A 50,932-nucleotide genomic window follows, 5' to 3' on the forward strand; every position below is an offset into this window, starting at 1 on the left:
TGCGGGTGGAACATTAGATATTACTTTACCTTTATCATACTTGGGTAAGATGCGGTTTTGTTGCCTCTATATTGATTCTCATCTCCCTGCTAGACGCGATAAAGTCGCGTCTCTACTTACTCGCAGTCGCTCGGCTCTAGCCGAGTGACTACTTAACTGTAGGCCTCTGGACGTCTGAATCAAAAAAGATGTGTTTTTTGTACTAAATGTAGAGACGCGACTTTATCGCGTCTGGGTAGAGGCAGTTTCTGTTAAGCCTTTCACTGTTTAAGACAACATACAGGAATTTCACACCAGTTAATCCTATTCAATCCTTCTCTCATTTAATCATTCAACACTAATAAAAAGCCTGTACGGCTTGCCATAGACCTAATAGAATGAAACCCCAGCCTGTTACCAAGCGAATGGTTTGGGGTTTCATTTTTTCCAGAATGCGTTCCCTATTGATAAAGGTAAGCTTGGCGTACAGGTAATTCATGGCGAAAGACCCCGCCGTTGCTCCGAGTATAAAAGCTATTTCGTCAAAGAAAGTATCGATGGAAAGTTCGGCTTTTCGATTGAACCAGACAGCGGCTACTAACCAGAATGGGATTAACTGCGGGTTGCAAATATTCAAGACCATTGCCTTTAGAAAAGCCTTTCGACTTGCAGGCTGGTCGTCGGTGACCTCATTTTCGGTAGCAGCAGTTGGCGAATCGGGTGTTTTTTTATTGCGTAAAGTGAAGAATCCAACCAGTAATAAAATAGGAATAATCGACCATTGAAACCAGATCAGTACGTCGGGTACTTCTTCGAGCCAACGCATCCCTCGAATGGCCAGAATGCTCCCGATTACTTCCGGCAATGAAGCTCCCACCGATGCCCAGAATCCGACCCGAAGATTTTTCTGAATAACGGATTGAACAACACTTAATTTAACCGGCCCCGGATAAACCGAACCCAAGAATCCGACCGTCAATGCAACAATAAAAATCGATAAAACTTTCATAAATGACCGACTCGTGCGTGGGTAAAATCGCCAGTCAGGTTGCCCTAATTCATGAAAAAGCTATTCCATCTTTAGGATTTCCAGAAGAAAAGAAGGGCTTGCCAAATCCCAACGGCAATGAATAATAAGCCAATAATCCGCTCCATCCATTCAATTTTCAGGTATTTCATCAAACGATCCTGATACTTGCGGGCCAGTGTAGCGTAAGTACACTGCAAAGCAAAAGAGCCCACACTGGCTCCCGCCACAAAACCCGCCTGGTGCCAGCCTGTTTCTACCCGCAGCCAGGGGTAAACCTGATAATTCAGCAGAATAGCAAACCAGTAAATCGGTAACTGTCCGTTAATTAAAGACAGAAAAGCACCTTTCAGAAAAGAAAGTTGGGAGGTCTTCGTCTGGGGAATTTCTGGATTTACCTGCGGTTTGCGAAGAAGGGCCAATACGCCCAGTAAAATCAGGATAGGGATAACGATTAGCTGTAACAGCTTTAATCCGGTGGGGTAACGTTCCACAAAGTGAATGCCCTGCAAAGCCAGATAGCCATAGGGAATTTCTACGAGAGCTCCTCCCAAACCAATCCACAAGGCAGCGGGAAAATTTTTTCTCAGTACAGATTGAATCACCGAAAGGTTAACCGGACCCGGATGAATGGAACCTGCAAAGCTGATAAAAAAGGTTACTAAAAAAATGATAATCGTTTTCAAGGCATCGTTAGATCAGCCACAAAAATAAAAAGATCGCTTCTGAAAGCGATCTTTTTATTGAGCTAAGCCCTAAAGTTCTACTGCTCTTTTACCCACTTAGCTACGCGGACAGCTTCGGTGATTTTATCAGCAACCGTCTGCCAGTCATTCGCCTCAACCAGATGTTTTGGGAACAACTGCGAACCAATGCCCACGCCACGCACCCCAGCGTCAAACCAGCTTTTCAAACTAGCCTGCGTGGGTTCTACTCCACCCGTTACCACGATGTCGGTCCAGGGCATAGGGCCTTTGATCGCTTTTACAAACTCAGGAGAGGAAGCCTGACCGGGAAATAATTTCACAATTTCGGCTCCCCATTCTTCAGCTTTGGATATTTCAGATAGCGTAAAGCAACCGGGCATCCAGGCAATTTTGCGGCGATTACAAGTAATGGCTACATCCTGGTGTAACACGGGTGCAACGATAAAATCAGCTCCTAATTGCAGATATAACGTTGCTGACGCAGCATCTACAATGGTTCCGGCCCCTACTACTAAGTCGGGGAAGTTCTTCTTACCAAATTTCCGTAACTCCGAATACGTTTCGTGGGCATAATCGCCCCGGTTCGTAAACTCACAAATCCGAATACCGCCTTCGTAACAGGCCGTCAGGATTTTCTTAGCAACTTCTAAATCATTATGGTGGAAAATCGGCATAATCGGATTTTCCAGTAAGGTTTGATAAACCTGTAATCGCGTGAAACTAGCCATTGTAGTTCAGAGTTTTTTGTTTGGAGTTTTGAGTTTTTGCTTCTAACCAGTCTCAAAACGTTGACTCCACTATCACTATAATAATCGTCTAAATTTATACTCTTATTTTACCATTTCGTGATTAAAATTTGAGTATCTTTTTTACAAGCAAAATAACTCCAAACTCCAAACCCAAAACGCTAAACATAACTCATCTGCTCAACCGTCCGCTCGTGTCTCCGTTCATTACTGTTTCGATTTCAGCCACGGATGCCAAGTTAAAATCGCCTTCAATGCTGTGTTTCAGAGCCGAGGCTGCGGTGGCAAAATCGATTGATTTCTGATCGCTATACCCCTTAATCTGACCATAAATAAAACCAGCCAGGAAAGCATCCCCACCACCAATACGATCCACCATAGGAACCATTTCGTGTGTGATGGTTTCCAGTAGTTCCCCATTCCAGCAACGGCCCGATAAGGTATTGTGAGAAGCCGAAACAGAACCGCGTTTGGTATTAATAATCTTCTTTACGCGAGGGAATTTTTCCTGAAGTTGTTCGGCGACTGAAATAAAGCGATCTCCTTCTCCTTTAGGTCTGATGTCAAATAACTCTTCAGCATCACCTTCCGCACAAACAATCACGTCACAGCCAGCGGTCAATTCTGTCATCACTTCACCTGCCGGACGACCCCATTTCCAGAGGTTTTTTCGGGAATTTACATCCGCTGAAACGCTAATTCCTAATCGATTCGCCGTTTCGACGGCTGCTTTACAGGCCAGATAAGCTCCTTCTGAAATAGCCGGAGAAATACCCGTGAAGTGAAACCACTGAGCATCGGACAGAATTTCTTCCCAATTGAATTCACTGGGGTCCATCTGAGCGAAAGAAGAGTTTGTACGATCATAAATGATTCGACTGGCCCGCATCATGGCTCCCGTTTCCAGAAAATACGTTCCGATCCGATCACCACCCTGAATAATATCCTGAGTCTGAACTCCGTAGCGACGTAGCATCGCGGTAGCCGCATAGCCCCAGTCGTTATCAGGAAAACGGGTTACGTGACTAGCGGGAACATCAAGGTAAGCCAGAGCTGCGGCTACGTTTGCCTCGCCGCCACCAAAGTTTACATTGAGACTTGTCGTTTGAACAAATCGGGCGAAACCGGGCGTACTCAGCCGCAACATAATCTCGCCAAAGGTGACAACTTTTTTCATGCAGGGTAGTAATCCTTCTGAGGTAGAATATAAATTATCTGACGTTCAGCTATTTCTCCGAACGTCAGACTCATTCCTAATAAAGAGACGCAAATAAGCGATAAATACCCGTATAATCTTTGGGTAATCGTTCTATTGGCTCCATTCGGTTGGGGTGCGGTCCCACCGATGGTTTTTTAAATCCTGCAATAAGGCTGGCATTAAGCCTTCTCCGTCGGAAGCGGCCATGTTTGCTTCTACATTTTTGATCTTCCGCATACCGGGAATAATCGTTCCGACATCAGGATTACTTAAAATAAACCGCAAAGCCATTTCAGGCATGGTCATTCCAGCCGGAATGAGCGGACGTAAGGCTTCGGCGTGGTGCACGCTGTCTTTGAGATTTTCAGGAACGAAATACGTTGAACGCCAGTCATCGGCGGGGAAGGTAGTTTCTTCGGTCAACGTTCCGGTTAATGTTCCTTCATCGAACGGCACGCGGGCAATAATGGCGACATCAAGTTCCTTACAAAGCGGGAATAAGGCATCTTCGGGAGCCTGATCGAAAATATTATAAATTACCTGTACTGAAGAAATAAGGCCCGTTCGAAGCGTTTCCAGCACGTTTTCGGGTTCCCAGCGATTTACAGAAATGCCCCAGTGGGCTACTTTTCCTTCCTGCGTTAATTTCTGAATGGCTTCTTTCCATTCATCATGCGTGGCCCAGGCATCTTCCCAAACGTGAAATTGCTGCAAGTCAATCTGCTCGACTTTCAGGTTTTTCAGGCTCTTTTCGGTGTATTCAATGATGTGTGAAGCAGGAAAGCACTCTTCTAACGTATAGTCTGGTTTAGAAGGCCATTTGAAATTTTTGGGAGGAATTTTGGTAGCTGCGTATAAGCGACGATCCGAGTGGCGTTTAAGCAAATCGCCTAGAATTTCTTCACTTTTTCCGGCTCCATAACCCCAGGCTGTATCAAAAAAGTTGCAGCCTAACTCCACCGAGCGATCCAGCGATTTATTTACTTCTTCAATATCAGAGCCGGTCCAGCCAGCTAGTCCCCACATGCCATAACCCATTTCGGAAATCTTCCAGTCGGTACGGCCAAATCTACGATAGTTCATATTGTCGAGAGGTAATCATTGTTTAGTATGTAGCTGTAGCAGCCCGTTACTTTTCTCAAAGGTATAACAGGATTTTCAGGGATTACCCGCTTTCAGCAAATTTCAAACGCTCTACTAAATCTATGCAAGACGAGTCAGTGGGTGCTTACGATACTTCACGGATTATACATTCTGACTGTACATATCCTTCACGGAACCAAATCCGATGACATCCTTCACTGGGGGGTCATCGCTTACTTCTGCGGCCCGCATTATTTTTCTGCTTCCGTGTTTATCCCGTAATTCGTAATACACTTTTCGAAGTTTATCCTTCCGAACATTGTCTTCAAAAATTTGATATTGCACCAACTGATCCGGTATAAAATGCCGAACGCCTACGCCAATTAAAACTAACCCTGAATTAAGTATAGATTCGGAGGAATGCTGCCACTGGGCCTTGGTAGCCGCCCGTTTCAGAATCAGATTGAATAAGGCTACTCCGTCCTGAACGGGCGTTTGAAACAGCATTTCGTCGCTATATGTCCTTCCCTCTTCGTATTTCGCCCAAAAGAAGGCCGTTTTGCAGAATACATTCTGTTTGACCATGCGTCGTTCCAGCGTCTGACAGAGCATAAAGAGGATTTCTTCCAATACTTCCGGGAATTGCCTTTGACTCCGCGACAGGTGCCGCATGGCCTGCATGCTTTTGTACGCGGGCGTGTATTCGGTGTCTATTTCGTAAAAATTGAGTCGCAAGTGCCAGTGCCAGCCAATGATGCTCCGACAGGCCGCACGCAGAAATTCAGGATCGGCATAACGCAATTTTAGCGGAGAATCAATACCGGAATGCTGAAGCCGACGGGCCATCCCTGTGGCAATACCCGGCAAATCTACTAACTCCAATTGGCTTAGAATCAAATCAATGTTATCGGGTGTAATGACAGTTAACCCATTGGGTTTAATCAGATCAGACCCCAGCTTAGCCAGAAATGCATTGGGGGCAATGCCGATGGAGCATTGGAGGTAATCGCCCACTTCCTGTTTGATGGCCTTTTTAATAGCAGAGGCAACTTTCTCCAGATCATGATAGATCAGCCGATGATTGGTAAGAATGACGACGGCTTCATCAATGCTTCGCGGAATGACCTGATCCGAAAATCGTTTTAGAATTTCTATGATTTTGGTATGATAATCCCGATACTTTTCCGGGTTGGTAGGAAGTGGCACCAAATCCGGGCATATTCGCATGGCTTCATTCAGACGCATTCCGAGTTTGATACCTTTCTTCTTGGCTTCGATAGACGGAGCTATCACACAGCCAAACTGACTTGGATATACGCATACTGCTACGGGTCTGCCCCGTAGGTAATAGTTATCCTGCTGCTCGCAACTAGCGAAGAAGCTGTTCATGTCTACAAAAAGTACCGCTGCTCCCGGAGGAACTCTGAATTCGTTCATAATTCAAAATCAATACTTTCTAAGCAAGAAAACAAGCTTTTTGATTAAATTATAAAGACAATAAAGAGCATTAAAACATCTATTGATTAAAAATTATATTCATTTTATATATTTTGTCTTGTTTTATTGAACATTTGAGCATTGGTAGCATTCGTTTGCCTCTTGTATTTCACTGTCTATCTTTTGTTTTTTACAGACTTGAATAGTACCCTGAGTTAGTAATCGAGTCCGTCCAGACCGGGCCCATCCAGACCGGGTTCATCCAGACTAGGGCTATTTCTATGGAACCTTTCTAGGGTGTCAAGCATGGGGTGGCCCTGCCGTTGCCAGCTTTTTCGCTGGCAACATGAGCCGTTGGCAGGAAGCTGCTAAATCACTGGAGTTTAATCGTAAACTACATAAATCCATTAATTACAGTTTTACTACATAGACCGGACCCAGTCTGTGTAAATGATAGATATTAACTTATAGATGTAACTCATGTAGCCAGCAGAAAAGCTGGCTACGGCAGGGCCACCACATACATTAAACCCCGGAGGGGTTCAATACGAATAGCCCCGGGTGTAACCCGGGGTATTGCGGATAAACCTAAATTAGATAATAATCTGAGGAGTGACTCCCGCTAGTAACTCATGTTGCCAGCGAAAAAGCTGGCAACGGCAGGCCACCACATACTTTAAACCCCGGAGGGGTTCAATATGAATAGCCCCGGTCTGGATGGATCCGGGTGCTAACCCGGGGTAATACGGATGGGACCGGTCCATCCAGACCGGGGCTGGATAGTACCCGGTCAACACCCTGATTAAATCTGAAAACTATCGGCCTGTTTGTAAGCTTCAATTAACTTTTTCTCGCCTTCCACGCCGCGAACGGAAATGCCGTGTTCCATACCAAAGATGAAATCACGATTGGTTTCTTTCATCTTCTTGTAGATATGCTTGAAAACATTCTGGTAATTAATTTCTCCTGAACCGGGTTCGTTCCGACCGGGGTTATCCCCCATCTGGAAGTAAGCAATTTCGTCCCAGGCCCAGTCGATGTGCGGAATGATATTCCCCTCGTTTTTCTGCATGTGGTAAATGTCAAACAGAATTTTACAGGAAGGACTATTCACCGCCCGGCAGATTTCATAAGTCTGATCGGAAGTGCGGAGGTATAAATCAGGCGTATCGCTCAGAGGCTCCAATACCATAATCAGGCCATGGGGTTCCAGCATTTCCGCTCCGCGACGCAGGGCATCAATAACGTTACCGGTCTGAATACCAATGGGTAAGTTACGTTGAAAGTCACCGGGCACTACCGTCGTATATTTAGTTTTACAACGTTTAGAAACCTCAATTGCATTTTGGCAACCTTTCAGGAAAATGTCTACGTGCTCTTTCTTGCCTGCCGCCAGCGTATTAGCCCCATTTCCACCTTTATGCAAGACAAATACCCCCATTTCCATGCCCAACTTCGTCAGCATGTCACCGATTTTGGTTTGCTCAGCCTCCGGGCGGCCCGTCATGCCATTGTCTTCCAAAGCTTTGAAACCCTGATCAGCCATGAACTGTAATTGCTTGAAAATGTCCTTTCCGGCCAGGTTTTCAAACATTCCAAAGTGAGGAGCATATCTGAGCTTGAAGGTATGAGCGGGTGGTGTGGCTGCGGAGGTCTTTATACCACCAAGCATGGCAATGCCAGCAGCAGCAGAGAGGTTTTTAACTAATGTACGACGTAACATGTGATGAATTTAGAGGTATTATATTCAAGCTGAACGGCCAGATTTTCAGACTGCCATTGGGAAATTCTGCCGTAAGGTATAGTAAATTTTTAATTACTTATACTCCAAATGGCCTTCAAAAACTTTAGCTAGTCCATGACTAATGATCCGTTTTAGAAAAGGCCCCAACAGGCTTTCCCCAAAATACCCTTTCACGAAAAGAATTATTAAAAAATTCAGACGTTACGCAAACTAATTCGACCAGTCAGATCGTATATGAAAGATGTTTTATCTAAGTCAGATTTTCCCCATTTTTGGGTCAAAAATGGCCAGATTGTGTAAACATCGAGCTTTGAGAAGAACTGAGGATAAGATTGATGCTTCTACAAAAACTATTCAATCCTTAGGAACTTAAGCAAAAGATTTGCCGTTTCTTAATAATGTCAGTATTTTTCAACTGCCTTCTCCACTAGAGCTTTTATTCGATTAGTACGTTTTTTCACCAACCAAACGAACACTAAATGAACAAGTCACTAGCGATTCTGGTCGCTTCGACCCTGGTTTTTGTCTTCTCACTTGGATTTATTAATCGCTTTACTTTTAACGAGAAAAAAGAAATTCCCCTCTCAAAGACCATCGTCGTTAGTCCCGATCAGGAATGGGTAAGTTTGTATGATAGCTTGGGCCTTAATACCCTTGGCTTATCCTCCGAAGCATTTCATTATGCCTGGTATGGCTTCCAGCGGATGAAACTACAACAACCCATTATTGCCATTGCTGATTTCAGCCAATCATCACGTAACAAACGCTTGTACGTGATTGATTTACTGAAAAAGAAAGTAATTTATAACACTTACGTAGCTCACGGAAGAAATTCCGGTCAGGAATTCGCTACTCATTTTTCCAATGCCAATTCGTCCTATCAGTCCAGCCTTGGGTTTTATCGGACTTTAGGTACTTATCAGGGAAAACACGGACTTTCTCTCAAACTCGAAGGTTTGGAAAAGGGAATTAACGATCAGGTTTATAATCGTGCAATTGTTATGCACGGAGCTGATTACGTGAGTGAATCTTTTATCAAACAAACGGGTCGTTTAGGTCGTAGCCAGGGTTGTCCGGCCGTTTCCTATGCCGATCACAAAATCCTGATTAATCTCCTAAAAGGAGGCTCAGGTTTGTTTCTATACTCACCCGATGAGACGTATTTAAAAAAATCAGACCTGTTAGCTGGGTTTTCAGATTCCCCCGCTCACAAGCCTGATCAGTTAGCAAATCAGGCATCCCAGCCGTATACGTCTTTATAATACACTAGCTTGCCATTCTCGTCAATGTCTGCTCCTAAGTATAGCAGAAATACGGGTACTTTTTGAGGCAAAGCATGCGACTCTGGCGGGAGAGAATAGGCTCCATTTTCTTCCAGAGAATCATTTTCAAGCAATTTCTCTCCTGCCATGAAGTTAGCCAGATCTGTAGGTCGTTGCACCCGCACACAACCGTGGCTCCGCCAGCGTTCATTTTTTGCAAACAGGTAACGGGCGTTGGTATCATGCAGGTAAATCGCCAGCGGATTTTTCAGTTCTACTTTTAATAACCCCAGCGAATTATCTGCTCCGGTATCCTGTCGTAATCGATACGGAAATTTATTTACCGAAAGAGCTGCCCAGTCCACATCTTCGGGATCAATGCGATTGCCTTTCGAGTCAATTACCTCGATATTATTTGCTTCCAGAAAGCCTGTATTATTCTGAATTTTGGGCAACATCTCCTTTACTGCAATGCTACGGGGCACGTTCCAGTACGGATGCGTAATGATCTGCGTAGCTAGGTATCCATGCCCGGCGTGGCCTTGTCTTTCTTACCAGCCACAACCCGCATTTTTAAATCTACCTTGCCCGACGAATCCATTCCTACCAGATAGGCTCCCCGAATGTTAACCAATACTAAGCGAGATGACTTTTTCGCCTGCCGATGAATCCATCGATACGCGTTAAGCGATTCGGCTACCCATTGAGCACTATCTGATTTATTTTCCGTCAGCAAGCGAGTATATTCCTGTTTCAGTCGGTCATACGCTGGATAGTTCGGCTCCAACTGCTTCATAGCATCGGCTACGTCCACACCCTGTACGATACTCCAACCCGCCATTCGTACGGCAGCCGAATCAATGGGTTGTACTTTCTCAACGTACTTCATGTACTTGGGCTTATGTCCAAAACCGATTTCAGAGAGTAAGGCAAATCCAGAAGCTTCTGGATCGGTGAAAGTCTCCGTTTCAATACCCTTTTTCTGAGCATATTCCACCAGCTTTGCACGAACTTCCTCTTCATTCAACTCCTGCTTCAATGCCTCGTCGGTTCGTTCAGAAGCTTTTTCGTATTTCTTTTTACAGGAGGTTATTAAACTAATGCAAAGAAGTATAGGTATTAGGTATCGCAGTGGTCTGTTCATGGCTTCGTAACTAAAGTTTATTGCTATTTATTATCAAATAGTTATGCTAAAATCCAGCCTGAACATTATTGCTGATTATCAATTAGTTAATTAACATCCTTCTTTAATAATATGTGTACAATATTCCCCACTTGTCTTTTTAGCTAAACCGTGACGGGCAAAGCGACACTCTGATACAAACGCGTAATTTTCTCCCGAAACTGCTCAATTAACGCTTCAGGACTGATAATCCGCCCGTGCTCGGCATAGAGTGTAAACCAGCGAAGAATAGCTTCGGGCCAGGCCGTAAAAAAAGTCATTTCGACGTAATCGCCTACTTCTGTCTGATCCACGAAACCGTATTCGTATTTCTGCGTTTCCAGGTATCTCATCATCGTCTTTTCTACCTCAATAACTACCGTCTGAAGCTTGCGATTGGAAGCATTTTGCTGGAGATATTCTTTCAATAAGGGGTGTTCCCGGCTAAAGGGAATGGCGGTAAGGTGTAAATTACGAATACGATCGACCCGGAAGTCACGGTACTCTAACCGAAGATGGCAATATGCAACCACATGCCAGCAATCATAGGCATAAAAAATCCCGATGGGTTCGATCAGGCGATCGGTAGACTGCTCTTTATTAAAAGCCTTATACTGAACCTGAAGGCTTCGTTTCTCTGAAATACTTTGAAGAATGGGATGCAGAAACGCATGTTTTGCATTTGCCAAACCGGGCGGTAATGGTTTCTGCCGGATTTCGATGCGGTTCTCTATGTGCTCGAGCAAACTCTTCTCCGAACTTCGTAAGACCGATCTCACCTTATACATCGCCGACTGATAACTCTCCCGAATGGAATTGTCGGTTAGCTTCTCAATGAGTTTTTCAGCAGTCAAAAATGCCGTTGCCTCTTCGCGGGTAAACATCACCGGTGGCAGCCGATACCCTTCCATGATGGAATATCCCACGCCTGCTTCGCCAATAATCGGCACTCCTGCTTCGCAAAGCGTATTGATATCCCGATAAACCGTTCGCAGACTAATCCCGAAACGATCGGCAATGTCCTGAGCTTTCACCACCTTTCGGGATTGCAACTGAATTAAAATAGCGGTTACTCGGTCAATACGGTTCATGGCAGGCAGATGGTTAAATCAGGGCTTGTTCATCCCTACCCCTAAACTACTAATGGCTGGCGAAGATGCCAGCCATTAGGGTATGTTTTCCTCTAAAATAGATTTAGAATCTCATTAATCGTTCGCCAGTTTCGAGTAGTGGCTTTTACTTTGAGTTTACTTTCCAGAAAAGGATTACTCAGTTTGGCTCTACCATAGCCGTCAGGGAATTGAAGGAAAATATCTTTATTCTTCAACACTAACTGCTCCGTTCCCAGGTCTAACGAATGTAAATTAGTCCACCTTTCGGGCGAGGGCTTTTCTGCCAAAAACGTGACGTACACTGCTTCAGTGGTTTCAAACGGATTACTGTTTATGACTTCTTGTAACTCAGCCGCAGTTCGAATGAAAACCGTTACGTCAAACCCATAAGTAGCTTCAATGGTACGCTCAATTTTCTGTTGAATAAGTACTTGATCTTCCTGCTCGGTTTCAAAAACGACATTACCACTTTGAATGTAGGTTTTCACGTTTGTGAAGCCTAACTCTTCGTATAAAGTCTTTAAACCAGCCATCGGAATTTTTTTATGGCCGCTGACATTAATTCCCCGAAGTAACGAAGCAAATAATGGCATCGAGTCCTTAGGCGTGAGGCATTTTAGAAGCTAATACATTTACCTGCTCGATGATCGGGGGGCCTGCCAGCAAGTGTGGAGCATTCGCTAAGAGTGCTTCGGCGATCTCACCCGAAAGGTGAGCCTGACGGCCTTTTTCGTGCGGGAACGTATCAAAAATACCGAACGTTGTGGGTGAAATCTGAATGGCGTACCAGCTAATAGTTTCCGTTTCTTCTTCGGCCAGATGTAAGGCGGCTTGAATAAAATCTGCTACTTCCTGCTCTTTTCCGGGCTTCGCTTCCAGGCGAACCAGTAATGCTACGTTTACCATGATCTTCTTGTTAAATGTCATTAAATTGTGCTTTACAAAGAACTAAGAAATAAGCGAATAACAAATATTCTGTGCCAGAATTTAGAATCTCTGCAATTCTTGTGATGATTAACTTTCAACTTTTCTGTTTAGCCTGGCAACGGGCTTTTCACTTTTCTGGTTAAACCCTGCTTTTATCGCTCCTGCCTCGTAATCTTCCGATAGAAATCGGTTTATTTAAGCGATGTTTTACTAATCCTATCTTTCATCATGGAATCAACCTCTATTTCTACAAGACGGCTTAAGGCAATTCTTGGAGGTTCCGTCGGAAATCTGGTGGAATGGTACGATTGGTACACCTATTCGGCCTTTGCTCTGTATTTCTCCTCGGCCTTTTTTCCATCCGCAGATCCTACGGCCCAATTACTCAACACTGCCGGAATCTTTGCCATCGGTTTTCTCATGCGACCGCTCGGCGGCTGGCTTTTTGGTACCATCGCTGATAAGATTGGCCGCAAAAAATCCATGACCTTTTCCGTATTACTCATGTCACTGGGTTCATTACTTATCGCCGCAACCCCAACCTATCACACCATTGGCCTGGCAGCTCCGGCGATATTACTGGTCGCTCGCTTATTACAGGGCATTAGCGTGGGCGGAGAATACGGCGTTTCGGCCACCTATCTCAGCGAAATGGCCACTGCCGATCGTCGGGGCTTTTATTCCAGCTTTCAATACGTTACCCTCATCGGCGGGCAACTCATGGCTTTAGGCGTTCAATTGATTCTACAGAAGCTGTTATTAACCGAAGAGCAAATTCACGACTGGGGCTGGCGAATTCCGTTTGTGATTGGAGCTCTACTTTCAGTCGTGGCCTTATACCTCCGACAGCATTTGCATGAAACCCACGCTTTCGAAAAAACAGTAACAAAGAAAGAAAAAGGAAGCATCCGGGAGTTATTACGGCATCCTAAAGCCGTTTTCACGGTGATCGGGTTAACGATGGGCGGTACCCTCGCGTTTTATACGTACACGACTTATATGCAGAAGTTTCTGGTTAATACGGTTCATCTGACGAAGGGCCAGTCGACCCTGATTTCGTTTTTGTCTCTACTGATTTTCGCACTGTTGCAACCGCTCTTTGGGTTACTGTCTGATCGCATTGGCAGGCGGCCCTTACTGCTAGGTTTCGGTATCGCTGGTACACTCGCCACGGTTCCTTTGTTAACGGCACTCAGCCACGCTACTGGCCAATGGGAAGCCTTTATACTCTTACTCATCGCCCTCCTTATTGTAAGTGGTTATACCAGCATTAATGCCGTAGTGAAGGCCGAGTTATTTCCCGCCGAAGTTCGGGCTTTGGGGGTAGGCTTACCGTACGCCCTGACCGTAGCCATCTTCGGTGGCACGGCTGAATACATCGCTCTGGATCTGAAAAAAGCAGGGCACGAACCTTATTTTTACTGGTACATCACCGGAGCTATTTTCATTTCGCTGCTGGTGTATGTATTTATGAAAGATACGCGGGATACTTCAAAACTGAAGGAAGACGCCTAGCTATTGGAATTCATCTTTTTGTAGAGACGCGACTTCATCGCGTCTAGCCGGAGGCGAAAATAATTGGCTAGTAATAAGTATCGCCTTTGTTGGAACATGTAACTCATTTTGAATCATCAATAAAAACCGCCTCTACCCAGACGCGATGAATCGCATCTCTACCTTACTTGCATTGCTTTTTCACGTTTGTGATCCCTGATCGTTAGGTAGTCAACTCAAAACTTCCGCCGTGGTTGGTGTCTTCACCAACCATTAGGCTTAGTAATGCTGGTGAAGACACCAGCCACGGCGGAAAATTATTTTAAATTAGCACCAAAGCCATCTCTACCCAGACGCGATAAAGTCGCGTCTCTACATTATTTACAAAACCCTAAACAACCAAAACTCTCTTCCTTATAACCATGATTAAAACTTTATTATCTGTCCTTTTTTTCTTTTGGGGATTCGTTACTGTTGGTGCCCAAACTCTTCCCGTCGTTCTTAATGAACGAACCCGTGCTGCTACCGTTGATGAAATTCTGGAAGACCGTTTTGAACGGTTACTACCCCGATTGATGCGGGAAGAAGGCGTTGACATGTGGGTAATCATCTCGCGGGAATACAATGAAGATCCGGTTATGCGAACCATGTTACCCAGCACCTGGATTGCCGCCCGCCGTCGTACGATTATGGTTTTTTATGATCCGGGAAAAGACAAACCACTGGACAAACTCGCCATTGCCCGTTATGATGTCGGCACCTTACTCAAGGGCGAATGGGATTTGAGTGCCAATCCTGATCAGTGGGAAGCGTTAGTCAAGGTTATTCAGGAGAAAAATCCGAAGAAAATAGCTCTGAATTATTCTACCACTTACGGCCACGCCGACGGCTTGACGTATACCGAACAGGGCGAGTTCATGAAGAAGTTACCTCAAACTTTTCATGCCCGCATTCAGTCTGCCGAGCGGCTGGCCGTTCGCTGGCTAGAGACGCGTTCGGAAAAGGAAATGGTGATGTATCCCCTGATTTGCCGTCTTTCACACCAGATCATTGACGAAGCTTTTTCGGAAAAAGTGATTCAGCCGGGTGTAACCACGACAGAAGATGTCGTCTGGTATTTACGGCAGCGAGTGACTGACCTCGGGCTGGACACCTGGTTTCATCCCACCGTGGACATTCAGCGGGCGGATGAAGCAAAGTTTGATCATTTACGCACCTTCTCCAAACGTCCCGGAACGCAGGTCATCCTGCCCGGCGATTTATTACACGTAGATTTTGGCATTACCTATTTACGCCTCAACACCGACCAGCAACAACACGCGTATATTCTAAAACCCGGCGAAAAAGAAGTGCCGGATTACCTCCAGAAAGCCTTCCAAAAAGGAAATCGATTACAGGATATTCTAACGGAACGATTTAAGACGGGTAAAACCGGGAATGAAATTTTGGCGGAAGCTTTGCAACAGGCTACTCAGGAAGGTATAACTGCCAGTATTTATTCGCACCCCATTGGTTTTCACGGGCACGCCGCCGGACCAGCCATCGGGATGTGGGATAACCAGAAGTCGGTGAAAGGCACGGGCGATTATCCACTTTTTAAACAAACGGCCTATTCCATTGAGTTAAATGTATCGGTGCCGATTAAAGAGTGGAACAAGTCTGTTCGGATTATGCTGGAAGAAGATGGTTATTATGATGAGAATGGGTTCAGGTACATCGACGGTCGTCAGCGGAACATTTTCATGATTCCCCGAAAATCTGAATCCGTCCGGTAGAGACGCGGCAGGTCGCGTCTACAGGGTTAATCGTAAAAGTATTTTCACCCAAAGACGCGACCCATCGCGTCCCTACGTATATAGATCTATTCATGAATAGTTTCTTACAAAATCTTTCCCATCAAATGCCCGATTATGCATGGAACTTATGCGTGATTGCATTTTCCATCTTAATCGGCGTTATCGTGAAGTATCTGGTCGTGCCCGTCATTAAGAAATTAACGGCGAAGGAGTTACCTTATTCCGTCTTCCGTTCTTCGATCCGGCACTTTAAATCGATTCTGATTTACTTTATTCCTATTCTGGTTTTCAATACCTTATTTCCATTAATGCACCTGGAAAAAGGAACCCGATTTGTCATTAACCGGATTCTGGAAATCAGTATTATCCTTTGCTTTACCATCATCTTAATCAAAGTAGTCCGGGTCGTTGAAGATTATTTATACCACCTGTTTGACTACAATAAAATTGACAACCTCAAGGAGCGGAAACTTCGAACACAGATTCAGTTCATCCGAAAATTTGTCATTTCCCTGATTATTATTCTGGCGGGCTCGGCGATTTTGCTCAACTTCGAAAGTATGCGTAAAATTGGAGCTGGGCTATTAACGGGCGTTGGCATTGGCGGGATTATCATCGGCTTTGCTGCTCAGAAGTCGCTCGGTAACTTACTAGCCGGCTTTCAGATTGCCTTCACCCAACCCATTCGAATTGACGATGTAGTTATTGTAGAAGGAGAATGGGGAAAAGTAGAAGATATTACCCTCACCTATGTAGTGGTTAACATCTGGGACAAACGCCGGTTGATTTTACCGATTACCTATTTCATTGAAAAGCCCTTTCAGAACTGGACCCGCACAACGGCTGAAATTCTGGGTACCGTTTTTATTTACACCGATTATACGCTTCCGGTAGCTGCCGTTCGGGCGGAACACAGCCGATTGTTACGAACAAATGCCTTATGGGACGGAAAAGTAGACGTAGTGCAGGTAACTGATTTCACCGAAACCAGCATGCAGATTCGCTGCCTGATGAGCTGTCGGAATTCGGGCGATGCCTTTGATTTACGCTGTTACATTCGGGAGCATCTCATTACTTACATTCAGAATAACTACCCGGAAAGTCTGTCCAGAACGCGGATTAGTCTGGAAACCAATAAGCCAGAAGGTTTTATTCCCTAGAACCCTTGGAACATCCTTTTAGAGTAAAGCAGGCTCAGCTTCTTCTCTAAACGTATGTGGATCGTTTTTGCTCTTCTGGCTGCCTTGTCGGCTGCTTGTGTCGTTGTGCTTTCTAAAGTTGGCATTAAGAACGTCGACTCCAGCGTGGCTTTCGCCGTACAATCGATCCTCATCATTATTGTAGCCTGGAGCGTAGTAGCCTGGCAGGGCAATCTGGTTGAGGTTACGCGAATTGAACGCAAAAGCTGGGTGTTCCTCATTGCTGCCGGCATTCTTACCTGCTTTTCTTCCCTGCTGAGCTTTCGAGCTTTAAAGCTAGGCGATGCGGGTCAGGTTTCCCCTATCACGAATCTGTCCTTTCTGCTGGCTCTGATTTTAGGGATTATTTTTCTGAAAGAAAAGATCAATTGGGTGGTGATTGCCGGAGCCATTCTGATGGCCATTGGTGGCGTCATGATCGCTACGGCCCGGCAATCGTAACCAACTTTATTCGTTAACCAGAATGTCTCCGTGGCCTTTATAGACACAGCTTCCGTCAATGAATTTATAATAAAGTCGTAAGGTATCTTTAGGAGCCGAGGCGGTCAGATCAAAAATATTGATCCCATTCGGAATACTATCCCGCGACAGAATTACCTTAAATTCTTTATCAACCAGGCGTATTTGCACCTGCGTGGCCTGAAGCTTCGTAATGTTTAGCTTAATCAGGCCTTTATTGGGATTGGGAAAGGCAAAAATGTTGTGATTGTGAGCCTGCGTACAGGAGGCTTCCCCCGCGGTTGGGAATAATTTAGCTTCCTGTTCAACCCAGGTGTCGTTAAATCTCCAATCCGTAGTATCTCTCTTCGCAATAATGCCGACATCGTTCGATTCGGTAATGCCCGTGAAGTAAATCTTTTTAGGGGTTTCTTCTTTTTCAGGTTCAGGGTCTTTATTACAAGCCAGCAGGGTTGCAAAGACTAGCAAGTGCGTTAACTTTTTCATGGCGGTAAGCTTATAGTGATAACTGAAGGTAATACTTTATTACTTGAAAAAAGAAACGGTCCATCTAAATATCCGTCCTCCTTTCTTCGAAAAATTTAACGCTCTTTCAGAACCATATCAATGGTAATCGCAGTAGAAACAATGGCGATCTTACGGGTATCTTCGGCTACCGACTCTTCGATAGAAACTACGTATTTATCGGCTGAAGTAAAGATTTCTCGCATCGCCCCGTTCCATTTTTTGGAAATGCTTCCAATGGGCATGGCATGGGCGTCGGTGATAGTGAAATCCCAGGCTTTCCAGTCGCCGTTTATTTCGGCTATGGTCTGGTCATCTTGATCTGTAATAATAAATCGGGGCTTGAATAGTTTGAACTTCTGCTTAATTGAACCAATAGTTACCCCATTCGAATCAGTAATACTAATTTTAGACAGGAACAGCGTCCATCCCCGACTAATGGTAGCTTGAACCATCCCATTTGTATCCAGAATTTCCAGGGTAAAGGGCATCATCTTTTTCAGATCACCAATGACTCTTAAGGCTTTGTGGAACCCGGAAACTCTCTGCTGAATTAAGCCAATTTCTTCGCCTTCCCTGTTAAAGACTTTGTAAGCATTAGAGAATTTAAAAAGGCCTATTTTTTCGTCAATAACAAATTCGTTGTAGTCGAAGAATTGGGGATACTTGGGTACGTTCATAGCAAATGGTTTAAGGTAAAAGTAAAGCCCAAGTATACTCAAATTATCTGAAGATAATGTAAAAAGACCTGCAAGGTTTCCCTCACAGGTCTTAACAAACAGGCAATAAAATCCAAAAAACTTAGCTCAGTTTAGCTACTGCGGCTTTGATACGATCACAAGCTTCAGCCAGTTGCTCGTCAGCAGCAGCGGTAGAAATCCGCATACAGTTAGGGGCACCGAAACCAGAGCCCGCTACCGTAGCAACGTGAGCCTGATCGAGTAACCAGTTGCAGAAATCGTCTGAGTTATGAATAGTCGTCGTACCGTCAGACTTACCGAAGTAAGCACTGATGTCGGGGAAAGCATAGAATGCTCCGTCGGGTACGTTTACTTTGAAGCCGGGAATTTCTTTCAGCTTACCTACCACCAGTTCACGGCGACGCTGATACGCTTCTTTCATTTTCTTGGCATCGTCCAGAGGACCGTTGAAAGCCGCTACGGCTGCTTTCTGAGCGATAGAGTTTGTACCCGAAGTTACCTGACCCTGTAATTTTTCAACACCATCGGCAATCCATTTGGCGGCTCCGATGAAACCAATCCGCCAGCCGGTCATAGCATGGCCTTTCGCTACACCGTTCACGGTAATCACCCGATCCTTAATTTCAGGAATCGAACCGATGCTGAAGTGACCTTCAGCCGTGAAATTGATGTATTCGTAGATTTCATCCGCTACCACGAACACGTTTTCATGACGAGCCACTACGTCGCCAATCGCCCGTAATTCCGCTTCTGAATAAACGGAACCCGTGGGGTTATTGGGAGAGGCAAACATTACTACCTTCGTTTGGGGCGTAATGGCTGCTTCGAATTGCTCGGCCGTAACTTTGAAGTTATTATCAAAAGCACCGTCAAGAACCACTGAAGTTCCTTCGGCGAGCTTTACCATTTCAGAGTAACTAACCCAGTAAGGAGCGAAAATTACTACTTCGTCACCGGGGTTTACCAGCACCTGTAATACATTAGCCAGCGAGTGTTTAGCACCCGTAGACACTACGATATTTTCAGGTTTCCAATCAATATTATTATCACGCTTCAACTTATCGGCAATGGCCTTCCGTAAGTCGGGATAGCCAGCAACGGGTGAATAACCGTGGAAACCATCATCGATGGCTTTCTTGGCGGCTTCGCAAATGTGTTGCGGGGTTTTAAAATCGGGCTCCCCAACGGAAAGGCTAATCACCTTGTGTCCTTGGGCGGCCAGTTCGCGGGCTTTTTTCGTCATGCCCAACGTCGACGACTCTTCCAACGCGTTGATACGGTCGGCTAGTCTCACTTCCTGTTCTGCCACTGCCATTTGAATAAATGAATTTGTGATTAATTGATCGGTAATTGCCGTAAGGCTAAATCGGCGGCAAAGGTACGTGTTTTCAAAACAAGATTAAACGAAGGACTGGCTGATTTTTAATAAAGAAATTAATTATTTACCAAAGCGTTAATAAAATGCTGTCTTTCTTAAAGATATGAAAAAAAATGGAGCCATTTCCAGCCCAGATTTACGAGGACCCGCTTTATAATAATTCTTCGACAGCCTTCCGAATTCCATTGGAAATATCGTCCGTGGGTAAATCATTATAATCCTTTCCGAAAGGATCTTCAATTTCCTCCGCGATTTCCTCCAGACTGGTTAATACGTAGAAAATAAACAACACCATCGGGATCACGGAGTAATGCAGGGAAACTACGTAACCAAAAGGCAGCGAAAGGCAGTAAATGGATATAAACTTCTTGAGGAACAGGCTATAAGAAAAAGGAATCGGCGTTTTCCTGATTCGCTCGCAGGCTCCGCAAATATCAGTAAAGGACTGAAACTCGGGGTTCAGTACCAGCAAATGTTCAGGCCGAATGATTCCTTTCTGGTATAACTCATCCATTTTTCCGAAAATTCGCATGGCCATCTGGTTCGGTAAATGATTTTCCTGCTTCAAATCCGTGGTCCGAAAACCGGGAGCTTCTTTCAATTCTTCGGCAAGAAAATACCCTCTTAAATGATTTTTTAAAGTAAAGGCGTAATTAGGAATCATGTAGCGAAAGAAAGCCCGGTCTTCTTCATCGGTAGCAGGAATAATGTGGGCTAGCTTAATGGCCAGGTTGCGGGAGTTATTGACTAGTGAGCCCCAAAGTTTTCGTCCTTCCCACCAGCGATCATAAGCCGAATTAGTCCGAAAGACGAGTAACAATGACATTACAAAGCCCAGTAAAGACTGCACAGTGGCAATGCTTTGCAAGTGATAATTAGGTCCGGGTTTCCAGAACTCTAGCACAACGACAGCAACAATCGTTGTGTAAACGGTCATTGCACCTAACAGGGGAGCGAGCCGATTGATCGTTTCGGCTTTATGAATCCGAAAAACGGCCTTGAACCAGTCTTTGGTATTATACTCAACCATGATTTTGTTGTTGGTTGTTGTTTCGTAAGTGATTAGTTGTAAGGAGGGACGTAATAATCATTGTAAAAAATCATTCAAGCACCTAAACATACGAATGGTTCTGGTTTAGTAACCGTTCATAATCGACACCAACCAAAAACGGATAACCCGCATCAAATCTAATCTTTCGGCTATAACTTGCATCTTATCATATACGACATCAACTCCTTTGTACATGCGGCATCTATTATTGACTGCTCTGGGAGCTTTGCTGCTGGCTCAAAGCCCGGCTCTGCGTGCCCAGACTCCCCCTGAAACCTTGCTATTACGGCAGCCCACCTTATCGAAAACGCACATTGCCTTTACTTATGGGGGTGATCTCTGGATTGCGAATCGGGACGGGTCACAGCCTCGTCGATTGACCATTGCTCCCGGAACGGAAACGGGCCCTTTGTTTTCGCCCGACGGCCAGACCATTGCCTTCACCGCAAATTACGATGGTAACGTTGACGTATACACCATCTCCATTAACGGCGGCGAACCTAAGCGTATTACCTGGCATCCCAGTGCGGACATCGTACGAGGCTGGTCACCCGATGGAAAACATTTGCTGTTTACATCCACGGGGGAGTCTATGACGCCCCGTTATGCCAAGTTATTTACGGTTTCGCTAAATGGTGAGCTACCTCAGCAATTACCCTTCATCATGACGGGTAACTGGGGCAGTTATTCGCCCGACGGCAAAACGCTGGCTTATACCACCATTTCCGATGCCTTTAATACCTGGAAGCGGTATCGCGGGGGAATGACAACGCCCATTCGGCTCGTGGATTTGAAAACGCTGGAATCGGAAATTATTCCGCACGTGAATGCCTCAGATGTGCAACCCGTCTGGATTGGTTCGAAGATCTATTTCCTGTCGGACCGAAACCGGATCATGAACGTCTTCGAGTTTGATCGTTCTACGAAACAGGTTCGTCAGGTTACCAACTATACGGATTACGACGTCAAAACACTGACGGGCAATGGCTCGGAATTAGTGTTCGAATACGCCGGTCGCCTCCACACCCTCGAACCCGCTTCGGGCAAAGCGACAGCCATCCCTGTTAGTATTTCTCCCGAAATTCTGGCCTTACGCCCCACCTGGAAGAACGTATCCAGCATGATTCGCAGTGCGAGTCTGTCGCCCAGTGGCGTTCGGGTTGCTCTGGAAGCTCGCGGCGATATTTACACCGTTCCCGCCAAAAAAGGCGATTGGCGTAACCTGACTCATGCGGATGGCTCCCATGAACGGAATCCAATCTGGTCACCCCAAGGAGACAAAATTGCTTACGTTTCTGACGCTTCCGGTGAGTATCAGCTGTATCTGGTGGATCAGAAAGGCGAGAAAGAGCCCGAAGTTATTTCGCTCGGCGATCCTTCCTTTTACCGACTTGATGAGTTTTCTCCCGATGGTAAAAAGATTCTCTATCAGGATAAAAAATTAAATCTCTGGTACATGGATTTATCGGCGAAAAAACCCGTAAAAGTCGCGACCGATACCTATGGTCCCAGTAACAGTCTGGAGGGACATTTTTCACCCGACAGTAAATGGATCGTCTTCTCTGAAAAACAGAAAAACTATTTCAATACGATCTTCCTCTACGAAGTGGCGACGGGTAACCGTACGGCCATCACGGATGGAAAAAGCGACGTCAATAATCCGGCCTTTAGTCGCGATGGCAAATATCTGTTCTTTACCGCCAGCACCAATACGGCAACGACCGTGAGCGGCCTGGACATGAGTGCGTACGACCGCCGGGTAACGAGCAGTATATACGTAGTAGTATTGAATGCGAAAGATCCTTCCCCATTCGCTCCCGAATCGGACGAAGAGAAAGGTTCTGACTCGGAAAAAGCGAATGATGAGAAGAAAGCAGACGAGAAGAAGTCCGATAAGAAAGACGACAAAAAAGCTAGTAAGAAGTCCGAAGACAAGAAAGACGAACCCAAGAAGGATGAGTCCAAGAAAGATGACGCGACGCCGAAGGTCGTCGTGGATCTGGAGGGCATTGGCCAACGCATTCTGGCACTCCCTATTCCGTCGGCTGCTCTCGGTAATCTGGCCGTAGCAGACGGTGGTAAGCTATTCTACGTCAATTATGGTGACGCGATTACCAGTCCGGCTCTGCATCGGTTTGACCTCAAAGAGCGTAAAACTGAACCTTTCCTGCCCGGAATAGGAAATTATACCCTCAGTGCCGATGGCAAAAAGCTGTTGTACTTTGGAGGTAGCTCGAACATCGGTATAGTTGACGTTGGCGGTAAAGCGAACCCCGGCGATGGTAAAATTGAAGTAACGAACCTTCAGGCCCAGATTAATCCCAAGCACGAGTGGAAGCAGATGATCGATGAATTCTGGCGAATCGAGCGGGATTACTTCTACGTGCCCAACATGCACGGAGCCGACTGGAAGGCCGTAAAAGAAAAATACGCCAAATTTCTTCCATACGTTTCACATCGCTCAGACCTGAATTATGTTATTGCGGAAATGATGGGTGAAATGGTTGTGGGCCATAACTACGTTTCAGGCGGTGATTTTCCCGAAGTAAAACCTATTCAGATAGGTCTGTTAGGGGCTGATTACGAAACGGATAATGGTTTTTATCGCTTTAAGAAAGTCTACAACGGCGAAAACTGGAACCCCAACCTGAAGGCTCCTTTAACTCAACCCGGCGTAAACGTTAAAACGGGAGAATACTTAATTGCCGTCAATGGCCGACCTTTAAGAGCCACGGATAACGTATACAGTTTCTTCGAAAACCTAGTAGGTAAGCAGGTAGTCTTAACGGTTAATACTAAACCATCCGAAACCGGAGCCCGGAAAGTAACCGTCGTGCCGATTTCTAATGAAATAGGGCTTCGGCAGATGAATTGGGTGGAAGAAAATCGCAAAAAGGTAGATGCGGCCACCAACGGAAAAGTAGCGTACGTCTACTTACCTAACACGGGCGGAGACGGCTATGAGTTCTTCAATCGGTATTACTACAGTCAACTTGACAAAGATGCTGTCATCATTGATGAACGCTTCAACGGGGGTGGCTTCGTAGCCGATTACATCATTGATATGCTTAATCGACCCCTGCTTAGTTATTGGGGTAGCCGCGAAGGCCGTCCGTTCTCCTCTCCTGCCGCTTCCATTTATGGACCTAAAGTAATGATTGTCAATGAGTACGCAGGTTCGGGCGGGGATGCTTTACCCAACTTCTTCCGCCGCCGGAATTTAGGTACTATTATTGGTAAAAGAACCTGGGGAGGACTGGTCGGTATTTCCGGGTATCCTTCTTTAATTGACGGAGGATCAGTGACTTCCCCCAGCTTCGGCATCTTTACACCCGATGGCAAATGGGAGGTTGAAAACATTGGGGTAGCTCCTGACATTGAAGTAGAAATGGCACCCAAAGACACCCAAAATGGGAAAGATCCGCAACTGGATAAAGCCATTGAAACCATACTAGATCAGTTGAAAAAGAATCCAGTGAAGCGTCTGGAGACTGCTCCGCAACCAGACACGCGTGCTAATAACTAGATTAGATTATTTAAATTATCAAAAAGAGTTCGTCCAAAAGGCGAACTCTTTTTTGATTAATTATCCTCATATAATCGGTAATTATACTAACAAATGTTATTGCAATTTTAGTATTAAGTAGCGATTAAAGCCTACCTATTCTGACTCGCATTTAATTAGAGCTATTTACTAAACGTTTTCTTTTTTTAAAAAATTAAATACAGATTAAAAATAAAATACGTGCAATTATTAATAGACTTAAATTATTGATAGTCAACGAATTACCAAACATACACACTTATAAAAATATCATTTATAATGACTATATTTTTATTTTCAGAGCGTACCTTCAACAAAAATGGTGTGCGATTAATGCATACTTAGCATTTAATTTATGATCTTTGCGGCCAATTTATCATTCGAACAATCAGCTCTTTAGAGCCTGTTTATAAAGCACAATACCTAACATCGTTTACTCCAACCTACTTGTATTGATTCGTCATTCAAGTAAAACGATGTTCATTACTGGCGGTTATCTGACAAACCATTATTCACATGAATAATGGTTTTCTTTTTAATTAGACTTTTCTCCTTTTACTTACAGAATAGAGCAAGACTTAGGTTTAGTATTCAAATAATATCCTTTATCTTATATTAAATGTGATTTTCTTTAATCTATCATTTCTGGTTATTTTCACTCATTCCTAGTATCTTGCTTCCTACCTCTACCATTAATCTATTTTACCAGTGCGAACTACTGCTGATTTTCAGTCGGAGCGACTGATTTCTATGGACGTCTATCGGGGCTTTGTAATGTTCCTGATGATGGCCGAAGTATTACAGTTTTCCCATATTTCTGAAGCCTTCCCCCAAAGTACGTTCTGGGCTTTTTTAGCTCATCACCAAAGCCATGCAGAATGGCTGGGCTGCACCTTACACGATTTGATCCAGCCGTCTTTTACCTTTCTGGTGGGTGTGGCTCTGCCCTATTCGTTGGCTAGTCGGCAGGCCAAACAACAACCGTATCGGCTTCAGCTCCGACATACCATTCAACGTTCGCTGATTCTGGTCCTATTAGGTATTTTTCTGCGTTCCGTCGGACGTAGTCAGACTAACTTTACTTTTGAAGATACCTTAACCCAAATTGGCTTGGGTTACCCTTTTCTTTTCCTCTTAGCCAATCAGCCCAAGCGACAAGCCTGGAAAGCCTTATTCATAATACCCTTTTTGTACTGGCTGGCTTTCCTGCTTTTTCCCGTTCCAGCTATTGATCCCCAAACCGTTGGTGTCCCCTCCGACTGGCCTTATCATTTCACGGGATGGGCTGCCCATTTTAATAAAAATACGAACCTGGCCTGGGCTTTCGATACCTGGTTTCTGAATCTTTTCCCTCGTGAAAAACCCTTTCTTTTCAATCAAGGCGGTTACGCAACGCTGAGTTTCATTCCTACTCTAGCGACTATGATTCTGGGCCTACAGGCGGGAAAATGGCTAAAAGCAGGGTTACCCGGAGAACTCTTAATGCGAAGATTTATTTTTATGGGTATTGCGGGTTTAGGACTGGGATGGCTATTTACCATCACCGGGATTTGTCCGTCTGTCAAACGCATCTGGACTCCCTCCTGGGTTTTGTTCAGCGGAGGCTGGTGCTTTCTTTTACTCGCCGGATTTTATTACGTTGTAGATATGCTGAAGTTTCGAAGCTGGGCTACCTTTTTTGTCGTCATTGGCATGAATTCCATTGCCGCTTACGTCATCGCTCATCTCTTGGAGCCCTTCATCGCCGACACCTTCCAGACTCACTTAGGGCCTTCCGTCTTTTTAATTTTCGGGGAAGTTTACGAGCCTTTAACCAAGGGTATTTTTGTTTTGGCGGGCTACTGGCTCATTTTGTATTATCTATACCGAAAGAAAATCTTCATACGGATTTAATCTTCTATTTCGATCACTAATAAAAGGGCATGGCTGGAAAGAGCTTCAAATTCTACTTTCCGGCCATGCTTCAGTGATAAGCCATCCCGACTCTCAAGCAGGCGATCCTGCACTTCAAACGCTCCTTCAATGACGAAAACAAAGACACCGGCCCCCGGCTGAGTGATTTGATACTCCGACTGCATACGTCCATCGTACTTACCGATAAAGGCCCGATAGTTACTGACATTCGCTGGCTTTTGTAGAGGTAAGAATGTATTCCTTTCTGTGAGGTCAATCTGTTCAATGACCAATCGCTCTTCAGCTTTTGGATTCTTAATCCAGACTTGCAGGAAGTTAATGAGTGTATCCGGGTAAGGATTCGTAATTTCATAACTTCCGGCCTGCGTGGACAGGTGCAGGATTTCGCCCGGCGAAGCGAACCCTTTTCTACCATCGGCCAACCGATATTGTAAACCGCCGGACAGGGGAATAATCATCACTTCCGTGCCCTGTTCTACGTGCATACCCAGCGTCGCTTCTGCGGCCAGTGTATCATCATTCAGCACCTGCAAGACTCCAAAAGGCATGCGGCCTTCCGCCTGATAGGTGCCGAAATTAAACGTGTGCAAACTTCTGAACCAGTCCAGTCCGGAATACCCTCGCTGACCAGATAGGTAAATTCTAGCCTCGGAGGAATCATTCATTACCTTAGCACTCATGAGCTTCAATCGAATGAATAGTTAAAAAGGGTTGCAATGGGATTAAATCCGTTTCGACCTCCTCGCCCTTCCTCAACGCTTCCCGCCTATCTTCATAGGCAATAAGCAGGTTGGGGCCAACGGTATCAATCCATGTGAGCGGTTCGGTATAAAAGTAAATCGCAACGGCGTGCTCTTCTTTTCGCTGCATGTGCGAATGAATGATCTCAAAACGAAAGTTTTGAAAGGGAAGACACCGCTTTCCATACGCATTACTTACATCGGGAATCAGGCCTTTTAACTGCCGGATATACCCAACCGCTGCCGTGCTCACCAGGGAATGCAGGCGATCGGCCTGCGGAATGTGGGTTACTAACTCAGCAAAGGTTTGATACTTACCTTGCTGATCGTAAAACTGAGCCTGCATGAAAAACTCCCGATGAGTATCTTCAAAAACCTGCCGATCCCAGGCCTTGTCCGAAGCCGCATTAATCACCTTCCGATAACCTAATCGTATCATACGTGTGGTCCACATCTCTAATCGCTATGTAAAAGTCTGGATATAGTTTCTCCAGACCTTCCTGTAAATTTAGGCACTTACCACAATGGTATGAGTAATAACATACCCCGCAGCAATACTGCCCGTCAAGGTACCCAGCTCCAGAGAAACCGAATCCGAGAATACATTATCTCTGGCGTTGGTAGTGTCCTGCTTTCCTTTTTTATAATAATTGGTTGCGGTGGTATAAATCGTGTTGGTAACATCCTCGGGGAAGGCGATCTGGGTTACTAATAACGACTTGCCGCTGGCGTTATAAATGTGCACATGAATATGCGTAGCCCGACCGGAATACCAACCGGGAAAGATTGACGTAAACGTGACCAAACCCGCAGTATCCGTCGTCTGGCGACCACGTAAGAAATGTACCGAAGCATAATTGGTTGATTGCATCTGCGTCCCCCCGTATTCGGAATAGTTACCGTCGGCATCGCAGTGCCAGATGTCTACTAAAGCTCCGGCCAGGGCGGCACAACTGTTATTTTTGTTCTGAATGGTAATCTTGATCGTGAAAGGTAAACCCGTACGGTCGGAACGAATGTCATTAGTAACCAGCGAGCTGGGTGATTTCGTAGGAAAAGGGCCTTCCGTTTCCGAAGGCGTGGAAGTACAACTGCCCGTACTGGTACCACTACCCGATCCTGAATCGGTATCAGGGGTTGTACTTTCGGTATCTTTTTTGCAGGAGCCAGTTAGTGGAGCAACAGCCATCAGGCCTAAAGCGGTAAAACCTTGTTTTAAAAAATCTTTACGTTCCATCGTTTGCGTATTGTGAGTAGTTCAGTGAATAATACGTTCAACTACCGGGCAACGTTGCAAGCCTTTGGAGCTTTGAGGTAAACACCCGAAATGTCTCGGTAAATGACTAGTTGCGGAAGCGTTTCTGGAAGTCAGCTTCGTAACTGGCTCCAATCGGAATCTCTTCATTGCCGAGTACAATGATCTTATTCCGCACCGATTCAATCCTGGAAAAAGGTACAATGAACGAGCGGTGAACTCGGATGAATTCATCATCGGGTAATTGCTGCATCAGGCTTTTCATGGTCAGTCGGGCGACGATGGGCTTACTTTGCTTTAGATGAATTTTCAGGTAATCGTCCAACCCTTCGATGAATAGAATATCTGAAACATCAATTTTATGTACGCTGTAATCAGCCCGAATGTAGAGGTAACGCGAAGGTTCCGATTGATTCAGAAAGCGATAATACTCGCTGGCTTTGGTAACCGCCTGCTGAAAACGTTCAGCCGTAAAGGGTTTCAATAGATAATCGACGGCCTGAAGATTAAAACCCTCCACGGCGTATTCTGCGTAAGCCGTTGTAAAAATAACCATGCATTTTTCGGGTAAAGTTCGGTAGAAATCAATCCCGGAAATGGCTGGCATATTAATGTCCAGAAAGAGCAGATCGACCGAATTTTCCTGCAAAAATTGCCATGCTTCGGCGGTGCTGGTGAACGTCTTCAAAAGCTCCACTTCTGCCCCCTTACTGCAAAAATGGGTAATAATGCGAAGGGCAGGCGGTTCATCATCAATGGCAATCGCTTTCATAACTTTAGGGTTAATTCAATCGTAAAAGTGTTCTCGGTATCCTGAATTTGCAGATCATGGCGATCTGGATAGAGTAATTCCAGGCGGGCTTTGGTATTTCGTAACCCAATCCCACCAGCATTTTCGTCGGAGGGTACAAGGCGTACTTTCTGGTTAAAAACGAACAACCGTAACTGGTGTTCGTCCACCCTTACCCGAATGATTATTTCCGATCTTCCTTCCGGGTTTACTCCGTATTTAAACGCATTTTCAATGAATGAAATCAGTAGCAACGGAGCAATTTTTTGCTGAGACGCTTGTCCCTGATTGCTATACTGTAGCTGCACGGTATCATCCAGCCGGATTTTCTGAAGAGCCACGTACTGCTCAATATAATCCAGTTCCTTTTTCAGCGGAACCAGATCATTCTGAGCATCGCGAATCACGTACCGCATAAAAGAAGATAACTGCACAATGGCATCAGCGGTAGCATCTGATTTTTCGATCGCCAGCGAATAAATGCTGTTGAGGGTATTAAAGAGAAAATGAGGGTTTATTTGAGCTTTCAGGTAGGATAACTCCGTCTGCAGACGATCCTGCTCGGATTGCTGCCAGCGGTCGTTAATGCGAAGCGACAAGGATAGAAAAAGGGCCAGCAAAAACATGAATAACTTCTGACTCAGGGCAAAATCCAGCGGTGGTTTTTCCCAAAATTCCTGCGGTGGAGGCAAATTCTTTTCCTCCCCTGACGGCATAACCCAAGACCGCGAGAATTTCTCCTGGCGGGGTCGCTCCCGTTTAAAATCTTCCCTGGGGAATGTTCCAACAATGCATAAAAAAGCCATGAATGAGAGGCCCGCAAAGACTACGTATTTCTTCGGAAAGAAAAAACGGGGAATCAGGACGAAGTAACTCAGGTAAAAAAAGGCAACGATTAATACCGTTGAAACCAGGTTACTCCGCTCGTGTGGATTGGTGCCCAGTTGTAATAACTCAGGAAAACCATACGGCGAAAAAACGTAAGGCAGAATGAAAAATGCTACGCCGGCGATTACCAGTCCCAGCGTTCGATAGATACTTTTTTTCATGCCTTTGTTTCGGATTGTATTTCTGATGCTGAATCTACAAAAGTGAATTCCAAAGCAAAAATCTGTACGGTAAACAGCCGGAATCCGTAGGTTTGTAGCTTTCTGATCTTATACTCTACTCCTATGTCTATTGATTTGGCTCCCATTACCCGACACCTTCGGGCCATGTACGGCTCCCGGCTACTGGTGGCGGCAGTTAACCACTTTCAGATTTTTGAATTATTTAAAAAGGGTCCGCTTTCTTTTTCTGATTTACAGAAAAAATTAAAACTGAAAGATCGTCCCGCCTACGTACTTATCCCCAGCTTATGTGCAATGGAATTACTGGCGTATACGCCTGAGGGTACGCTCGAACTCACGGAACTGGGCACCTACCTGAGCGAATCAAATCCGGATAATCTGATTGGGTATGTAGGACTTGAAAAGGATGATTCGGGCGTACTGGAAATGGTTACCCGCCTGAAAAATGACGGTCCTCTGGATACTTCCGAAGGATTTTCCTACGTAAAAGAAGGCGAAGGCCCCTCGCCAATGGACGATGCCGAAGCAGCCCGTTTCTTTACCCTAGGTCTGGCTGGAAGAGCCCGGAAGCTGTCGCCGCTGGTAGCGGCCCGCTTACCTCAAAGTCAGGGGCATTTGCTGGATGTAGCGGGTGGTTCGGGTTATTATACCTTTGAATGGTTACGGCTGAATCCGGGAGCAACGGCCACCTTGTTTGACCGTCCGCAGGTGCTGGAAGTGGCGAAAGAGTTACTGGAAGAATTTAGTACGAGTGGAAAAGAAGGAGCCGATTCAGTCAAAGAACGCCTAACTTTCCACCCCGGCGACATGCTGACCGACGAGTTACCCGAAACGGATGTATTACTGGCCGCAAGCCTTTTTCACGACTGGCCTACTGAAACCTGTTTATTACTAGCCAAACGTTTTGCGGCGGCTCTACGGCCCAACGGCGAAATCTGGGTGCATGATACATTTTTGCATGATACCCTGGATGGCCCCAAACCTGCAACCGACTATTCGGCGGCCTTGTTCTGGGCGACCAAAGGACGAATTTACAGTCGGCAGGAACATGGAGAATGGTTTAAATCGGTTGGTTTAACACCCTTGGGTGATGCCATCCCCACGCAGTTGGAATACGGTTTGATTGGAGCCCGAAAAGAGGATTAACAAGCCGAAAAAAACCGGGGCTATTTCATTTTAGCAAAAAATAACCCCGGTTTTTTATTAATTAATTGTGAACGGGAGCCACCGTTTCAAAGGCTTCCGCTAACAATTCAAACGTCCGTAAACGATCTTCGAAGTGGTAAGTCATGGTCGAAGCCATGATTTCATCGACGTCATATTCGATAGCCAGACGGGTTAATTCTTCCTTTACCTGATCGGGCGTTCCCGATACCACCCGGTCGGCATGAACGTAGCGAAGTCGGTCTTCTTCAGCCAGTGTAAACTCGTAATCTTTGATGGTTTCGTAATCATCTACACCTTCAAAGCGTCCTTTATCCATTTGCACCAATCTATAGTCCAGCACCTTACGTAGTTGCCGAGCTTTCTCTTCGGTATCGGCACAAATGACAAACAGAGCCAGTAAGGCAGCGGGCTCTGCCATCATTTCGGAAGGTCGGAATGAACGTTTATACTGCTCGACAATTTGCGGCGAAACTTGTCCATTGATGAAACGGGCCACGGCCAGACCCATGCCATACTGGGCGGCTAACTGACTACTGCCGCCGCTTGAACTTAAAATCCACTGAGCCGGAATCGTATCCGCCTGCGGCACGGCCAGGATGGGACCGTACTGCGTTCCGGCGGAATCTGTGAAGAAAGTTTGCAGATAATCGAGTTGTTGACGGTAACTTTGCTCACTGAAGTCGTTGGATGGATTAAGTAAAGCCGACGAAATGCGGTCTCCACCGGGAGCACGCCCCATCCCGAGGTCAATGCGACCTGGAAAAAGTGATTCGAGTAACCGGAAATTTTCCGCCACTTTTAAAGCACTGTGATTGGGCAACATGATCCCACCGGAACCCACCCGAATGCGTTCGGTTTCGTCAGCCAGCTTCACCATCAAAACTTCAGGAGCAGACCCGGCAATGGCCGCAGCGTTGTGGTGTTCAGAAACCCAGAAACGGGTATATCCCCACTGATCTGCCTTTTTAGCTACAGTTATGGTTTGTTGCAGGGCATTGCGGGCGGAACCACCTTTGCGAACAGGAGATTGATCCAATATGCTTAGTCGAAGAGGCTTGCTCATACAATTTGTATTAATCGGTGTTTTAAGTACATATTTTCAATACACTAAACACAAACAATAAATATAAATGAAGCTGATTATGAACAGAGTATAAAAATTTTTGTTCTTTAGAAAAGAGAAGTTGATTTTTGTACTAAAATTCGATTTGCCCGTTTGATATTTACAATGAGTAGAAATACGAAATCAAGCATGTAAGTGCTCTTTTTCCCATTTTTAAACAATTAACCATTAAACGTTTTCGAAAGCCATTCGTTCCTCTTCGGAGTTTTTCCGAAGGAAGTGGTTCAGTTTTTTAGGCTTCGAGCGTTGTCCATCGCTTTGTCAAATGCTTGATTTAAATGATCTTTCGCTAAATATTCCTGAAACCACCAAGCCGCGTGTTGTCATCATTGGAGGTGGATTTGGAGGAATTAACCTGGCTCAAAAACTTCCCGGGAAGTCTTTTCAGGTGGTTATGCTCGACAAACAGAACTATCATGGGTTCTGGCCTCTCCTCTATCAGGTTGCAACGGCAGGTCTGGAAGCCGACGCGATTGCAGAGCCTCTTCGGAAAATGTTTGATGAAGAGTATGAGGACTTTCACTTTCGTCCGGTTCGCGTAACGAGCATTAGCCCCGAAACAAAAACCATTACGACGTTAATTGGTGATTTGAAATACGATTATCTGGTTATCGCCACTGGTACGAAGTCTAACTTCTTCGGTAATGATCAGATCAAGCAGAATTCTTTTCCGCTGAAGAAAATTACGGATGCACTGAACCTGCGTAGCCAGATTCTGCAAAGCTTCGAGAAAGCAAACATGACGACTAACGCCGAGTTACGTCAGAGCTTGCTGAACATCGTGATTGTAGGTGGTGGCCCAACGGGCGTTGAAACGGCAGGGGCCTTAGCCGAAATGCGTAAACACGTATTACCCGGCGATTATCCAGGCATGGATTTCAGCAAAATGAACATCTATCTGGTGGAAGGTCTGGATCGGGTATTACCTCCAATGTCACCCGAGTCGAGCCAGAAAACGCAGAAATACCTGGAGAAAATGGGCGTAATCGTAAAAACGAAAACGCTAGTGGAATCGTACGACGGCGAAACCGTAACCTTTAAAGGTGGTGAGCAAATCAAAACACAAACGCTGGTTTGGGCGGCGGGTGTTTCCGGTGCAACGATTAAAGGTATTCCTGAAACGATTATCCAGCGTGGCGGTCGTTACCCCGTAAACCTGTTTAACCAGATTGAAGGGTATACGGACATTTTCGCCATTGGTGACATCGCGATGATGAAGTCAGAAAAATATCCAAATGGTCACCCCGGCGTAGCTCAGCCCGCTATGCAACAGGGTGTGCATTTAGCGAAGAACCTGAAGCGGATGTTAGCCGGACAGGAAATGACGCCATTCAATTACTTCGATAAAGGTTCACTCGCCATCATTGGTCGGGCACGTGCAGTAGCGGATTTACCCGGTAAAATCAACCTGGGTGGTATTATTGCCTGGTTTGCCTGGCTATTCGTTCACATTTATTACCTGATTGGTTTCCGTAATAAACTGGTAGTGTTGAGTAACTGGCTGTATCGTTTCTTCACTTACGAACGCGGTACCCGTCTGATTATCCGTCCGTTTATTCGGAAGGGGGACAAGGCTACGGAAGTATTTATGCATAAACAGCAAGCTGATTAAATTTTGGCTTACAGCTATAAAAAGGGATTCGGTGTCATTACCGAATCCCTTTTTTTGTTGAATGAATGGTTAATAGTAAACATTTTGTAGGCATCTGTCCGATTTGAAAAGTTATTACTTATCCAATCCATTACTCCTACACAACTAACAACCATCAACTACTTTAAATAAATGGCTCGAAAATTCTTCACGCTTTCCGCAATTTCGGGGCCGTTATTTTCCCACTTGTATTCGTATTCTGCTGAAATCGGGCCTTTGAATTTCTGACGTTTCAGTTCTGCAATTACTGCCGGAATATCACATACGCCCGTACCCCATACGACGTCGTGTGTTTTGGGGGCTTTCTCTTCGAGGTCCTTGAAATGCATGCCTAGTACGTGACCTTCTAGCTTTTTCAGACATTCCACGGGATCTAATCCCGAACGAACCCAGTGACCAATATCCGAGCAGGAACCCAGGTAAGGATTAGTACCAATAACCGATAAAACCGAATCGGGATGCCAGTAATGCGAAGGCTTGGGATGATTATGCAACGCGACGTTAATCTTGTATTTCTTAGCCAGTTCGCCAATGTATGAAATCTGTTTAACGTCCGGCTCGGTGTTGATATTACGAATGCCCATTTCCTTCGCAAACTCAAAGAGCGATTTCCATTCGGCTTCGTCTTTTGCCCGCACCACGCCATAAGCGACCAGCGTAAGTCCCCGATCTTTCAGTAACTTTTTCACCGCCTGACGCGTATCCGCATCCATCGTGAAATTCATAGTTCCGGCAATGCCGCCCCCAATTTGCTGGGTGGGGAAAGCTTCGACGTATTTCAGGCCGCAGCTATCAATTTTTCGTAAGGCTTCGCTAAAGGGAAACAATCGAAACGAGTAAGACTGAGCTCCCAGCATCCAGCCCGATTTAGATTCGGGCGTTTTCTGAGCGAAGAGGTTTCCCGTCAGCAATACCGTACATAGTAAAAGGAAGGCTTTTTTCATTGAATTTAGAGGTATAATGAATGTCCGATAAATATCAGAACTATTTCCAGAATAACCATAACGCTAATAAATGTTAAAATACGGCCTTACCACTGCTTATGGTATAAACTTCTACGTATCTAAAGTATCCAATACCCGTTAACTCACTAGCTCTGAATTTAACATTTTTTAGGTAGCAAATCCACCATAAATTACTCAACTTTAAAGCTTTAAAAGAATCATCGTCGATTCATACCAGCCATGAAAACATCCCGAATCATCGCTTTGGTCTGCTTGCTAACCACTGGACTGGGCATTGCCTCGGTCCAGGCTCAGCCGGGCGTCAATATATCTTTTGCTACCTTCTATAACGAGCTTTCCCCCTACGGTGAATGGATTCAGAACCCTGAATATGGACAGGTCTGGTCACCCAACGTAGACCCCGGTTTTCAGCCTTACGGAACGGCTGGACGTTGGGAAATGACCGAGTATGGGAATACCTGGGTATCAGATTATCCCTGGGGCTGGGCTCCTTTCCACTATGGCCGTTGGGTCATGGCGTACAACCGCTGGGTTTGGGTTCCCGATTATGAGTGGGGACCAGCCTGGGTAAATTGGCGGAATGGCGGCGGTTATTACGGCTGGGCTCCGCTGGGACCGGGCATGAACATCAATGTCAACATTAACCTTCCTTGGAATTACTGGGTATTTGTTCCCCGTCAGTACTTACTAAGTCCTCGTATTTACTCATATTGCGTTCCCCGGACGCGGGTTGTCAATATTTATAATAATACGACAATCATTAACAACGTCTATCAGTCGAACAACCGGACGTATGTGAGCGGTCCGAATCGTCGGGATATTCAACGTGCTACAGGCCGTCCGGTAGATGTGCGTCGGGCGGATGATTTTGGTCGCCGAGTTGGCTTTTACAACCGGGATTACACCTCCAATAGAGGGGATCGCAATGGCAATTGGGACCATACGAATGGAGGAAACTGGAATCGTCCCGGCGACCGGGATAATACGCCCAACCGTCCTGACAGAAATGGTACTCCCGATTATCAGGGAAACCGTCGTAACAATGGCATGAATGGTTTTGACGGAACCGTTCGTCCTGACCGTGGTGGTAATAACAATACCCCCTGGACTTCAGGACGAAACGAAAACGTTCCCAACCCTCAACCCGGCCAGGAATCTAACAACCCGTTTGGCGATGCAGGGAATCGGGCCAGACGTGGATGGAATCAGAATCCAGGAGAACCCTCAACGCCCAATCGGGATAATAATCCTTTTGGTGATGCGGGAAATCGAGCCAGTCGTGGATGGAATCAGAACTCAGGAGAGCCTTCAACGCCCAATCGGGATAACAATCTCTTTGGTAACAGTCAGCCCAGCCGTCAATGGAACCCAGGCCGCAACGACTCGCCCAGCCCTACTCAACCAGGTCGGGAAAGCAATAATCCCTTTGGTGGCATGAGTCGTCCCGACCGTGGTGGTTCACCTGACTTCCGCTCGAATCGTCAGCCATCCATGAACCAGCCTTCTGCCCCTTCCATGGGCGGCAGTCGGATTGAACGAAATGGTGGAATGCCTTCGGATGGAGGCATGAGACAACCTTCTGAGAACCGGGGTGGCGGATTTTCTCCCCGGGGCGGCGGTGAAAATGTGGCTCCTGGTAATCCAGGAGGTGGTGGTGGGGCTCGTTCCAGAGGAAGCAGAAATTAACCCAATGATTTGTTTATTGCCGCAAAGCCGTACTTCGAAAGAGGTGCGGCTTTTTTTAGTCTCTGGTTTCAGTTAGGGCTCATCTGACTTCCTGTAATGTTTTATGGCCTATAAACTTTGTTGATGACTGTAATCATTATCTTCGTAACTCTTGAATTTTAAGCTCAGTTGCACTTGATAACATCTATCAAATTTTATGAAACGAGTAACGGGTATTGGCGGCATCTTCTTCAAAACGAAAGATCCACAAGCGATGCGTGACTGGTATAAACAGCATCTGGGCTTTAATACCAATGAATACGGAGCCACTTTTGAATGGAAGGATAATCAGACAGGTGACATCACCTGGAGTCCTTTTCCTGAAGCAACTGCTTATTTTAATCCATCTCCAAAAGAATTCATGCTTAATTTCCGAGTAGCTAACCTAGAAGAGTTAATAGTAGTTCTTAAGGAAGAAGGCGTGAAATTTGTTGGCAACATGGAAGTATACGAATACGGCAAATTTGCCTGGATTCTCGATCCAGAAGGTAATAAAATCGAACTTTGGGAACCGGCTAATGAAAAGGAATGATTTGTTCATTGCCGCAAAGCCGTACTTCGAAAGAGGTACGGCTTTTTCACTTTTTAGTTATTTATATTCGGTTTTCAGTTGAGAAATTTTTATCTCCCGCCCTGGCTAGTGAAGACACCAGCCCTTACTAAAAGCCTAGTGGTTGGTGAGGACACCAACCAGGGCGGAGTTTTCGCCCCCTTTCATGTCCCCCCTATTTCCAGTTACCTTCCTATTTTACTAATTTTTGATTTACTTACTGGGATTGCCAATCCGAAAGAGCTTTTAAGAACGATGCCATTAAAAATGTAGAGACGCGACTTCATCGCGTCTAGCCTAGAGATGGACCTAATCTATGCCTAAATCGTATCGACTAGGATTGCTAATCCGAACGTATGTATCACGCCATTTTTGATATTCATTAACTTATGAACGAAGCGTTACAGAAACTTTTTCTAGCCGATCAGGAGGAGCGAGTAAATCACCCAGAAGTGGGGACACTTGCCTATGAATCCTTACGGCAACGTGATCAGGAACGACGCAAATGGGTCCAAAAGATGGTGGAAGAAAAGCAGGTAATTACCGCTCAGGACTATTACCATGCTGCGTTAATTTTTCAGCACGGCGACACCATCGATGAAATCTGGATGGCTCATCTCTGGGCTTTGACGAGTGTTGAATTGGGTAATCCGGCTGGAAAATGGTTGGCTGCGGCGGCCTTAGACCGTTGGCATATGTATCAAGGACAACCGCAGAAATATGGTACCCAACTGGTTCCTGACGGTATTCGTTACCGACTATGGGATATCGATCCGGCTACTACCGATGAAGAGAGAGCCCAATGGGATGTGCCTAGTTTAGCCGAAATGGAGCAGCGAGCCCGGCAACTAACCTCCGCCAACCAGGGCAAAATGCCTCCCCTGGATAAGGCTCCAGAATGGTTAAAACAGGCGATCGAAAAATGGAACAAAGTGTAGGTTTGTAGTCCCCATTAGCAAAGGATTTTGTCCTCACTGTTTTCATCAAATTATAGATCTGAAAAAGCGTAAAGTGTACCGTTTACCTTGTAATTCTGCATCCTAACTCATCGTCCCTATCATTCCTGCTTTGCTATCTCAGCTAACATCGGATGGAATCACATTCAGCATATTTCGGATTTTATGACGGCCTGCGATCATAGAAATTTGTCTCACAAAACGAACGATCATGGAAACACAGGCAGCCCTTAATTACAGCCGAATCGCAGAAGCGATTGCGTACATCAAGGATAACTTCAGAGCACAACCCAATTTAGACGACGTTGCCGAGAAGGTTCATCTAAGTCCGGCCCATTTTCAACGGCTATTTACCGAATGGGCAGGAACAAGTCCCAAGAAATTTCTGCAATATGTCAGCGTAGAACACGCGAAAAAAATCTTAGGAGAAACCCGGACTACGCTGATTGATGCCACCTTTGAAACAGGACTTTCCAGCACCAGCCGTCTGCATGATTTGTTCATCAACATTGAAGGGATGACACCCGCTGAATATAAAAATGGCGGTAAAAATCTGCGGATTAATTTCAGTTATGCCGAAAGTCCATTTGGCTCTTTACTTGTGGCCTCCACCGCCAAAGGCGTTTGTTACCTGGCTTTCGAAGAGAACGAAGAAGTCGCCTTTGCTAAACTTAAAGCGAAGTTTCCCAATGCTGTATTTCAGCAGAAATTAGACGTCATGCAGCAAAATGCTCTATTCATTTTTCAACATGACTGGAGCAAACTCAACCAAATTAAACTGCATCTGAAAGGCACCGATTTTCAGTTAAAGATCTGGGAAAGTTTATTAAAAATTCCCATGGGCAAGCTATCCACTTACGGCACTATTGCGGAGCAAGTGGGCAGTCCAAACGCTTCAAGAGCCGTTGGAACAGCTATCGGAAGTAATCCTGTTGCGTTCTTAATTCCCTGCCATCGAGTGATCCAGTCCTCGGGAGCTTTGGGCGGGTATATGTGGGGTACCACCCGCAAAACAGCCATCATTGGTTGGGAAGGAGCCCAAATGTATTCATCCAAAGAATTGGAATTATGAGCACTATCGTCCAGAAAATAGAAGCGTTAGACTGGCCAGCCCTTACCGAAGCCATGCATCAAAAGGGGTATGATACCCTCTCCAATTTGCTTACGAACGAACAATGTGAAGCATTAAAAGCCAGTTATGATACCTCAGCTTTTTATCGAAAAACGGTGACAATGGCTCGCTATCGTTTTGGATTGGGAGAGTATAAATACTTTAACTACCCCCTTCCTGATCTTATTCAAACCATCAGAGAGACCCTTTATCCATACCTTGCTCCTATTGCAAACACCTGGTTTAAAGTGCTGAATATTGACACGGTGTTCCCTTTAACCCACGCTGAATTAGTAAAACAGTGCCATCAGAATGGGCAGACAAAAGCAACGGTTTTGATTTTAAAATACGGTACAGGTGGCTTTAATACCTTGCACCAGGATTTATACGGAGACGTTTATTTCCCTATCCAACTCGTGTTGTTTTTGAATGAACCTAACAAGGATTATTTCGGAGGGGAGTTTGTCTTAACCCAGCAAATACCTAGGGCACAGTCCAAAGCCATTGTAGTAAGTCCCCAAAAAGGAGATGGCCTGATATTCACTACCAACTTTAAACCCGAAAAGGGAACCAAAGGCTATTATCGGATCTTTATGAAACACGGAGTAAGTGAAGTAAAAGCAGGCGAACGCCACACGTTAGGAATCATTTTTCATGACGCCATAAGTTAAATCATGATACGGCATTCAGACCTATCTCCGGCTACGATAAGGCATATAATCAGACGTAGAGAAGTAGTTTTAGCCGGGAATATGAAGCTAAAAATTTACGGAGATCTGGGTTGCTCGTCAGGCAAAAGAATGAGAAAAGAAAACCGGGTATTTTTTCATTCCGAGGCAGAAGCCCTACAGCATTACTACCGCCCCTGCGGGCATTGTCTGAAAGAAAAATACAAAGCCTGGAAATTAGATCATAAGAGATAGCTACCCATTTTCGTACATGCGTTACCAAGATTCCGTATGATGAATTTATTTGATTACGAACCAGACAGGCAGAAAAACTGGCTTCCTTACGACGGAACGGTAAATTATTACGGCAAACTCTTAAGCCAATCAGAGGCTGATTTTTTCCTAAACAAGCTATTGGAAACGATTCAGTGGGAAAACGACAGGGCTGTTCTATTTGGTAAGGAAATCATTACTAAACGGAAGGTAGCGTGGTATGGGACAGAACCCTACCAGTATACGTATTCCAATACGACCAAACATGCCTTACCCTGGACGCCGGAATTGCTGGTATTAAAAACGCTAGTCGAAAAAGAAACGGGTGAAACTTTTAATTCCTGTTTACTTAATCTTTACCATACCGGCGAAGAAGGAATGAGCTGGCATAGCGATGCCGAAGCAGATTTGAAAAAAGACGGAGCTATTGGTTCATTAAGCTTTGGAGCTGAAAGAAAGTTTGCGTTTAAACACAAGCAGAGCAAAGAAAAAGTAGAGCTTTTGTTAGAGCATGGAAGTCTGTTGGTTATGAAAGACACTACGCAAACCTTCTGGCTACACAGACTCCCTCCCAGTAAAAAAATAGCTACGCCAAGGGTTAATCTAACGTTTAGAACAATTGATGAATAAGCTCATTGCGAAAGTAGAATACCATTTAACGTTTCGGATGATGTTAGGCATTCCATGTCTGACAAGCTTAATATACTTCTGTTGCAAGATTCTATCTCATTCCTAAAAAACGGCAGGTTCCCACCCACCTGCCGTTGGTATTTATTACTACCCCCCAAACTGTTTCGGGTGATTCCATGTCTACTAAGCTTAACACCTGCGACCATTTGCTTTTTCCTATTCTTGAGAGCATCTAACATAACGGCCCGGCGTAGTCCCAGGATCGCAAGTTCGAAAGAGCATGAGTGGGATTAATTTACGATTAAACCCGTTGCTTCCAGCTTTCATCTTATTGACTAGCTTTTATCTTGCCCCCGTTTCAATAGGCTGATTACTCTAAATCAGCATGTAAGTCCTTAGTGATTTCTTAGGAGTCCCTATAGGTTTACCTCAAGGGTTCTATAAGATAATACGCTAGTAATAGATGAATAACACTCTGAATGCTCATTGTCTTCAACCTTTGTATTCAGGATATTAATACCTATACCATCATGATCATGCGACGTCTTTACTCACCGTTAGCTGGCTTTTTTCTACTTGCCATTCTTCTTACCGGATGTATGGCTTCCCGACAAACTAAATCAGCCCTTGCTAAAGTGGCTACTGACAATTGCATTATTGATTCCAGTGGTACTTCGGGATACGTTTTTCATCCTACTGATTTACAGGCGGGATCAAGCGATGACTCCTTACTTAGACATCGCTATGGCGACCGTGGCTTGCGAATGGCTCAGGCCGTAGGACTTACCCCATTACTCGTACGTGCCACGCAGCTAGAGCAGCAGCAAAATCCTAGCGAGCCTGCCTCTAATGAGTATCTGACCATACGGCAAAAAATGACCGACCAGCTTCAACTGGCCAGCTTTGATATTGCGACGGCAGTTGCACTCGTTGACTGCGACAGTAAAAGAGCTGCCTTGACGGCTACCTTACTTACCCGGCAGGAAAACAGTCGGGAAAAACGTATGACGATTAGTGCCATTACCACTGGGGCATTAACGGCTCTGATGGTTGGTTTTCTCAAGTTGGGTGACCATGAGGATGCAGGCGAATGGGTGGGTATTGGAGGAGGACTAGCCGAAGCTAGTTTGGGTATTACCTCTTTACTACAAAAACCACCTAAGACTGATTATCGCCACTTAAATAATCCATTGCGGGATATATGGGTACATCCGGTTACGTCGACCGTTTTTCCTCCCTTGGTTTGGTATTACCTCAACAAACCCAAGTCTGCCAATAGTCCTTCTTTGATTGAGGGTTTACGAAGCCGTTGGGAAATTCTGGTTTCGCTTGATGCCGATGCCAAGCAAAACCGTAAGCACAAAGGTCATGAAGTCGATTACTTTGGCACGGGAGATCTCTATACCACGGAAGACTTAACGGTCCGCTCGACGATGCTGGGGCAACTAGCTACTGAACTTCAGTTGATGAACAATGACCTGACTATCTTGCTCAACGAAATTGTTCGGTCACCCCAAAAGCGGTAATACGGTTAATGGTTGATTGGCTAATCTTTCACAAACGGCCATTGGTATAAAGCACAAAAAATACTTCAGGCATTCCTTTACTTTCAAACTTCAGCCTTATTCCTTCTGGTAAGCCCGGCGGTATTCCACCGGAGTTAATCCCGTAATGCGTTTAAAATGGCGGTTGAAATGCGAGAAGTTCGCGTAACCGCTTTCGTAACAAACCTGAGCAATGGGTAAATCCCCGGAAATCAGAACTTTGCAGGCCTGGCCAATACGTACCTCCGACAGAAACTGTGTATACGTTTTTCGAACCCGACTTTTGAAATACCGACAGAACGAATGCGGATTGAGAGCTACCTCCTCCGCAATTTCTTCCAGCGTAATTTTTTGGGCGAAATGAGTAAACGTGTAATGGTAAATTTTCGCCAGACGCTCAGTATCATTACCATCTACAGGTACGGTATAACCCACACTGGCCAGTGGCGTTAGCTCTTTCGACAGAGCCAGTATTCGCAGAATGTCCATTAACCCCAGTAATCGGTATAAATCATCCTGCCCCGTAAACTCCAGCATCCGTTTTTGAATCTGTTCTTTGGTAACACCCGTTACTTTTAAACCATACTGAGCCTTTTGAAATAAGTCCCGCAGGGGTTTGGTTTCGGGTAACTGCGTGAATTCTTTCCCCGCAAAATCTTCCGCAAAATGAATTGATAAGGAACTACAAAGCTCGGCATTATCGGGATGAAAATAGGCTTCGTCGGATCGCCAGAGGTGGGGCACATTAGACCCCAGCAGGATTAACTCACCACTTTCAAAAGCCTCCACGTGATCCCCGACAAGCCGCGTACCGGTGCCCTTCTGAACCCAGGTAATTTCAAATTCAGGGTGGTAATGCCAGCGATTATAGAAGTAGGGTTCTACTACCTGTCGCAGTCCAAATGATGAACTTCCTTCAAAATTAAACCGATGATAAAGGGGCTTCATGATGCGTAGTTTTCAAACCTTCCCTGACAATTACGAAAATTATGCAAATATAGTATCAATTAAAGACAAGCTCTGGTAAGTTTTGTATGCATGGATTGCCCAATTTTGTTAGGTTAAACGAGCTTTCTAACCTGATTCAGTACCGTGTCCACTTGTTCTGACCAAATTTTATGGAATGCCTTACTGGACGGCGACGCCGATGCCTGGGGTATTTTATACAGTCGACATTACCGACCCCTGCGTTCCTGGGCCCTTAGACGCTTTGCGGATGCAGATATGATTGAAGATGCCATTCAGGATTTATTTCTCTGGATCTGGCAGCATCGGCAAAATCTGAATCGAAATGCTCCCTTAACCCCTTACCTGAAATTCTCGCTTCGGAATCAGATTCTGAAACTTTTGCCCGCCCACCATATTTCCCTGAATCAGGAAATGGAAGGGATCGACTTACCCGTGGAAGATTGTCCGGAAAGTCGTATGATCGAAAAGGAAGTAGATTTTTCCTGGCAAAGCTTCGCTACTCAATCCCTAAACACCTTACCCCGCCGCAAACGGCAGGTGATGGAATTACGGTATAGGGACGGGCGATCCATCGAGGAAATTTCGGAACATACCGGGCTTCAATACCAGTCGGTAGTTAATGCCGTTCAGCTTTCGGTTACGCATCTGCGAAATCAGGCGATTCTGGCGGGCTATAATTATCAGGTATTTCGACGAAAATCCCGTTAATCCGCAAACAAACTTCCGGGCTAAAGACTTTATTCATAAAAATCTGACCATGAGTCTTTATCTAATATCTCTGGTTTACGTTGTGGCCGGGATTCTGCATTTTATCCGTCCGGAAACGTACGTTCGCATCATGCCACCCTACATTCCGGCTCCCCTGACGATGGTTTATCTCAGTGGAATTGCTGAAATAATCCTGGGCTTTGCCGTATTGATTCCCTCCGTCAGAGCCTGGGCGGCCTGGGGCATTATTCTGCTGCTGATTGCTGTTTTTCCCGCAAACTGGTACATGGCCATTTCCGATAAGTTTTCCCACATTCCCTCCTGGATTTTATGGGCACGACTCCCGCTTCAGCTCGTGCTGATTTACTGGGCCTATACCTTCACTAAAAAATAAACGCAGACAGGTCTGGCCCATCTGCGTTCATGAAGATTCGAGAGTTACCTATTGCCAGTTACTCGCCTGATCTAATTTTTCAATCGCTTCTGTACTCAACGAGATACTTACGGCTTCTTTAAACGAATTCAACTGATTATCACTGGTAGCACTGGCAATCGGAGCCGCCACGGATGGACGAGCGATAAGCCAGGCCAGCGAAATGGCCGCCGGACTTACGTTGTATTCCTTCGCCAGTTCATCCAGCACGCTTAATACAGTTAAACCCTGTTCGTTCAGGTATTTCTTTACCCCCTGCCCCCGCTGACTTTTATTTAAATCGGCTTCGGAGCGATATTTTCCGGTCAGAAAACCACTCGCCAGAGCGTAATAGTTAATCGTGCTGAGCTGATGTTCCAGAACAATCGGCTCGTAGGCTTTTTCGTATTCTTCCCGCTCCAGCAGATTATAATGCGGCTGTAGAGTTTCGTAACGCGGGTAACCGTATTTCTTGCTCGCTTCCAGCGAAGCTTTCAGCCGTTCAGGACTCATATTAGACGTACCAATGATCCGTACTTTCCCCTCACGTACCAACTGATCGTAAGCTTCCAGTGTTTCCTCCACAGGCGTTGCTTCGTTGTCATAATGGGTCTGATATAAATCAATATAATCGGTTTGCAAACGACGAAGTGAATCTTCTACCCCTTTCAGGATATACGCTTTACTGACATCCGGCTGGCCTTTACCGTTATCGGCTCCGATCTTAGTGGCAATAACCAGCTTGTCGCGATTGCCCCTAGCCTGCTGCCATTTTCCAATAATCGTTTCCGATTCTCCGCCAATATTACCCGGTACCCAGCGGGAATACACGTCTGCCGTGTCAATGCAATTAAATCCAGCAGCCACAAAAGCATCCAGCAATTGAAAAGATTTCGCTTCGTCAATTGTCCAGCCAAACACGTTACCCCCAAAAATCAGGGGTGCAATTTCCACCTCCGATTTCCCTAATTGTCTCTTTTGCATAGGTTTTCAAGTTTACAAAATAGAATACACTGAAAAATCAATTCCAGCCCGGAATGAACCAAGCCTATTTAGAAACGATGAAAAAGGAAATTTCCGTTCATTATAAATGTGGTAGAGACACGACTTTATCGTGTCTGGCTTCCCCACCATGGCTGGTGTCGCACCAGTCGTTTGTACGCAAACCGTGGTTGGTGAGACACCAACCACGGCGTAAAGTTTTGAAATGGTATAGACACGGCTTTATCGTGTCTGGCTCTCCTCGCCATGGCTGGTGTCTCACCAGCCATTTGCACGCAAATCGTGGTTGGTGAGACACCAACCATAGTGTATGACTAGTAGTAAAACCGTCTCTACCTTGTAAAAAACAAAGGTTCGGCCCATTGCGGAGTCGAACCTTTTGAACCTTACTATCTACTATTAAACCGTAATTTTTCGTTTTCTTGACAGGATATTCCATTCGTCAACGACCTGCCCATCTTCCACCACAGTGGCGGTTTCGTGTAGAGCAACGGTTGGGCAAACGTGGTAAGGAATGGCATATAATACGTCGCCTACCTGAAGTGATTCCCAACTGGATACTTTTAAAACCCCATGCTCTTCGCTTTGGCCGGTTAATTCATAATCCACCAGATTGAGGAATTTTACCCGACGGTCCACCGGATTCTCGGCAGCTACGGCTTTGTGCCCTAAATCAATGGTAATGATGCCTTCGGTTGGCTTAGAGACGACCCGGGTAAGAAGCACGGCAGCCCATTCGAACGGCTGTTCTTCCAGTAAATCGTCATACCCCCAATCCCAAAGCAAACAAGTCCCCGGGCTCAGGTAGTTACCTTCCCGCAATGCATGAACCGTAAACGAAGGTGTACCTCCGGTAATAACCATCCAGTCTTCCCGAATTTCAACCGCTGTAATTACCCGTTCATACGCTTCATTGACTTCTACTTTACGTTCTTCAAAGTCTGGATTACGGAGGTGTCCGTCGTAGATGTGGAGTCCTTTCAGCTCCAGGTTTGCCAACGATTCAATGTGTTCCACCAACGCAGGTAAGTCCTCTACTTCAGCTCCCGTACGGTTCATTCCATTATTAACATCAATGAAAAGCGATGCCTTTTGATGTTCAAAAAACGTATGAATCGTATCTGCTGCGGCGATGTTATCTACCAACGCAGAAAACTGCGTTTCGGGATATTTCTGCATTAACTCGTAAAAACGAGCGATGTTGGGACCCACCAGCGGATAGGCCAGTAACACCCAGGGAGCACCTGCCAAAGCTGCCATTTCGGCTTCGGCCAGGGTGGATACTTTGAATTTAGTAATCCCTACTTCCAGTTGCATTTTCAGCACCTCAACCGTTTTGTGGGTTTTGGTATGGGGTACCAGTCGCTCGGGACTTCCCGCGATGGCCACCATAATGGCAATGTTTCTACGAATCCGGTCGCGATAAAACACGATTCCGGGTGACGCTACAGCGTCGGGATTTTGCAGGGAAAACCAATCTTCCATGAATGATATGGGAATAATGAAACGGCCGCCAAAGCGGTTTGGAGTTAATTAACCCCGCCTCTTATTTTGATGAATGACTAACTAAGCAGTTGATCGTTTTTAGCGGCCGCCGCTTCGGTTGTTAGTTAATAGACTATTAATCAATATTTTACAACTACAAAAAGATACTATCAAATAATTACAAGAGCTTATTAAGCAACCACTTAAATAAAGGCGTCCAGAATTAATACGCCGAAAAGACCAATAATGGATACCAGGGTCTCCATGACCGTCCAGGTTTTAAGCGTTTCTTTAATACTAAGATTAAAATACTCTTTATATAACCAGAAACCGCCGTCATTGAAATGCGAACACATCAAACTCCCCGCTCCGATGGATAATACCATTAACTCTGGCGAAACATCGGGACGAGCCACTAATATCGGAGCAACTAAACCCACGGCGGTTAGTCCGGCGACAGTCGCTGAACCCACGCAGATACGAATCAGTCCGGCAATGAGCCAGCCCAATACCAGCGGGGAAATGGGCAACATTCGCAATTGCTCTCCAAGGTAGGTACTAATTCCGGCGGCCTGCATGATTTCCTTCAAAGCCGAAGCTCCGGCAACGACCAGAAGAATAACCGAACAGCCTTTAAAAGCCTCTTCCAACTGACCCGTTACCTGCTTCATGCTTTTGCCGCGAGCGATACCCAGGGCATACATGGCAACCAATACCGAAAGAAACATGCCAAAATAAGGCTCGCTGATGAGCTGAATGGCTGGATTGGGTGGTAAATAAGGCCGAAAGATCGTAGTTAAGGCCAGCAGAATGACGGGTAATAAGGCCGTAAACAAACTAATGCCCAAACCGGGTAACTCTTCGGCTGACATCTTTTTTACGGAAAGCAAATCGGGATCCAGTACCGGATTATATTTTTTTAAGGTTCGTCCGAAAATAGGGCCAGCAATGGCAATGGCTGGAATAGCGATTGCTATTCCGTATAATAGCACCTTTCCTAAATCAGCATTAAACCGACCCGCAATGGCCGCTGGCGAAGGATGCGGTGGCAAATACCCGTGAGCCACTGACAGGGCCGATAACATGGGAATTCCAACGGTTAGAATGGGAACCCGAGCCGAAACCGAAACGGCCACGATCAGCGGGAAAACGATGACGAAACCGGCATTATAGAAGAGCGGAATACCAATGACAAAACCTGCCAGAGCCATGCCCCAGGGTAGGTTTTTCTTTCCGAAAATCTGAACAATGGCATCCGTAATTCGCTGAGCAGCCCCGCTTTCGGCCACCAGTTTTCCCAGCATGGCTCCGAAGCCAACGATTAACACCAGATCACCCAACGTGTCGCCAATGCCTTTTTTAATGGCCTGGCCCACAGCGGCCACTTCCATACCACTCGCCAGACCGAGGCCGATACAAATGATGAGAAAGGACAGGAAGGTGTCCAGCCGAACATAGGCGATAAAAAAAATGAGTAACGCAATGGCCAGAAAGGTCAGGATAAGAGGCATTTGATCAATAGCTAGAGGTTTAAGTCTTTCAAAGAAAAGAATTTTTTAATCGAAATTTCTCTTGAATGCTTTAGATTGAAGGCAGGTTTTGTTAGTTAATCTAATGTTTGGAGTTTAGAGTTGGGAGTTTAGGGTTAAAGCTTGGCTATCCAAACCCTTTACTTTTGTGAAAAGATCGATTCATTCTGTTCACGCATAACTCTAAACCCAAAACTCAAAACATATTTCCATGATCGAGTCACTGCCTCAGCGAGAGAGGGCTTTTTTGCCTGCTGCTTATGAATTAACCGACTGGACGAGCGTTCAGCCTTATTTTGATGAACTGAAAGATCGCATCGTCCTGAATGCCGACGAATTACGAACCTGGTTTCAGGATCGTTCGGAACTGGAAAGTTACCTTTCCGAAAATTTCGCCTGGCGATACATCCGTATGACGACTGATACGAGTAATGAAGCGTACGTCTCGGCCTTCCATGAGTTTAACGAAAATATTCAACCGCACTGGGCTGAAATTTCCAATGTTTTGGATCAGAAAGCCCTTGCGAGTCCTTACGTAGATGAACTGAAAGACGAAGGATATTTCATTACCCTTCGGGCCATGCGTCGGCAAATTGAAATTTTCCGAACGGAAAACGTGCCCCTTTTCACCCAGATTCAGCAATTACAAAGTCAGTACGGAAATATTGCCGGAGCCATGACGGTTACCCTGAACGGGGAAGAAATGACGCTTCAGAAGGCAGGCGATTTTCTGATGCAACCTGATCGGGCCGTACGAGAAGAAGCCTGGAAAACTATTTGGGAACGTCGTTATCAGGATCACGAAGCCCTGGACGACTTACTCAATCAGCTTCGTGACCTTCGGCATCAGGTAGCTCAGAATGCAGGCTTTGCCAACTTCCGGGATTACATGTTTGCCGCGATGGGTCGCTTTGATTATACCGTGGAAGATTGCTTCAACTTTCACGATGCCATTGCTCAGACGGTAGTTCCGGTGTTGAACGAACTTTCAGCGGAACGCAAACAAGCTTTACAAACGGCTGACTTGCGTCCCTGGGACAAGCTGGTAGATCCAACCGGGCAGGCTCCACTCAAACCCTTCGCGGGCGGGGAAGATTTATTAACCAAGACCATTGAAGTTTTTGACCGACTTGATCCTGAATTGGGCAGTTACCTGCGGGTGATGCGAACGATGGGCCGCTTTGATCTGGAATCCCGCAAGGGTAAGGCTCCGGGCGGGTATAACTATCCGCTGGAAGAATCAGGGGTGCCGTTTATTTTCATGAATGCCACTTCTAACCTGCGGGATATGGTGACAATTCTGCACGAAGGGGGCCATGCCGTTCATAGCATTGTTACCCGGGACTTAGCCCTGAATAGCTTCCGTAATGTGCCCAGCGAAGTAGCCGAGCTGGCTTCCATGAGCATGGAGTTAATTACGATGGATCACTGGGATATCTTTTTCCCGAATCCTGAAGACTTACGTCGGGCGAAGCTGGAGCATCTGGAAGATATCATTGAGACCCTACCCTGGGTAGCTACCGTTGATGCCTTTCAGCACTGGCTCTACGAAAATCCTACGCATTCCATAGACGAACGCAATGAGGCCTGGTTACAAATCTTTGGTCGATTCAGCGATACCATTACCGACTGGAGCGGACTGGAGCGTTTCAAAGCGTATCAGTGGCAACGGCAATTGCACATTTACGAAGTGCCTTTTTATTACATTGAATACGGCATTGCTCAGTTAGGAGCCATCGGCGTTTGGAAGAACTATAAGGAAGATCCGAAAAAAGGGTTGGAAGGTTACCTGAATGCTCTAAAACTGGGGTATACCCGCCCGATGGGAGAGATTTACGCAGCGGCAAATATTCCTTTTGATTTCTCGAAAGAACACATCGCCAGTTTGATGAATTTTGTGAGAACGGAGATTGAAAAGCTGAAATAGTTTTCGGGGTCTTTTTACGGTTTTCCGTTATATAGAAGCTACTGTACTTCGATACGGTAGCTTCTATAACCCAAGAGGGGTTAAATATGAATAGCCCCAAGCTAAAATTTATGCCGGAATGGATATATAATGGGTATCGCATTTTTCCCCGGATTATCATCCGGGGCTATCCATATTGAACCCCTCCGGGGTTATACCTCCCATTTCAAACAAATCCCTTACCTTTATGGATTTTCCTTTCCAACTACACACTCACAC

48 protein-coding genes are annotated in these 50,932 nt (G+C 45.5%); 20 read left to right on the forward strand and 28 right to left on the reverse strand.

What is annotated here, in order from left to right; translation table 11 throughout:
* Positions 1 to 337: 337 nt before the first annotated feature.
* From BWI96_RS20285 to BWI96_RS20315, 8 genes are all read right to left on the reverse strand, one after another.
* On the reverse strand, positions 338 to 988 hold the full coding sequence (locus tag BWI96_RS20285; RefSeq protein ID WP_106638331.1) for a LysE family translocator: 651 nt from the start codon (positions 986 to 988) through the stop codon (positions 338 to 340).
* A 71-nt stretch (positions 989 to 1,059) separates the two neighbouring features.
* Positions 1,060 to 1,692 (reverse strand): LysE family translocator, encoded by a 633-nt coding sequence (locus BWI96_RS20290; RefSeq protein WP_106638332.1) that lies wholly within the window; start codon positions 1,690 to 1,692, stop codon positions 1,060 to 1,062.
* Positions 1,693 to 1,769: 77 nt separating this feature from the next.
* Positions 1,770 to 2,441, reverse strand: a complete 672-nt coding sequence (locus tag BWI96_RS20295) for a bifunctional 4-hydroxy-2-oxoglutarate aldolase/2-dehydro-3-deoxy-phosphogluconate aldolase (RefSeq protein ID WP_106638333.1) — start codon at positions 2,439 to 2,441, stop codon at positions 1,770 to 1,772.
* Positions 2,442 to 2,631: 190 nt separating this feature from the next.
* Entirely contained in the window at positions 2,632 to 3,636 is a 1,005-nt protein-coding gene (locus tag BWI96_RS20300) for a sugar kinase (protein ID WP_106638334.1), read from the reverse strand.
* Positions 3,637 to 3,768: 132 nt separating this feature from the next.
* Complete coding sequence (locus BWI96_RS20305) at positions 3,769 to 4,740, reverse strand: aldo/keto reductase (protein ID WP_106638335.1); 972 nt, start codon at positions 4,738 to 4,740, stop codon at positions 3,769 to 3,771.
* A gap of 162 nt (positions 4,741 to 4,902) precedes the next feature.
* Entirely contained in the window at positions 4,903 to 6,177 is a 1,275-nt protein-coding gene (locus BWI96_RS20310) for a DNA polymerase IV (RefSeq protein WP_106638336.1), read from the reverse strand.
* 593 nt (positions 6,178 to 6,770) lie between these two features.
* Positions 6,771 to 6,941: a hypothetical protein gene (locus tag BWI96_RS21760; RefSeq protein ID WP_157830464.1), complete on the reverse strand. Its 171-nt coding sequence runs from the start codon at positions 6,939 to 6,941 to the stop codon at positions 6,771 to 6,773.
* A gap of 38 nt (positions 6,942 to 6,979) precedes the next feature.
* The gene (locus BWI96_RS20315) at positions 6,980 to 7,900 is read right to left on the reverse strand and encodes a hydroxypyruvate isomerase family protein (protein ID WP_106638337.1); all 921 of its coding nucleotides are present in this window, start codon (positions 7,898 to 7,900) and stop codon (positions 6,980 to 6,982) included.
* A 500-nt stretch (positions 7,901 to 8,400) separates the two neighbouring features.
* Between BWI96_RS20315 and BWI96_RS20320 the strand changes: the two genes are divergently transcribed.
* Positions 8,401 to 9,183 carry a murein L,D-transpeptidase catalytic domain family protein gene (locus BWI96_RS20320; RefSeq protein WP_106638338.1) on the forward strand — a complete coding sequence of 261 codons (783 nt, stop codon included), beginning with the start codon at positions 8,401 to 8,403 and terminating at the stop codon, positions 9,181 to 9,183.
* Here BWI96_RS20320 and BWI96_RS22700 read toward each other — a convergent pair.
* The 5 genes from BWI96_RS22700 to BWI96_RS20340 all read right to left on the reverse strand — a co-directional run bounded on the left by BWI96_RS22700 (position 9,153) and on the right by BWI96_RS20340 (position 12,363).
* On the reverse strand, positions 9,153 to 9,668 hold the full coding sequence (locus tag BWI96_RS22700; protein WP_232793846.1) for a L,D-transpeptidase family protein: 516 nt from the start codon (positions 9,666 to 9,668) through the stop codon (positions 9,153 to 9,155). The genes BWI96_RS20320 and BWI96_RS22700 overlap by 31 nt on opposite strands.
* Positions 9,669 to 9,700: 32 nt before the next feature.
* The gene (locus tag BWI96_RS22705) at positions 9,701 to 10,327 is read right to left on the reverse strand and encodes a hypothetical protein (protein WP_232793847.1); all 627 of its coding nucleotides are present in this window, start codon (positions 10,325 to 10,327) and stop codon (positions 9,701 to 9,703) included.
* Between the two features lie 143 nt (positions 10,328 to 10,470).
* The gene (locus BWI96_RS20330; RefSeq protein WP_106638339.1) at positions 10,471 to 11,436 is read right to left on the reverse strand and encodes a YafY family protein; all 966 of its coding nucleotides are present in this window, start codon (positions 11,434 to 11,436) and stop codon (positions 10,471 to 10,473) included.
* Positions 11,437 to 11,528: 92 nt separating this feature from the next.
* Positions 11,529 to 12,050: a DUF1697 domain-containing protein gene (locus tag BWI96_RS20335; RefSeq protein WP_106638340.1), complete on the reverse strand. Its 522-nt coding sequence runs from the start codon at positions 12,048 to 12,050 to the stop codon at positions 11,529 to 11,531.
* Positions 12,051 to 12,057: 7 nt separating this feature from the next.
* Complete coding sequence (locus BWI96_RS20340; protein ID WP_106638341.1) at positions 12,058 to 12,363, reverse strand: putative quinol monooxygenase; 306 nt, start codon at positions 12,361 to 12,363, stop codon at positions 12,058 to 12,060.
* A 249-nt stretch (positions 12,364 to 12,612) separates the two neighbouring features.
* Between BWI96_RS20340 and BWI96_RS20345 the strand changes: the two genes are divergently transcribed.
* The 4 genes from BWI96_RS20345 (at position 12,613) to BWI96_RS20360 (ending at position 17,314) form a co-directional block, all read left to right on the forward strand.
* Complete coding sequence (locus tag BWI96_RS20345; protein WP_106638342.1) at positions 12,613 to 13,899, forward strand: MFS transporter; 1,287 nt, start codon at positions 12,613 to 12,615, stop codon at positions 13,897 to 13,899.
* Between the two features lie 401 nt (positions 13,900 to 14,300).
* Positions 14,301 to 15,653, forward strand: a complete 1,353-nt coding sequence (locus BWI96_RS20350; RefSeq protein WP_106638343.1) for a M24 family metallopeptidase — start codon at positions 14,301 to 14,303, stop codon at positions 15,651 to 15,653.
* A gap of 92 nt (positions 15,654 to 15,745) precedes the next feature.
* Positions 15,746 to 16,834, forward strand: a complete 1,089-nt coding sequence (locus BWI96_RS20355; protein ID WP_106638344.1) for a mechanosensitive ion channel family protein — start codon at positions 15,746 to 15,748, stop codon at positions 16,832 to 16,834.
* Positions 16,835 to 16,888: 54 nt separating this feature from the next.
* Positions 16,889 to 17,314 carry an EamA family transporter gene (locus tag BWI96_RS20360; RefSeq protein ID WP_106638345.1) on the forward strand — a complete coding sequence of 142 codons (426 nt, stop codon included), beginning with the start codon at positions 16,889 to 16,891 and terminating at the stop codon, positions 17,312 to 17,314.
* Between the two features lie 6 nt (positions 17,315 to 17,320).
* Here the strand turns inward: BWI96_RS20360 and BWI96_RS20365 are convergent, their stop codons facing one another.
* The 4 genes from BWI96_RS20365 to BWI96_RS20380 all read right to left on the reverse strand — a co-directional run bounded on the left by BWI96_RS20365 (position 17,321) and on the right by BWI96_RS20380 (position 20,945).
* Entirely contained in the window at positions 17,321 to 17,818 is a 498-nt protein-coding gene (locus BWI96_RS20365; protein WP_106638346.1) for a hypothetical protein, read from the reverse strand.
* Positions 17,819 to 17,913: 95 nt separating this feature from the next.
* Entirely contained in the window at positions 17,914 to 18,516 is a 603-nt protein-coding gene (locus BWI96_RS20370; protein WP_106638347.1) for a phospholipid scramblase-related protein, read from the reverse strand.
* Between the two features lie 121 nt (positions 18,517 to 18,637).
* The gene (locus BWI96_RS20375; protein ID WP_106638348.1) at positions 18,638 to 19,852 is read right to left on the reverse strand and encodes a pyridoxal phosphate-dependent aminotransferase; all 1,215 of its coding nucleotides are present in this window, start codon (positions 19,850 to 19,852) and stop codon (positions 18,638 to 18,640) included.
* A gap of 214 nt (positions 19,853 to 20,066) precedes the next feature.
* Positions 20,067 to 20,945: a bestrophin family protein gene (locus BWI96_RS20380; protein WP_106638349.1), complete on the reverse strand. Its 879-nt coding sequence runs from the start codon at positions 20,943 to 20,945 to the stop codon at positions 20,067 to 20,069.
* A 214-nt stretch (positions 20,946 to 21,159) separates the two neighbouring features.
* Between BWI96_RS20380 and BWI96_RS20385 the strand changes: the two genes are divergently transcribed.
* Positions 21,160 to 24,492: a S41 family peptidase gene (locus tag BWI96_RS20385; RefSeq protein WP_106638350.1), complete on the forward strand. Its 3,333-nt coding sequence runs from the start codon at positions 21,160 to 21,162 to the stop codon at positions 24,490 to 24,492.
* A 726-nt stretch (positions 24,493 to 25,218) separates the two neighbouring features.
* Complete coding sequence (locus tag BWI96_RS20390; protein ID WP_369804242.1) at positions 25,219 to 26,403, forward strand: acyltransferase family protein; 1,185 nt, start codon at positions 25,219 to 25,221, stop codon at positions 26,401 to 26,403.
* Here the strand turns inward: BWI96_RS20390 and BWI96_RS20395 are convergent.
* The 5 genes from BWI96_RS20395 to BWI96_RS20415 all read right to left on the reverse strand — a co-directional run bounded on the left by BWI96_RS20395 (position 26,400) and on the right by BWI96_RS20415 (position 30,258).
* Positions 26,400 to 27,104 (reverse strand): pirin family protein, encoded by a 705-nt coding sequence (locus tag BWI96_RS20395; RefSeq protein WP_106638351.1) that lies wholly within the window; start codon positions 27,102 to 27,104, stop codon positions 26,400 to 26,402. The genes BWI96_RS20390 and BWI96_RS20395 overlap by 4 nt on opposite strands.
* Positions 27,094 to 27,603 carry a hypothetical protein gene (locus BWI96_RS20400; RefSeq protein ID WP_106638352.1) on the reverse strand — a complete coding sequence of 170 codons (510 nt, stop codon included), beginning with the start codon at positions 27,601 to 27,603 and terminating at the stop codon, positions 27,094 to 27,096. Before BWI96_RS20400 ends, BWI96_RS20395 begins: the two co-directional genes overlap by 11 nt.
* A 69-nt stretch (positions 27,604 to 27,672) precedes the next feature.
* A complete protein-coding gene (locus BWI96_RS20405) occupies positions 27,673 to 28,401 on the reverse strand; it encodes an intradiol ring-cleavage dioxygenase (RefSeq protein ID WP_106638353.1) in 729 nt (242 codons plus the stop codon).
* Between the two features lie 106 nt (positions 28,402 to 28,507).
* Positions 28,508 to 29,191, reverse strand: coding sequence for a LytTR family DNA-binding domain-containing protein (locus BWI96_RS20410; RefSeq protein WP_106638354.1), 684 nt, complete (start codon positions 29,189 to 29,191; stop codon positions 28,508 to 28,510).
* Positions 29,188 to 30,258: a sensor histidine kinase gene (locus BWI96_RS20415; protein WP_106638355.1), complete on the reverse strand. Its 1,071-nt coding sequence runs from the start codon at positions 30,256 to 30,258 to the stop codon at positions 29,188 to 29,190. Before BWI96_RS20415 ends, BWI96_RS20410 begins: the two co-directional genes overlap by 4 nt.
* A 123-nt stretch (positions 30,259 to 30,381) precedes the next feature.
* On the opposite strand from BWI96_RS20415, the gene BWI96_RS20420 reads away from it, so the two are divergent.
* Entirely contained in the window at positions 30,382 to 31,425 is a 1,044-nt protein-coding gene (locus BWI96_RS20420; RefSeq protein ID WP_106638356.1) for a methyltransferase, read from the forward strand.
* Positions 31,426 to 31,486: 61 nt separating this feature from the next.
* Here the strand turns inward: BWI96_RS20420 and BWI96_RS20425 are convergent, their stop codons facing one another.
* The gene (locus BWI96_RS20425; RefSeq protein WP_106638357.1) at positions 31,487 to 32,509 is read right to left on the reverse strand and encodes an LLM class flavin-dependent oxidoreductase; all 1,023 of its coding nucleotides are present in this window, start codon (positions 32,507 to 32,509) and stop codon (positions 31,487 to 31,489) included.
* A 325-nt stretch (positions 32,510 to 32,834) separates the two neighbouring features.
* Here BWI96_RS20425 and BWI96_RS20430 point away from each other — a divergent pair, with 325 nt between their 5' ends.
* Complete coding sequence (locus BWI96_RS20430) at positions 32,835 to 34,181, forward strand: NAD(P)/FAD-dependent oxidoreductase (protein ID WP_106638358.1); 1,347 nt, start codon at positions 32,835 to 32,837, stop codon at positions 34,179 to 34,181.
* 158 nt (positions 34,182 to 34,339) lie between these two features.
* Here the strand turns inward: BWI96_RS20430 and BWI96_RS20435 are convergent, their stop codons facing one another.
* Complete coding sequence (locus tag BWI96_RS20435; RefSeq protein WP_106638359.1) at positions 34,340 to 35,164, reverse strand: sugar phosphate isomerase/epimerase; 825 nt, start codon at positions 35,162 to 35,164, stop codon at positions 34,340 to 34,342.
* A gap of 240 nt (positions 35,165 to 35,404) precedes the next feature.
* Here BWI96_RS20435 and BWI96_RS20440 point away from each other — a divergent pair, with 240 nt between their 5' ends.
* The 8 genes from BWI96_RS20440 to BWI96_RS20475 all read left to right on the forward strand — a co-directional run bounded on the left by BWI96_RS20440 (position 35,405) and on the right by BWI96_RS20475 (position 42,624).
* Positions 35,405 to 36,871, forward strand: coding sequence for a DUF6600 domain-containing protein (locus BWI96_RS20440; protein ID WP_232793849.1), 1,467 nt, complete (start codon positions 35,405 to 35,407; stop codon positions 36,869 to 36,871).
* Between the two features lie 196 nt (positions 36,872 to 37,067).
* Positions 37,068 to 37,442: a VOC family protein gene (locus tag BWI96_RS20445; RefSeq protein ID WP_106638361.1), complete on the forward strand. Its 375-nt coding sequence runs from the start codon at positions 37,068 to 37,070 to the stop codon at positions 37,440 to 37,442.
* A 407-nt stretch (positions 37,443 to 37,849) separates the two neighbouring features.
* Positions 37,850 to 38,398: a hypothetical protein gene (locus BWI96_RS20450; protein ID WP_106638362.1), complete on the forward strand. Its 549-nt coding sequence runs from the start codon at positions 37,850 to 37,852 to the stop codon at positions 38,396 to 38,398.
* 229 nt (positions 38,399 to 38,627) lie between these two features.
* Positions 38,628 to 39,488 (forward strand): methylated-DNA--[protein]-cysteine S-methyltransferase, encoded by an 861-nt coding sequence (locus BWI96_RS20455; protein ID WP_106638363.1) that lies wholly within the window; start codon positions 38,628 to 38,630, stop codon positions 39,486 to 39,488.
* On the forward strand, positions 39,485 to 40,198 hold the full coding sequence (locus tag BWI96_RS20460) for a 2OG-Fe(II) oxygenase (protein WP_106638364.1): 714 nt from the start codon (positions 39,485 to 39,487) through the stop codon (positions 40,196 to 40,198). Before BWI96_RS20455 ends, BWI96_RS20460 begins: the two co-directional genes overlap by 4 nt.
* Before the next feature lie 81 nt (positions 40,199 to 40,279).
* A complete protein-coding gene (locus tag BWI96_RS22710) occupies positions 40,280 to 40,450 on the forward strand; it encodes an Ada metal-binding domain-containing protein (protein ID WP_255400714.1) in 171 nt (56 codons plus the stop codon).
* Between the two features lie 36 nt (positions 40,451 to 40,486).
* The gene (locus BWI96_RS20470) at positions 40,487 to 41,098 is read left to right on the forward strand and encodes an alpha-ketoglutarate-dependent dioxygenase AlkB (RefSeq protein WP_369804244.1); all 612 of its coding nucleotides are present in this window, start codon (positions 40,487 to 40,489) and stop codon (positions 41,096 to 41,098) included.
* 536 nt (positions 41,099 to 41,634) lie between these two features.
* Positions 41,635 to 42,624 (forward strand): hypothetical protein, encoded by a 990-nt coding sequence (locus BWI96_RS20475; RefSeq protein ID WP_232793851.1) that lies wholly within the window; start codon positions 41,635 to 41,637, stop codon positions 42,622 to 42,624.
* 96 nt (positions 42,625 to 42,720) lie between these two features.
* On the opposite strand, the gene BWI96_RS20480 is transcribed toward BWI96_RS20475, so the two are convergent.
* On the reverse strand, positions 42,721 to 43,590 hold the full coding sequence (locus tag BWI96_RS20480) for an AraC family transcriptional regulator (RefSeq protein ID WP_106638367.1): 870 nt from the start codon (positions 43,588 to 43,590) through the stop codon (positions 42,721 to 42,723).
* Positions 43,591 to 43,734: 144 nt separating this feature from the next.
* Between BWI96_RS20480 and BWI96_RS20485 the strand changes: the two genes are divergently transcribed.
* Positions 43,735 to 44,319, forward strand: coding sequence for an RNA polymerase sigma factor (locus BWI96_RS20485; RefSeq protein ID WP_106638368.1), 585 nt, complete (start codon positions 43,735 to 43,737; stop codon positions 44,317 to 44,319).
* 49 nt (positions 44,320 to 44,368) lie between these two features.
* Positions 44,369 to 44,713 carry a DoxX family protein gene (locus tag BWI96_RS20490; protein ID WP_106638369.1) on the forward strand — a complete coding sequence of 115 codons (345 nt, stop codon included), beginning with the start codon at positions 44,369 to 44,371 and terminating at the stop codon, positions 44,711 to 44,713.
* 48 nt (positions 44,714 to 44,761) lie between these two features.
* On the opposite strand, the gene BWI96_RS20495 is transcribed toward BWI96_RS20490, so the two are convergent.
* The 3 genes from BWI96_RS20495 to BWI96_RS20505 all read right to left on the reverse strand — a co-directional run bounded on the left by BWI96_RS20495 (position 44,762) and on the right by BWI96_RS20505 (position 48,729).
* Positions 44,762 to 45,715, reverse strand: a complete 954-nt coding sequence (locus BWI96_RS20495) for an aldo/keto reductase (protein ID WP_106638370.1) — start codon at positions 45,713 to 45,715, stop codon at positions 44,762 to 44,764.
* A 417-nt stretch (positions 45,716 to 46,132) separates the two neighbouring features.
* Positions 46,133 to 47,218 (reverse strand): D-TA family PLP-dependent enzyme, encoded by a 1,086-nt coding sequence (locus BWI96_RS20500; protein ID WP_106638371.1) that lies wholly within the window; start codon positions 47,216 to 47,218, stop codon positions 46,133 to 46,135.
* Positions 47,219 to 47,421: 203 nt separating this feature from the next.
* Entirely contained in the window at positions 47,422 to 48,729 is a 1,308-nt protein-coding gene (locus BWI96_RS20505) for a gluconate:H+ symporter (RefSeq protein WP_106638372.1), read from the reverse strand.
* A gap of 229 nt (positions 48,730 to 48,958) precedes the next feature.
* Between BWI96_RS20505 and BWI96_RS20510 the strand changes: the two genes are divergently transcribed.
* A complete protein-coding gene (locus tag BWI96_RS20510) occupies positions 48,959 to 50,674 on the forward strand; it encodes a M3 family oligoendopeptidase (protein WP_106638373.1) in 1,716 nt (571 codons plus the stop codon).
* Positions 50,675 to 50,932: the final 258 nt, after the last annotated feature.

Origin of the sequence: Siphonobacter sp. SORGH_AS_0500 (assembly GCF_002838835.1) — a bacterium.
Classification (GTDB): Bacteria; Bacteroidota; Bacteroidia; order Cytophagales; family Spirosomataceae; genus Siphonobacter.

What these genes read in the sequence shown, in the direction of transcription:
- BWI96_RS20285 (WP_106638331.1), bottom strand. Translation starts at nt 988, where the DNA reads ATGAAAGTTTTATCGATTTTTATTGTTGCATTGACGGTCGGATTCTTG.
- BWI96_RS20295 (WP_106638333.1), bottom strand. Translation starts at nt 2,441, where the DNA reads ATGGCTAGTTTCACGCGATTACAGGTTTATCAAACCTTACTGGAAAAT.
- BWI96_RS20300 (WP_106638334.1), bottom strand. Translation starts at nt 3,636, where the DNA reads ATGAAAAAAGTTGTCACCTTTGGCGAGATTATGTTGCGGCTGAGTACG.
- BWI96_RS20305 (WP_106638335.1), bottom strand. Translation starts at nt 4,740, where the DNA reads ATGAACTATCGTAGATTTGGCCGTACCGACTGGAAGATTTCCGAAATG.
- BWI96_RS20310 (WP_106638336.1), bottom strand. Translation starts at nt 6,177, where the DNA reads ATGAACGAATTCAGAGTTCCTCCGGGAGCAGCGGTACTTTTTGTAGAC.
- BWI96_RS21760 (WP_157830464.1), bottom strand. Translation starts at nt 6,941, where the DNA reads ATGGACCGGTCCCATCCGTATTACCCCGGGTTAGCACCCGGATCCATC.
- BWI96_RS20315 (WP_106638337.1), bottom strand. Translation starts at nt 7,900, where the DNA reads ATGTTACGTCGTACATTAGTTAAAAACCTCTCTGCTGCTGCTGGCATT.
- BWI96_RS20320 (WP_106638338.1), top strand. Translation starts at nt 8,401, where the DNA reads ATGAACAAGTCACTAGCGATTCTGGTCGCTTCGACCCTGGTTTTTGTC.
- BWI96_RS22705 (WP_232793847.1), bottom strand. Translation starts at nt 10,327, where the DNA reads ATGAACAGACCACTGCGATACCTAATACCTATACTTCTTTGCATTAGT.
- BWI96_RS20330 (WP_106638339.1), bottom strand. Translation starts at nt 11,436, where the DNA reads ATGAACCGTATTGACCGAGTAACCGCTATTTTAATTCAGTTGCAATCC.
- BWI96_RS20335 (WP_106638340.1), bottom strand. Translation starts at nt 12,050, where the DNA reads ATGCCATTATTTGCTTCGTTACTTCGGGGAATTAATGTCAGCGGCCAT.
- BWI96_RS20340 (WP_106638341.1), bottom strand. Translation starts at nt 12,363, where the DNA reads ATGGTAAACGTAGCATTACTGGTTCGCCTGGAAGCGAAGCCCGGAAAA.
- BWI96_RS20345 (WP_106638342.1), top strand. Translation starts at nt 12,613, where the DNA reads ATGGAATCAACCTCTATTTCTACAAGACGGCTTAAGGCAATTCTTGGA.
- BWI96_RS20350 (WP_106638343.1), top strand. Translation starts at nt 14,301, where the DNA reads ATGATTAAAACTTTATTATCTGTCCTTTTTTTCTTTTGGGGATTCGTT.
- BWI96_RS20355 (WP_106638344.1), top strand. Translation starts at nt 15,746, where the DNA reads ATGAATAGTTTCTTACAAAATCTTTCCCATCAAATGCCCGATTATGCA.
- BWI96_RS20360 (WP_106638345.1), top strand. Translation starts at nt 16,889, where the DNA reads ATGTGGATCGTTTTTGCTCTTCTGGCTGCCTTGTCGGCTGCTTGTGTC.
- BWI96_RS20365 (WP_106638346.1), bottom strand. Translation starts at nt 17,818, where the DNA reads ATGAAAAAGTTAACGCACTTGCTAGTCTTTGCAACCCTGCTGGCTTGT.
- BWI96_RS20370 (WP_106638347.1), bottom strand. Translation starts at nt 18,516, where the DNA reads ATGAACGTACCCAAGTATCCCCAATTCTTCGACTACAACGAATTTGTT.
- BWI96_RS20375 (WP_106638348.1), bottom strand. Translation starts at nt 19,852, where the DNA reads ATGGCAGTGGCAGAACAGGAAGTGAGACTAGCCGACCGTATCAACGCG.
- BWI96_RS20380 (WP_106638349.1), bottom strand. Translation starts at nt 20,945, where the DNA reads ATGGTTGAGTATAATACCAAAGACTGGTTCAAGGCCGTTTTTCGGATT.
- BWI96_RS20385 (WP_106638350.1), top strand. Translation starts at nt 21,160, where the DNA reads ATGCGGCATCTATTATTGACTGCTCTGGGAGCTTTGCTGCTGGCTCAA.
- BWI96_RS20395 (WP_106638351.1), bottom strand. Translation starts at nt 27,104, where the DNA reads ATGAGTGCTAAGGTAATGAATGATTCCTCCGAGGCTAGAATTTACCTA.
- BWI96_RS20400 (WP_106638352.1), bottom strand. Translation starts at nt 27,603, where the DNA reads ATGATACGATTAGGTTATCGGAAGGTGATTAATGCGGCTTCGGACAAG.
- BWI96_RS20405 (WP_106638353.1), bottom strand. Translation starts at nt 28,401, where the DNA reads ATGGAACGTAAAGATTTTTTAAAACAAGGTTTTACCGCTTTAGGCCTG.
- BWI96_RS20410 (WP_106638354.1), bottom strand. Translation starts at nt 29,191, where the DNA reads ATGAAAGCGATTGCCATTGATGATGAACCGCCTGCCCTTCGCATTATT.
- BWI96_RS20415 (WP_106638355.1), bottom strand. Translation starts at nt 30,258, where the DNA reads ATGAAAAAAAGTATCTATCGAACGCTGGGACTGGTAATCGCCGGCGTA.
- BWI96_RS20420 (WP_106638356.1), top strand. Translation starts at nt 30,382, where the DNA reads ATGTCTATTGATTTGGCTCCCATTACCCGACACCTTCGGGCCATGTAC.
- BWI96_RS20425 (WP_106638357.1), bottom strand. Translation starts at nt 32,509, where the DNA reads ATGAGCAAGCCTCTTCGACTAAGCATATTGGATCAATCTCCTGTTCGC.
- BWI96_RS20430 (WP_106638358.1), top strand. Translation starts at nt 32,835, where the DNA reads ATGCTTGATTTAAATGATCTTTCGCTAAATATTCCTGAAACCACCAAG.
- BWI96_RS20435 (WP_106638359.1), bottom strand. Translation starts at nt 35,164, where the DNA reads ATGAAAAAAGCCTTCCTTTTACTATGTACGGTATTGCTGACGGGAAAC.
- BWI96_RS20440 (WP_232793849.1), top strand. Translation starts at nt 35,405, where the DNA reads ATGAAAACATCCCGAATCATCGCTTTGGTCTGCTTGCTAACCACTGGA.
- BWI96_RS20445 (WP_106638361.1), top strand. Translation starts at nt 37,068, where the DNA reads ATGAAACGAGTAACGGGTATTGGCGGCATCTTCTTCAAAACGAAAGAT.
- BWI96_RS20450 (WP_106638362.1), top strand. Translation starts at nt 37,850, where the DNA reads ATGAACGAAGCGTTACAGAAACTTTTTCTAGCCGATCAGGAGGAGCGA.
- BWI96_RS20455 (WP_106638363.1), top strand. Translation starts at nt 38,628, where the DNA reads ATGGAAACACAGGCAGCCCTTAATTACAGCCGAATCGCAGAAGCGATT.
- BWI96_RS20460 (WP_106638364.1), top strand. Translation starts at nt 39,485, where the DNA reads ATGAGCACTATCGTCCAGAAAATAGAAGCGTTAGACTGGCCAGCCCTT.
- BWI96_RS22710 (WP_255400714.1), top strand. Translation starts at nt 40,280, where the DNA reads ATGAAGCTAAAAATTTACGGAGATCTGGGTTGCTCGTCAGGCAAAAGA.
- BWI96_RS20470 (WP_369804244.1), top strand. Translation starts at nt 40,487, where the DNA reads ATGATGAATTTATTTGATTACGAACCAGACAGGCAGAAAAACTGGCTT.
- BWI96_RS20475 (WP_232793851.1), top strand. Translation starts at nt 41,635, where the DNA reads ATGCGACGTCTTTACTCACCGTTAGCTGGCTTTTTTCTACTTGCCATT.
- BWI96_RS20480 (WP_106638367.1), bottom strand. Translation starts at nt 43,590, where the DNA reads ATGAAGCCCCTTTATCATCGGTTTAATTTTGAAGGAAGTTCATCATTT.
- BWI96_RS20490 (WP_106638369.1), top strand. Translation starts at nt 44,369, where the DNA reads ATGAGTCTTTATCTAATATCTCTGGTTTACGTTGTGGCCGGGATTCTG.
- BWI96_RS20495 (WP_106638370.1), bottom strand. Translation starts at nt 45,715, where the DNA reads ATGCAAAAGAGACAATTAGGGAAATCGGAGGTGGAAATTGCACCCCTG.
- BWI96_RS20500 (WP_106638371.1), bottom strand. Translation starts at nt 47,218, where the DNA reads ATGGAAGATTGGTTTTCCCTGCAAAATCCCGACGCTGTAGCGTCACCC.
- BWI96_RS20505 (WP_106638372.1), bottom strand. Translation starts at nt 48,729, where the DNA reads ATGCCTCTTATCCTGACCTTTCTGGCCATTGCGTTACTCATTTTTTTT.
- BWI96_RS20510 (WP_106638373.1), top strand. Translation starts at nt 48,959, where the DNA reads ATGATCGAGTCACTGCCTCAGCGAGAGAGGGCTTTTTTGCCTGCTGCT.